Source organism: Streptomyces sp. NPDC005805, from assembly GCF_040630445.1.
Lineage (GTDB): Bacteria > Actinomycetota > Actinomycetes > Streptomycetales > Streptomycetaceae > Streptomyces.
In genome coordinates this window covers 1-56,457 of sequence record NZ_JBEXXN010000007.1, presented here as the reverse complement: position 1 = coordinate 56,457, position 56,457 = coordinate 1, and the positions used below count along the sequence as shown (strand labels likewise).

The window sequence follows — 56,457 nt, the reverse complement described above, 5'->3', positions numbered from 1 at the left end:
CGCGCCGTCGACCTCCTCGGCCGGGCCGCCCCCCGGAACGGCGCCGGCCCGCTGGAGCCCCTGCTCGGCGACGAACTGGTCGCGAGCCTCCTCGTCCTGCACGACCTCCACCCCGAGGACACCGAGGCCCGCATCGCCCGCGCCCTGGCCACCGTCGCCGGCGGCGGCCTGGAGCACGCCGGCTACGACGAGCGCACCGGTGTGCTGCGGCTGCGCCCGGCCGCCGCCTCGGGCTGCGGCTGCGGCTCCACGGCCGACGCCGCCCGGCAGGCCGCGATCGAGGCGCTCTGCTCCTTCGCCCCCGAGGTGACCGACGTCGACCTCCTCCCCGAGGCGCCCCGCGAACCCGCCCTGCTCCAGATCGGGACCCGCCCCGGCGGGGCCCCGGGCCCGGCGCGGTGAGCGCGCCCCACGCCGCTCCGGCGGCCCGCGCGGCTGCTGCCCGCCAGCCGCGCGGGCTCCGGCGGTTCACCACCCCCCGCCCGCCCCGCGCCGAGGTCTGCGAACTGTGCGGGGTCCCCGTCGCCTCCGAGCACCGCCACCTCGTCGACACCGAACGCCGCTCCCTCGCCTGCGCCTGCCCGGCCTGCGCCCAGGTGATGGCCCGGCCCGGCGCCACCGGCGGCGGCCGGTTCCGGGCCGTGCCCGACCGCGTCCTCACCGACCCGGACCACCGCTTCGACGACGGCCTGTGGAACCTCCTCGCCATCCCCGTCAGCGTCGCCTTCTTCTTCCACAACACGGCGCTCGACCGGCTGGTGGCCCTCTACCCCAGCCCTGCCGGGGCCACCGAACGCGAACTGGAGCCCCGGGAACGGGAGACCGTCCTGGACGCCACCGCCCTCGCCGGTGAACTCGCCCCCGACACCGAGGCCCTCCTGGTGCGCCGCACCGGCGAGCTGACCGAGTGCCACCTCGTGCCCGTGGACCGCTGCTACGCCCTGGTGGGCCGGATGCGGCTGCTCTGGCACGGCTTCGACGGCGGGGCCGAGGCCCGCGCCGACCTCGACGCCTTCTTCGACGACGTACGCCGCAAGGCCCGTACCACCGGGGCGGACTCCTCATGACCGAACTGACCTTCCACTGCACCGGCGTCCGCGCCGACCGCTACGCCGCCGGGCCCACGCTCGTCTTCCGGCTGCGCGTCACCACCCCCGACCCCACCCCCGTCCACGCGCTGGCGCTGCGCTGCCAGATCCGGATCGAGCCCGCCCGCCGCTCCTACGCGCCCGGCGAGACCGAGCCGCTCACCGACCTGTTCGGGGAACGCTCGCGCTGGGGCAGCACCCTGCACCCCGTGCAGTTCGCCCAGGTCCCGCTGATGGTGCCCGGCTTCACCGGGGAGACCGAGACCGACCTCGTCGTCCCCTGCACCTACGACATGGACATCGCCGCCACCCGCTACCTGGACGCCCTGGAGGGCGGCGAGGTGCCGCTGCTGATGCTGTTCTCCGGCACGGCGTTCACCGGCGACGCGGGCTTCCGGGTGGAACCGGTGCCCTGGGACCGCGAGGCGGAGTTCCGGCTCCCGGTCGCCACCTGGCGGGAGATGATCGCCCAGCACTTCCCCGGCTGCGGCTGGATCCGGCTGCCCTCCGACGTCATGGACGCCCTGCGCGCCCATCGCTCCCGCCGCGCCCTGCCCTCCTGGGAGGCGACCGTGCGCGAACTCCTCGCCACGGCAGCCGAGTTCGGGCCGGACGCCGGGCCGCGCCCCGGACCGGCGGACGCCCTGCGGGCCGCCGCCGGAGCCGGAGCGGGACGGCAGGAGAGGACCACGGCCCGATGACCACCACCGCCCCTTTCCCCGCGTCCACCGAGGCCCGGCTCGCCTACGCCCGCCAGGTCGCCGACGCCGTCCTCTTCGAGGGCTACGTCCTCTACCCCTACCGGGCCTCCGCCGCCAAGAACCGCCTCCGCTGGCAGTTCGGCGTCCTCGTGCCGCCCGCCTGGGCCGCGGCCGGCGACGAGCACGACTTCCAGCACACCGAGATCCTGATGGAACGCCGCACCGGCGCCGAACTCGCCGTCCAGGTGCGCTTTCTGCACGCCCAGCGCCGCACGGTGGAACGGGCCCGCCCGGACGGCACCTTCGAACCCGTCGCCGAACTCCACCTGGACGACCGGGTGCTCACCGCCTGGGACGAGGGCGTCGAGGAGCACACCGACCTCACCGTGCCCACCGCGGACCTCACCCCCGAGGGCACCGACGTCCCCTTCACCCGCCCCGCGCACGAGGAGACCGAGACCGTCCGGGACGCCGACGGCACCGTCGTCGGCCGCCTCGTCCGCCGCCGGGAGGCGATCAGCGGGCGGCTGCGGCTGAGCGCCGAGGAACTCCCGGGCCCCTACCGGGCGTTCAAGCTCACCGCCCTCGTCGAGAACACCAGCGCCTGGCGGCCGGAACCCGGCGCCGCCCGGGACGCCGCGCTCCCGCACTCCCTGATCGCCACCCATGTGCTCCTCCAGCTCAGCGGCGGAGCCTTCCTCTCCCTGACCGACCCGCCGCAGTGGGCGGCCGGTGCCGTCGCCGGCTGCCGCAATCTGCACACCTGGCCGGTCCTCGCCGGTGAACCGGGCCGCGCCGACCTGGTCCTCTCCTCGCCGATCATCCTGGACGACCACCCGGCCATCGCCCCCGAGAGCCTCGGAACCCTCTACGACGCCACCGAGATCGACGAGATCCTCGCCCTGCGTACCGCCGCCCTCACCGACCAGGAGAAGCGCGAGGCCCGGGGCACCGACGCCCGCGCGGCGGCCGTCATCGACCTCGCCGACTCCATGCCGCCGGAGGTCCTGGACCGGCTGCACGGCGCCATCCGCTCCCTGGACGCCGTCACCACGGGGGCGCCGGGCGCCGGCCCCGACCCGTTCACCGCCACGGACCGGGACCCCTTCGAGGACCACGGCACCGCCCGGCCCGACACCCCGTGGTGGGACCCGGGCGGGGACACCGGTGTCGACCCGGAGCGCGACGAGATCCTCGTCGACGGCCGCCCCGTGCGGGCCGGCAGCCGGGTGGTCCTGCGGCCCGGCAAACGCCGCACCGACGCCCAGGACCTGTTCCTGCACGGCCGCACCGCCCAGGTGGAGGCCGTCCTCCACGACGTCGACGGGGGAGTGCACCTCGCCGTCACCGTGGACGGCGACCCCGGCGCCGACATCCGCCGCGAGCAGGGCCGCTACCTCTACTTCCAGCCCGACGAGGTCCGCCACCCGGAGGAGACGACGTGAGCACCCCCGCCCCCGGGGCCGGCGCGCCCCGGACCCTCGTCGCCGGGATCGGGAACATCTTCCTCGGCGACGACGGCTTCGGCGTCGAGACCGTGCGGCGGCTCGCCGCCGGGCCGCTGCCCGCCCACGTCGAGGCCGTCGACATCGGCGTCCGCGGCGTCCATCTCGCCTATCAGCTCCTCGACGGCTACGACACGGTCGTCCTGGTGGACGCCACCGCACGCGGCGGCGCACCCGGCACGCTCTATCTGATCGAGGACGCCACCGTGGACGCGGCGGCCCAGGAGGCCGTCGTCGACGGCCACCGCATGTCGCCCGACGCGGTCCTCGCCCTGCTCGGCGCCCTGTGCGCCGGAACCGGCGGCACCCCGCCGCGCCGGATCCTCGTCGTCGGCTGCGAACCCGCCTGCCTGGAGGAGGGGATCGGCCTCTCGGACCCCGTCCGGGACGCCGTGCCGGAGGCCCTACGGACCCTGCGCGACCTCGTCACCGCACCCGCCCCCGACCCGCAGCCCGCCCCCTGAAGGAGGACACCGTGAACCGAAGCGCCATCGCAGGGACGGCCGTCGCCGCCGTCGTCGCCGCCCTGATCGCCGTCAACCTGCCCGACATCAGGCGCTACTTGCGCATCAGGAGCATGTGAGCGCGGTACCGCCCCGCCCGCTGCTCCGATCGGGCCAACCGCCGTCCGGCGCCGGTGCGCCGGGCGGCACGGAGGGGGCCGCGCCCCTTGAATGGGGCGCGCCCGCCGGGCGCCGGCCGACGCGATCCGCCCACCGACAGGACTGAGCACGATGCACGAGATGTCCCTTGCGCTCGCGGTCGTCGACCAGGTGGAGGAGGCCGCGCGCGAGCGCGGGGCCGGGTCCGTCGCCTCCGTCCGGCTGAGCGTCGGTGAACTCGCCGGCGTCGTCCCCCAAGCCCTCGCCTTCTGCTTCGAACTCGCCTGCGCCGGAACCCTGCTGGAGGGCGCGGAGCTGACCGCCGAGACGGTCCCGGCGCGTGCGCACTGCGTTCCCTGCGACCGTGAGTGGGCCGTCGGGATGCCCCCGGACCTGTGCTGCCCCGGGTGCGGGACACCGGCCCAGGACCTGCTGTCCGGCCGGGAACTGCGGATCGCCGAGGTCCACTGGGGCGACCCGGCCGACCCGGCCGACCCGCCCGGCACCCCGGGTTCCGCTGCCGACTCCCACCACCCCGTCCTTGAGGAGAGCTGACCCATGTGCCGTGCGCTCGACCTGCAGACCTCGGTGCTCGCGAAGAACGACGCGACCGCGCGGACCCTGCGCGCCGGCCTCGCCGCCCGCGGCACCACGGTCGTCAACCTGCTGTCCAGCCCGGGCAGCGGGAAGACCGCCCTGCTGGAGACGGAACTGCGCACGGCCCGCGAACGGGGTGTGCCCGTCGCCGCTCTCACCGCCGACCTGGCCACCGAGAACGACGCCGAGCGGCTCGCCCGCTCGGGGGTGCCGGTCAAGCAGATCCACACCGACGGGCTGTGCCACCTGGAGGCCGGGATGCTCGGCGGCCATCTGGTCGGCTGGCTGCCGGGGGACACCCGGCTGCTGTTCGTCGAGAACGTCGGCAACCTGGTCTGCCCGGCCTCCTACGACCTGGGCGAGTCGCTGCGGGTGGTCCTCGCCTCGGTCACCGAGGGGGAGGACAAGCCGCTGAAGTACCCCACGGCGTTCGGGCTGGCGAACCTGGTGCTGGTGACCAAGACGGACATCGCGGAGGCGGTCGACTTCGACGAGGACGCCTTCCGGGCGCATGTGCGGCGGGTCAACCCGGGCGTGGAGATCGTCCTCACCTCGGCCCGCACCGGTCTCGGCGCGGGCGCCCTGCTGGACCGCGCGCTCGCCGCGGCGGCGGGGGAGCCGGTCCACGTCCCGGTGATGGCCCGGCAGCACGACGGGCACGCGCACGGCCACGACGGCCACGGGCACGAGCACGGCGGCCACGGGCACGGCCACGACGGCCACGCGCACGGCCACGACGGCCACGGCCACGAGCACGGCGGGCATGACCACGGTCACGACCACACGCATCCGCATCCGCATCCGCATCCGCACGTCCACGCCGACGCCCCCGCGCACTCCCAGCTGCACGCGTGACCGCCCCCTCCGCCCCTTCCGCCGCCTCCGTCCCCGGGGCCGCCGAGCGCCGCCGGGTCGTCGTACGCGGCGTCGTCCAGGGCGTCGGCTTCCGCCCGTTCGTCCACGGCCTGGCGACCGGGCTGGGCCTCGCCGGGCATGTCACCAACACCGGGGACGGCGTCCTCGCCGAGGTCGAGGGCGCCCCGGACGCCGTGGCCCGCTTCTGCGAGCGGCTCGCCGCCGACGCGCCCCCGCTCGCCGTCGTGGAGTCGGTGCGGCACGAACCCCTTGCGGCCACCGGCGGCGCCGGGTTCGCGATCGTCGCCTCCCGCGGCGGCGGACCCGTCCGCACCCTCGTGCCCCCGGACACCGCCACCTGCGCCGACTGCCTCGCCGAGCTGGCCGACCCCGCCGACCGGCGGTACCGGCACCCCTTCATCACCTGCACCCACTGCGGACCCCGGTTCACCATCGTCACCGGCCTCCCGTACGACCGCGCGCACACCACCATGGCCCGGTTCCCGCTGTGCGCCGACTGCGCCCGGGAGTACACCGACCCCGCCGACCGCCGCTTCCACGCGCAGCCGGTCTCCTGCCACGCCTGCGGCCCCCGGCTGCGCCTGGTCACGCGATCCGGCGGGGAGGCGCCCGCGGAGGACCCGGTCGCCGCCGCCCGGAAGCTGCTCGCCGCCGGAGCCGTCCTCGCGGTGAAGGGCCTCGGGGGCTACCACCTGGCCTGCGACGCGACCGACCCCGCCGCCGTCGAGACCCTGCGCCGCCGCAAGAACCGCGGCGACAAGCCCTTCGCCCTGATGGCCCGCGACCTCGGCGACCTCACGGGCCTGGTCCGCGCCGACGAGCCGGAACGGGCCGCGCTCACCGGCCCCGACCGGCCGATCGTCCTGCTGCGCCGCCTGCCCGGGCCCGCCGGCACCGGGCCGCGCCCGGCGGACGGCGTCGCCCCCGGCAGCCCCGACCTCGGCGTGCTGCTGCCCTACACCCCCGTGCACCACCTCCTCCTCGGCCTGCCCGGCGACGCACCCGGACCCCGGCTGCTGGTCATGACCAGCGGCAACCTGGCCGGGGAGCCGATCGTCACCGACGACGAGGACGCCCTCGCCCGCCTCGGCGGTCTGGCCGACGCCTGGCTGCTGCACGACCGGCCGATCCACGTCCCCTGCGACGACTCCGTGGTCCGGGTCCTGGACGGCGAGCCGCTGATCCTGCGGCGTTCCCGAGGCCACGCGCCCCTGCCGCTCACCCTGCCCGTGCGCGTCCCGCCCACCCTCGCCGTCGGCGGCGACCTGAAGAACGCCTTCTGCCTCGGCTCCGGGGACAAGGCGTGGCTCTCGGCCCATATCGGCGACATGGACGACCTCGCCACCCAGCGCGCCTTCGAACGGGCCGAGGAGCAGCTGGAGTCGGTCACCGGCACCCGGCCCGAACACCTCGCGGCCGACCTCCACCCCGGTTACCGCTCCACCCGCTGGGCCGCCCGCCGCGCCGCCGGCCGGCCGGTCACCGGCGTCCAGCACCACCACGCGCACATCGCCTCCGCGATGGCCGAACACGGGCTCGGCCCGGCCGCCCGGGTCATCGGGGTCGCCTTCGACGGCACCGGCCACGGACCCGACGGCGCCGTGTGGGGCGGCGAGTTCCTTCTCGCCGGCTACGCCGGCTTCACCCGCTTCGCCCATCTCGCCTACACCCCGCTCCCCGGCGGCGACGCCGCCGTACGGCTGCCGTACCGGACGGCCCTGTCCCATCTGCGCACCGCCGGGCTCGCCCGGGAGACCTGGCTGCCGTGCACGGAAGCCTGTCCTCCTGCTGAACTCGACCTGCTGGAACAGCAGTTGGCGCGCGGAGTGCACTGCGTCCCCACCTCCAGCATGGGCCGCCTCTTCGACGCCGTCTCCTCCCTCGCCGGGGTGTGCCACCGCTCCGGGTACGAGGCCCAGGCGGCGGTCGAACTGGAGGCGGCGGCGGTACGCGCACTGCGCGACGGCCGGGCACCGCAGGCGGACGGCTACACCTTCCGGCTCACCCCGCAGGGCGCGGCGGCCGGGGCCGCGTACGCCGCAGACCCCGCTCCGCTGCTCGCCGCCGTGGTGCGCGACCTGCGCGCCGGGACCGGGCCCGGGCCGATCGCCGCGCGCTTCCACGCGGCCGTCGCCGACCTGGTGCACGGGGTGTGCGCGGCGGCCCGGGCCGAACACGGCCTCACCGACGTGGCCCTGAGCGGCGGCGTCTTCGCCAACACCCTGCTGTCGTCCGCCTGCGCCGCACGCCTCGCGGACGACGGCTTCACGGTGCTCCGGCACCGGCGCATCCCCCCGAACGACGGCGGGCTGGCACTCGGCCAGCTCGTCGTGGCCGCCTGCCGGGGCCCCGCCGCCGGCTGACGGCCACCCCGCGCCGGACGCGGGACACCCCGCACGGCCGGGGACGGGACCTTCACGCAGGACGGGACACGACACAGCGCGAGAGCGAGGAGACGCACATGTGCCTGGCGGTACCCGGCAGAGTGCTGGGCATCGAGGAACGGGACGGCACCAGGATGGCCACCGTCGACTTCGGCGGAGTGGTCAAGGAGGTGTGCCTGGAGTACCTGCCGGACCTCCGGGTCGGCGAGTACGCCATCGTCCATGTGGGCTTCGCCCTCCAGCGTCTGGACGAGGAGTCGGCGCGCCAGACCCTCGCCCTGTTCGAGAACCTCGGGCTGCTCCAGGAGGAGTTCGGCGACCCGTGGGAGGCGGCCGAGGCAGAGGCGGCCCTCATGGACGACGACACGCGGGCGGCGGACGCGCCCGCCGGCGGCGAGGGGAAGGCGGACCGGTGAAGTACATCGACGAGTTCCAGGACCCCGCGCTCGCCCGGCGGCTGCTCGACGACATCGCGGCCACCGTCACCCGCCCCTGGGCCCTGATGGAGGTCTGCGGCGGGCAGACCCATACGATCATCCGCCACGGCATCGACCAACTCCTGCCCGAAGGCGTCGAGTTGATCCACGGCCCCGGCTGCCCGGTCTGCGTCACCCCGCTGGAGGTCATCGACAAGGCACTGGAGATCGCCTCCCGCCCCGATGTGATCTTCTGCTCCTTCGGCGACATGCTCCGCGTCCCCGGCACCGGCCGCGACCTCTTCCAGGTACGCGGCGCGGGCGGGGACGTCCGCGTCGTCTACTCGCCGCTGGACGCCCTGCGGATCGCCCGGCAGAACCCGGACCGGGAGGTCGTGTTCTTCGGCATCGGCTTCGAGACCACCGCGCCGCCGAACGCCATGACGGTGTACCAGGCGAAGAAGCTCGGCATCCGCAACTTCAGCCTGCTGGTCTCGCACGTCCGGGTCCCCCCGGCCATCGAGGCGATCATGCAGTCCCCGTCCTGCCGGGTGCAGGCCTTCCTCGCCGCCGGGCATGTGTGCAGCGTCATGGGCACCGACGAGTACCCGGAGCTCGCCGACCGGTTCGGCGTCCCCATCGTGGTCACCGGCTTCGAACCGCTGGACATCCTGGAGGGCGTCCGCCGGACCGTCCGCCAGCTGGAGCGCGGGGAGCACACCGTGGAGAACGCCTACCCGCGTGCCGTGCGCGCCGAGGGCAACCCGGACGCCCGCACGATGCTGGCGGACGTCTTCGAGGTGACCGACCGCGCCTGGCGCGGTATCGGCACCATCCCCGCGAGCGGCTGGCGGCTCTCGGAGCGCTACCGGGAGTACGACGCCGAGCACCGCTTCTCCGTCACCGGCATCGACACCCGGGAGCCCGCCGCCTGCCGCAGCGGCGAGGTCCTCCAGGGGCACCTCAAGCCGCACGAGTGCGAGGTGTTCGGCACCGCCTGCACCCCGCGCACCCCGCTCGGCGCCACCATGGTCTCCAGCGAGGGAGCCTGCGCGGCCTACTACCTCTACCGGCGGCTCGACCTCACGCCGCGCACCGCACCCCGCCAGGAGGCACCCGTTGTCTGAGACCACGACCGGGACCACGACGACCACGGCACGGGCGGGGGGCGACGAGGGCGACGGGTCCGCCGGCGCCCCGGACATGCTCGCCTGGACCTGTCCCGCCCCGCTGCGGGACCAGCCCCGCGTGGTCATGGGGCACGGCGGCGGCGGCGCGATGTCCGCCGAACTGGTGGAGCACGTCTTCGCGCCCGCGTTCGGCGGCCCGCACCTCGCCGGGCTCGGGGACAGCGCCACCATCGAACTCGGCGGCGCGCGCCTGGCGTTCTCCACCGACTCCTTCGTGGTCCGGCCGCTGTTCTTCCCCGGCGGCAGCATCGGCGACCTGGCCGTCAACGGCACGGTCAACGACCTGGCGATGAGCGGCGCGCGGCCCGCGTTCCTGTCCTGCGGCTTCATCCTGGAGGAGGGCGTCGAGATGCCCGTCGTCGCCCGGGTCGCCGAGTCGCTGGGCGCGGCGGCCCGGGCGGCGGGCGTCGAGGTGGTCACCGGGGACACCAAGGTGGTCGAGTCCGGGCACGGCGACGGCGTCTACATCAACACCTCGGGCGTCGGCCTGGTCCCGGCCGGTGTCGACCTGCGGCCGCAGCGGGTCGTGCCGGGCGATGTGGTCATCGTCAGCGGGCCGGTCGGCGCGCACGGCATCGCCATCCTCAGCGTCCGCGAGGGCCTGGAGTTCGGCGTGGGCATCGAGAGCGACTGCGCGGCCCTCGGCGGTCTGGTGGAGGCGATGCTGGCCGTCACCCCGGACCTGCATGTGCTGCGCGACCCCACCCGGGGCGGGCTGGCGGCGGCCCTGAACGAGATCGCGGCCGCATCCGGCACCGGCGTCGTCATCGAGGAGCGGGCCGTCCCCGTCCCCGCAGCGGTGGCCAACGCCTGCGGCTTCCTGGGGCTGGACCCGCTGCTGGTGGCCAACGAGGGCAAGCTCGTCGCCTTCGTGCCGCGCGAGCACGCCGACGCGGTGCTGGCGGCCATGCGGGCCCATCCGCTGGGCGCGGAGGCGGCCGTCATCGGCGAGACCGTCGCCGACCACCCGGGCATGGTGGTGGCCCGCACCGGCCTCGGCGGTACGCGCGTGGTCGACCTGCCGCTGGGCGAGCAGCTGCCGCGCATCTGCTGACGCGGGCGGGCCCGGGACCCGGGGGACCGGGCCCGCCCCCGTGCGCGGAACTTGCGTCGATCATGCGTCGTACGCTGAAGGCATGGCCTCCGACACGGACGCGGACGACGCGCTGTCGCTCAGCACGGGCGCCGTCGCGCGGCGGCTCGGTGTCGCCGCGACCACCCTGCGGTCCTGGGAGCGGCGCTACGGCATCGGGCCCGCCGTCCGGGAGGACGGGCGGCACCGGCGCTGGACGCGCGGCGACATCGCCCTCGTCGAGGAGATGTGCCGGCTGACCGGTCAGGGCGTACCGCCCGCCGAGGCCGCGCGCGCCGCGCAGCGCGCCGCGCCCGCCCCCGACGCCCGCGCCCCCGATGTCCCGGACGGCCGACCGCGCGGCGGCCCGGGCGGCCGGACCGCGCTGCCCCTCGGGGACGTCCGCCAGGAGTGCCGGGGCCTCGCCCGGGCGGCCGTGCGGCTCGACGCGCCCGCCATGGAGGAGCTGCTGGAGGCCGTCATCGCCGAGCACGGCGTGGTCACCGCCTGGGAGGAGGTCCTCGCCCCCACCCTGCACGCCGTCGGCCGCAAGTGGGCCACCGCCGGGGAGCGGTACGTGGAGGTCGAGCACCTGCTGTCCTGGCATGTCTCCAGCGCCATCCGCCGTGCCCACACCGTCCGCGGCGCCCAGCCCCTGCCGCCCGCGCTGCTCGCCTGCGTCCCGGGGGAGGAGCACAGCCTGCCCATGGAGGCCCTCGCCGCCGCCCTCGGCGAACGCGGCCTGCCCGCCCGGATGTTCGGCGCCGCGCTGCCGGCGGAGGCGCTGTTCGAGGCGGTGCGCAGGTCGGGCCCGTCCGCGGTGGTGCTGTGGGCGCAGTCCCGTTCCACCGCGGACCGGGCCCTCGTCCAGTGGATCGCCGGTATGGAGTGGGGGGTGCGCGGCGCCCGGGAGAGCCCCGCCCTGCTGCTCGCCGGGCCCGGCTGGGCCGGGATGGGCGCGGTCCCCGGGACCGGGCGGCTCCAGGGGCTGCGTTCGGCGCTGGACGTGATCGAGGAACTGATGCGGGCCTGAGCGGAGCGCGCCACCGTGCACGGTGGGGTGCCGCACAGCGACCCTCCGTCGTATTCGGGGTGAATCATCAGGAAATGTCCGTCCGGGGAATCCGCGGGGCGGGCAGCCGCCGAACACCCACCGACGGGCCACTTCCGCGGGCCCGCCACCTCCATCCCGGAAGGGCGGATCCATGAACACCAACCACCCCCGCCGCGCCGCCGTGGCCGCGGGCATCGGCGCGCTGATCCTGCCGGTCACCCTGGCGGTCGCCGCACCCGCACAGGCCGACGTACGCGCCGAGCCGGTCGGACCCGCCTGCGCGTCGCTGCCCCAGCAGGGCGAGGGCAGCGCCCAGGGCATGGCCGACGACCCGGTCGCCACCGCCGCGTCCAACAACCCGGAGCTGTCGACCCTGGTCTCCGCGATCCAGGAAGCCGACCTGGCCGACACCTTGAACAACGCCGAGAACATCACGGTGTTCGCGCCGACCAACGACGCCTTCGAGAAGATCCCCAAGGCCGACCTGGACGCCCTGCTGGCCGACAAGGAACAGCTCACCCAGGTGCTGACCTACCACGTCGTGGGCGAGAAGGTCGCCCCGGACCAGCTCGCCGACGGCACCTTCGAGACCCTGGAGGGCGCCGACCTGACCACCGACGAGACGGACGGCACGTACACCGTGAACGACTCCGCGAAGGTCGTCTGCGGCGATGTGATGACCGAGAACGCCACCGTGCATCTCATCGACACCGTGCTGATGCCGCCGGCGTCGTCGCCGTCACCGTCCTGACCGGCCCCACCGGGCCGCGAGCCGCCTCCTGCGGCGCCGTGCGGCGTACGGGACCGCTCCCGTACGCCGCACGGCCGTGCCCGGACGCGAACGCGGACGTACCACCCGTTCGCGGACCGGCCGGTGCATCCGGGGCCGCCGCCGACGGCGAACCGGAAGCATGAAACTGCGCGACGAACTCCCCCTGGACCACCACCTCGCGACCGTCTACCGGTACGGGGCCGCGTTCTGCGGCCTCGTCCTGCTGGTCTTCGGCTGCCTCGGCTTCGCGGACGCCCTCACTCCGTTCAGCACCTCCGGCGACACGATCGCCGGGATGACGACGAACGTGGCCCTGAGCGTCATCTCCACCGTCGTCGGCCTCGCCCTGATCGCGGGCGCCGTGGTGGGCGGGAACTTCGCCTCCACGCTCAACATGACCGTGGGCGGCCTGTTCCTGCTGAGCGGCTTCTACCACGTCTTCGCCCTCGACCGGTCCGCCAACTTCCTGGACTTCGGCATGACCAACGTGATCTTCAGCTTTGTGATGGGGCTGGTGATCGCGACCTTCGGCATGTACGGGCGGGTGTCGAGCAAGCTCTCGCACGACAACCCGTACTGGCAGCGCCGCCACCCCCGGCAGGCCGCCGAGGAACGGGCGCGCGCCCGTGCGCGGGCGGCGGGCCGGGGGGTGGGCCCCGCCCCCGCCCTGCCGGGCGGCGCACCGGACGGCGGAGCGCTGCGGCGCGGCGACGCCTGACGGGTCCGGGCGGGCGCGTCCGGTGCGCCCGTCCCCGGGTGGGCCCTTCCCGGCGCGGCGGGTCCGGTGCGCGGGCCCCGCGGTGTTCCCGGGCGCCGTGGGTCCGGTGGGCGTTGCCCGGGGACGCCGGCCCGTGGCGGGCACCGGAACGGCCGCACCCGCGGCGAGGTCACGGTGTGTCACCCCGGCCCCGCGCCCCGGGTGTGGTCGAGTGGGCCGCGGCCCGCAGCCCGCGCACCCGCCCGGGTCCCGCCGGGCGCATCCGAACGGGGCGCCGCCTCGGAAGAGACGGGCAAACCGTCGAACCGCGGAGGTCCTCGATGCAGCCGAGCTGCCCGACCGAGCCCGTACCGGCCCGCCGTGCCGCCGCCCGCCCCGCGCCGTCCTGCCCCGCCGTGGACCGGAACGTCCCCGAGGCCGTCGGCGCCGTGCTGGGCGAGCTGCTGGACGAGCGGACCGCCGAGGCCGCCGCGCTGGACGCCACCTTCGCCCGGGACATCGCCGGGAGCACGGCCCGCTTCACCCTCGACGGCGGCCGCCGCACCCGCTCCCAGCTGCTGTGGTGGGCCCTGCGGGCCTGCGGCGGCGGCGAGGAGGAACGGCACGCGGGACTGCGCGTGGCCGCCGCCCTGGAACTGATCCAGACCTGCGCCCTGGTGCAGGACGACGTGATGGACGGCTCGCCCCGCCGCCGGGGCCGGCCCGCCTTCCACGTACGGCTGGACCAGCGCTACGGCGACCCGCCGGCGCCGTGGCCGGGCGCGCCCGGCGGCGCCCCGTCGTTCGGCGCCTGCGGTGCCGTTCTCGCCGGGGACCTGGCGCTCGCCTGGGCCGACGACATCGTGGCCGACACCGCCTTCGGGCCGGACGTCCGGCCCCGGGTGCTGGCCGACTGGCGGGCGATGCGCACCGAGATGGTCGCCGGGCAGTACCTGGACCTCCACTCCCAGGTCTCGCACTCCCGCTCCCCGGGCCGCGCCCTGCGCACCGCCTGCCTCAAGTCCGCGCTCTACACGGTCGGCAGGCCCCTCGCCCTCGGGGCGGCCGTCGCGGGCGCGGACGCGCGGACGGCCGACGCGCTGCGTTCGGCGGGCCGCAGCGCGGGCATCGCCTTCCAGCTCCGGGACGACCTCGACGGACTCTTCGGCGACCCGGCCGACACCGGGAAACCGGCCGGGGAGGACGTGCGGGCCGGCAAGCACACCTATCTGGCCGCGCTCGCGCGGTCGGCCGCCGCGGCCCGGGGCGACACCCGCGCCCTCGCCGTCCTCGACCGTCCGCCGGCCGGCGCCCCGCACCCGGCGCACGCCCCGCGCGGCCCCCACCGGGGGCACCCGGCGCACGGCCCGGACCCGGTATACGGCGGGGGCGAGGCGCACGGCCCGGACACGCCGTACGACCCGGGCCGGGCCGAGGAGGAACTGGCCGAGGTACGGCGGGCGCTGGTGCGCACCGGTGCCCGGGACCTGGTCGAGGCCCGGATCGCCCGTCTCCTCGGCGTCGCCGAACGCCGGCTCGCCACCGCCGGACTGGACCCGGACGCGGCCGACCGGCTCGCCGCACTCCTGCACGCCGCGAGCGCGCCCCGCGCCGCCGGCGCACCGGCCGCCCTGCTCCGACCCGAGGGCCCGCCGGCCCTGGTGGCGGCCGGGGACGGGGCGGTGCGATGAGGACGGTCCAGGGACCCACCGACCATGTGGTCGTCGTCGGCGCCGGACTCGCCGGACTCGCCACCGCCCTGCACCTGCTCGGGGCGGGGCGGCGCGTCACCGTCGTCGAACGCGACCCCGGGCCCGGCGGGCGCGCCGGACGGCTGGACCGGGGCGGCTACCGCTTCGACACCGGACCGACCGTCCTGACCATGCCCGACCTGGTCGACGAGGCGTTCGCCGCCGTGGACGCCAAGACGGCCGAGCACCTGGAACTCCTGCCCCTCCACCCCGCCTACCGCGCCCGGTTCGCCGACGGCAGCTCCCTCGACGTGCACACCGGGGCCGCCGCCATGGAGGCCGAGATCGAGCGCTTCGCCGGGGCCCGCGAGGCCGTGGGCTACCGGCGGCTGCGCGCCTGGCTGGAGAAGCTGTACAGGGTCCAGATGCGCAGCTTCATCGACGCCAACTTCGACTCGCCGCTCCATCTCCTCGGCCCCGACCTCGCCCGGCTCGCCGCCCTCGGCGGCTTCGGCCGGCTGGACGCGCGCGTCGGCCGCTTCCTGCACGACGAACGCCTGCGCCGCGTCTTCACCTTCCAGTCCCTCTACGCGGGCGTCGCCCCGGCCCGGGCACTCGCCGCCTACGCCGTCATCGCCTATATGGACACCGTCGCCGGGGTGTACTTCCCGGCCGGCGGGATGCACGCCCTCCCCCGGGGGATGGCCGCCGCGGCCGGTCAGGCGGGCGCCCAACTGCGTTACGGGGAGCGGGTGGTGGAGCTGGAGCGGCGCTGCGCGCGGATCACCGCCGTCGTCACCGACCGGGAGCGCATCCCCTGCGACGCGGTCGTCCTCACCCCCGACCTGCCCCTCACCTACTCCCTGCTGGGCCGGCGGCCCCGGCGGCCCGTCGCCCTGCGGCACTCCCCGTCCGCCGTGATCCTGCACCTCGGCACGGACCGCACCTGGCCCGGACTCGCCCACCACACCATCTCCTTCGGCGGCGCCTGGAAGGAGACCTTCCGCGAACTCACCCGCACCGGACGGCTGATGAGCGACCCCTCCCTGCTGATCACCCGGCCCACCGCGAGCGACCACGGCCTCGCGCCGGACGGCCGCCACATCCACTACGTCCTCGCCCCCTGCCCCAACACCGACACCGGGCCCGGCGCCGACCGCTGGGAGGACATCGCGCCCCACTACCGGCTGCGCCTCCTGGAGGAGCTGGAGCGGCGCGGACTCACCGGGCTCAGCGGGTCGATCGAGGAGGAGGCGATGGTCACCCCCGCCGACTGGGCCGCCCAGGGGCACGCCGCCGGCACCCCCTTCGCCACCGCGCACACCCTCGCGCAGACCGGGCCGTTCCGGCCGCGCAACCTGGTGCGCGGGACGGAGAACGCCGTACTCGCCGGCTGCGGCACCACCCCCGGCGTCGGCGTGCCCACCGTGCTCGTCTCCGGGAAGCTCGCCGCCGCCCGGATCACCGGAACCCCGCGCCGACCGTCGACCCGCACCCGACGCCCCGCAAAGGACCCCGCCCGATGACGCGACGCGAACTGGACGCCGCCGGCATCCACGACCCCCGGCTGCGGGCCGCGTACGCCCGCTGCCGCGCCCTCAACTCCCGTCACGGCAGGACGTACTTCCTGGCCACCCGCCTCCTGCCCGTCGAACGCCGGCCCGCCGTCCACGCCCTCTACGGCTTCGCCCGCCACGCCGACGACATCGTGGACGACCTCGGCAGCGACGCGACCCCCGCCGAGCGCGCCGCCCTCCTGACCGGCCTGGGCCACCACCTCGCGGACGGCCTGCGGACCGGCCGCAGCCCCGAACCCGTGGTGCACGCCCTCGCCGACACCGCCGCCCGGTACGCCATCGACCACCGGCACTTCGACGACTTCCTCGGCTCCATGCGCGCCGACCTGGCGGTCACCGACTACCCCACCATGGCGGACCTGGAGCGCTATATGCACGGCTCCGCCGCCGTCATCGGCCTCCAGATGCTGCCCGTCCTCGGCACCGTGGTGCCGCGCGCCGAGGCGGCCCCGCACGCCGCCGCCCTCGGTGTGGCCTTCCAGCTGACCAACTTCCTGCGCGACGTGGGCGAGGACCTGGACCGGGGCCGGGTCTACCTCCCGGCCGATCTGCTCGCCGCGCACGGCGCCGACCGCGAGCTGCTGCTGTGGAGCCGCCGGACCGGGCGGCGCGACCCCCGCATCACCGAGGCGCTGCGCGCCGCCGCCGAGGTCACGCGGGGCGTCTACCGGCGGGCCGCCCCCGGGCTGGCGATGCTCGACCCGCTGGCCCGGCCGTGCATCCGGACCGCGTTCGTCCTCTACGGCGGTATCCTGCGCGCCGTCGCCGAGGACGGCTACGCCTCCGTCCACCGCCGCGCCGTCGTCCCGCTGCGCCGCCGGGCGGCCGCGGCCGGGGACGGGCTGTGCCGGATCGCCGCCGCCCGGCTCCGCGAGGCGGCCCGTACCCGGCCGGTCCCCGCCGCGCCCGCGCACCCCGTGCCCCCGCTGCCCGAGGAGCGCTGCGCATGACCGCCCGACCCGCCTCCGGTCCCGGCCGGCCGCCGCGCCGCCGCTATCCGTTCACCCTGCGCCGCCGCCCGGTCCCGTGGGCGGACCAGGAACCGACCTGGCGCGCGGCCCGCCCCGCGGTGATCGACGCGGCCCTCGAACGCGCCCTCGCCCGGCCCTCCGGGAACTGGTTCGTCCTCGGCGGCGCCCGGGCCGTCACCCGCGAACGCAGCCTCGCCGGGACCGTCGCGGGCACCGAGGTCGTCGCCTGGCGGGACGCGGACGGACGGGTCGTCGCCGGGCCCGGCGCCTGCCCGCACCTGGGCGCCCCGCTGGCCGAATCGCCCGTGCGGTGCGGCACCCTGATCTGCCACTGGCACGGACTCGCCCTGGACGGGCGGCCGTTCGCGGGCTGGGAGCCCTACCCCGCGTACGACGACGGCGCCCTGGTCTGGGTCCGGCTGGACGCGGTCGGCGGCGAGGAGCCGCTGCCCGCCCCGGTCGTCCCGGAACGGCCCGCCGCGCGGACGGCGGTGACCGCCGTCTACACCGGCACGGGCGTCTGCGAACCGGAGGACGTCGTCGCCAACCGCCTGGACCCGTGGCACGGCGCCTGGTTCCACCCGTACTCCTTCGTCGACCTCGCGGTGGTGGGCAGCCCCGGGGCGGCGGCCGCCGAGGAGGAGGACGCGTTCGCGGTGCGGGTGTCGTTCAGGCTCGCGGGGCGGGTCGTCGTCCCGGTCACGGCCGTCTTCACGGCGCCCGAGCCCCGGACGGTCGTCATGCACATCACGGAGGGGGAGGGCCGCGGCTCGGTCGTCGAGACCCACGCGACCCCGCTCGGCCCGGACGACCGGGGCCGGCCCCGGACCGCGGTCGTCGAGGCGGTCGTCGCCGCCTCGGACCGCCCGGGCTTCGCCGCGGCCCGCGCCGCGGCGCCCCTCCTGCGCCCCCTGATGCGCGCGGGCGCCGCCCGCCTCTGGCGCGACGACCTCGCCTACGCGGAACGCCGCTGGCTGCTCCGCAGCACGGGCCGCTTCCCGGGCTGACGGGCCCGCGCCCCCAGCAGGGGGCCCGCCTCCCGACCGGGCCCGCCCCGCGCCCGGGGCGTGCCCGTGTTCCGTGCCGGGCTTCGTGACCGGCCCCGCCCGGGGGCCGTGCCCGGCGGGGCACCTGGCCCGCCCCGGGGGCGCGCGCCCGCGTATCCGTGCCGGGCCCCGTGACCCCGGCCCTCCCAGGCCGTGCCCGGCGGGGCACCTGGCCCGCGCACGCGCTCCGTGCGGGGCCTCCCGACCAGGCCCGCCGCGTGCCTCACGCCGGATCGCCGGCCTGGCCCGCGCCCGACTTCCGGGCCGGGGGCCCTGATCAGGCCGCCTCCCGCCCGGCGGCCGCCTGTCGGCCGGGCTCCGCCCGCACCCTGCACCTGTTTCCCACACCGGGCTCCTGATGAGGCGCGCCCCGTGCCCGGCGGCGCCTGCGTGCCGGACCGGCGACCCGGCCGGCCTCACGCCCGCCTGCCCGTCGGCCCCGTGACCCCGGCCCTCCGCGGGGGACCTGGCCCGGCCTGCGCATGCACCCGGCACCGCGCGCCCGCCCGCCGGCCCCGGGCACAACCAGACGGCCCCCGGGCGCGGGCGTCACCCCCTCCCGAAGCGGGACGCCGCCGCCCGGAGGGCGGGCAGGCGGCCGCCGTTCGGGACGGTCCACAGGGTGTGGCCCAGGATGCCCCAGCCGGCCAGCAGCGCGTTCGCCGCGAGGAAGCCGGTGGTGGCCGCGCGTTCCATCAGGGCGACCGGGAGGTCCGTGCGCACCGAGTCGCCCGCCAGCACCACCCGGGGGTCGGGGGTGCGCACACCCGGCCGGTCCGCGTGGCCGCCGACCGCGAACAGCGGGCAGTCGGCGTGCCATTCGTGCCGCGCGTCCACCACCCGGGCCGCCCGCGTCTCCGGGTACACCCGGTGCAGCTGCGCCAGCACCTCGTCGCGCACCCGCGCGCGGTCCGCGTCCTCCGGCACGGCGTACGCGTGCAGTTCGACCACCGAGCCGCCGGTGCGCGCCGCCCAGGCGCCCGCCTCGTCCTCCCAGCGGTCCAGGACGCTGACGTTGTCCAGGGGCCCGTACCCGCTGGTGCCCAGGAACCCCGGGCGGTCGGCGCGCACCGGGCCCTCCAGCCAGAGACGGGAGACCAGGAACGGGGGAGCCGTGCGCAGGGCCGCCACCCGCGCCCGCCAGTCCGCGTCGCAGAGCCCGGGGGACGCCCCGGCCACCGCCCGCAGCCCGCCCGTGTCCAGGGCCAGGACCACCGCGTCGTACCGCTCGCCGCGCCCCCGGACGACGACCTCGACGCCGTCCCCGCCCCGCGCCGGGCCGACCGCCTCCACCGGTGTTCCGGTGCGCAGCACGGCCCCCAGCTTCTCCAGCCTCCGCGCCAGCGGCTCCCACAGCGCCGCCGGGAACGGCGCGTCCGGCACGTCGAACAGCAGCCCCTCCGCCGAACCCAGGAAGTAGATGTGGAACATCAGCGCCAGCTCCGCCGCCGACAGCTCCCGCGGATCGGCGAAGAAGCTCCGCGAGAACACCTCGAACGCGAGGTGCCGCGCGGCCTCCGGGAAGCGGATCCGGGTCAGGAAGTCCGCCGCGCTCACCCCGTCCAGCCGCTCGTACACCTCCGGCACCCGCACGTCCAGCAGCGGCAGCGCGGCCCGCGCGTCCATGCCGGCGAGGTCCCGCCAGCCGAACGACGGGCTCAGCGCGACGAAACCGAGAGCGCTCAGCGGGGGCGTGCGCGGCACCCGGGCGAAACTGTCGGCCAGACCGCCGCTGTGCCGCAGCGGATAGTCCGGCAGCGGGGTCAGCATGCCGAGCGCCGGGTCCGCCCGCCGCAACAGCGCCCGCAGATTGTAGTACTGGCGGAAGAAGGCGTGGAAGCCCCGGCTCATCGTCGCGGCCGAGCCGTCCGCCAGTTCGGTGGGCCGGCCCGCCAGCCGCCCGCCGAGGCCCGGCTCCCGTTCGAAAAGGGTGACGGCCACGCCGCGTTCGGCCAGGGCCGTCGCCGCGGCGAGCCCGGCGATCCCGCCGCCCACGACGGCGGCACGCGGCGCGGGGTCCGCGACCCGGGGACGGCCCGGCCGGGCCGGCAGGCAGCGGGCCCGCCGGTCCCGGGCGCCGTGGGGGAGGGAGAGCGGCGCGCGGTTCACGGGCGGCCTCCCGGCGCGCGGGCGGTGAACGTATGGGTGATGCCCGTCCCCCAGCCGGGCAGCGGCAGCGCGCGTACGTCCGCGAACCCCGCCCGCCGCAGCCGGTCCGCGAACTCCCCGGCCGTGTCGAAGGAGAGCACACTGCGCCAGAGATGGCGGTACAGCCCCTCGTCGCCGTGCCGGCGCCCCCACGGCACCACGAACCCCCGGCACACCGCCGTCCACACCGCGCGGTCCACCGGCCGGCCGGTGAGCGCGTACTCGTGCACCGCGAGCCGCGCCCCCGGGGCCATCACCGCGCGGACGGACCGCAGCACGGCGTCCGGATCGGCGACGTTGCGGAAGAGATAGGCCGCGAAGACCGCGTCGTACGGGGCGTCACCCGGCGCGGTGGCGACCGCTTCGGCCAGCGACTCGGCCGGGGCGTGCACGAATGTCACCTCCGGCGGCCAGGGTTTGGCCCGCGCCCGCTCCAGCATCCCCGCCGACGCGTCCACGCCCGTGACCCGGGCGAACGGCGCGGCCCGCAGCAGGGCGGCGGTGGACGCGCCCGTCCCGCAGCCGAGGTCGAGGACACGCAGCCCGCGTCCGCCTGCCGGGAGCCGCAGCCGTCGCGCGGACCGGCGCAGATGTCCGTGGTAGCCGGGGCTGGCCGCGACCATGGTGTCGTAGGTCCGGGACGCGTGGTCGAAGGCGGCGCTCAGTTCGGCGTCGCGCAGCAGGCTCATACGGGACTCGTCCTCCGGTTCGTCCTGGGCATCTGCTTCCTCTCGTTCAGGGGGTCGTCGCGGCGGGCCGCGGGTCGCCCGGGGGTGGCGGGGCTCCGGCGGGCAGCGCTCTGCGCAGGCGGGGGAGTTCCACCGCGGTCCGCAGCATCGGGCCGACGGGGGTGCTGAAGCCGATGAGGGCGTCCTCCCACCAGCGGGTCCGCCCGTCCAGGAAGCGCAGCAGCCGCTCGGTGCGCACCCCGCGGAACAGGCCGGTGAAGAACGCGTCGCCCGCCACCCGCCCGGTGTCCAGCGCCCGCAGCATCACCGCGTCCATGGCGCGCGAGCGCGCCGGGTAGGGCGCCGGCGGGAGCGGGACGCGCCCCCGGCCCAGCGCCCTCGCCACGGACCGGGTCTGACGCTGCGTCGCGGCGAAGGTGTAGCCCGTGGACGGCCGGGTCGCGCCGCCCGCGGCCCCCAGCGGGAACACGGCGCGGCCGGTGCGGCGGGGGAGGCGGGCGTCCGTCATGGGGATCACGCCCTGCTCGGTGGCCGTGACCTCGGGCGCGGCAAGGCCGAGGATGTCCCGCGTGTAGTGGCGCAGGGCCGCGTCGTAGGCGGCGGTGGTCAGCGGCGCGCGGCCGAACTCGGTGTACTCCACCAGGGCTTCGCACGGTCCGAGGGGCAGGACATAGCCGAAGGAGAGGCCGTGCGTCGGCTGCGGGGTGCGGAAGTCCATCAGGTCCGCCGCCGCCGGGTCGAAGGCGGGGGCGGCGGTCCGCACGAACCAGCCGCGGAAGTGCTGGAGCAGCGCGGTCCGCGCGGGCCGGGGCCGGGGCGGGGGCCGGGAGTCGAACGCCCAGCGGGCCCGCAGCCGCACCGGCCGGCCCGCCGCGTCCACGCCCGTCACCTCGGCACCGCCGCCCGGCAGATCGCGCACGGAGCCGACGACCGCCTCGACGCGGGCGTGGCCCGCGTCCCGCAGCCGCGCGTGGACGGCGTCCCGCAGACGGTCGGAGCGGAGCATCTTGTACTGGAAGGGCGCGGCGGCGAGGGTCGTGCGGCCGCCGTCCGCGCCGGTGATCCGCAGCCGGTCCCAGCGCGCGGTCAGGAGGTCGTCCCACCGCCCGCCGGGCTCCTCCCAGTAGCACCAGGTCCGCTCCGGCGGGGTCAGCGGCCCGGGCGGGGCGTCCACGAGGACGACGGCCGGGCCGTCACGGAGGCCGCTCAGCCGCGCGGCGAGGGACAGCCCCGCCGCGCCGCCGCCCACCACCGCCACATCGGCGTCCCACACGGGCTGCTCCCCTCCCCGGACGGCCATCGGCCCCGGAACGCGCGTCTGCGCCGCATGCCGATGGTTCCGCAGGACGGGCCCGGGCGGATGCACGCGGGGCCGTGTGTCGCGCCCCGCTCGGCGCGCGCCGGTGACCGGCGGGGGTCAGGCGTGGGCGGCGCCGTGCGGGACGCGAGGCGGGGCGGCGGCGCGGCCCTCCGTGGTGCCGCCCTGTTCCAGGGCGCGCCGCAGGACGTGCAGCGCCCGCCGCAGATGGCTCTTGACCGTGCCCAGCGGCAGCCCCGTCCGCGCCGCGATCTGCGTCTGCGTCAGGTCCCCGTAGAACGCGAGCCCGACGACCCTGCGCTGGGCGGCGGGGAGGCGTTCGAGCGCCTGCATCACCAGCACCCGGTTGACGGCCTCGTCCGCGCTGCCCGCCGTGACCGGCGGCTCCTGCTCCTGCCGGGCGGTGACGGCCGCCAGCTCCGTGCGCCGGGTCCGTGCCGAGAGGGCGTCCGCGATCTTGTGCCGGGTAATGCCGACGAGCCAGCCGGGCAGGCCGCCCCGCCCCGGCCGGTAGCCGTGGCGGCCCTTCCACGCGGCGAGGAACACCTGCTGGGTGACGTCCTCCGCCTCCCGGTCGTCGCCGAGGGTGCGGCGGGCGATCGTGTGGACCATGGGGCTCCAGCGGCGGTACACGTCCTCGATGCTGGCCTCGTCGCCGGAGACGAACCCGGCGGCCAGGGCGAGGTCGTGGTCGCGGTCCGCGTGGCGTTCCCGGCCGGCCGGGCCGCCCAGCCGGGAGCCGGGGCGCGTCGTCGAGGGGGCGGCCGGTCCGGTTCGGTGCTGGGCCATGACGGGCTCCTTGCCGCAGGGGCGGGACCGCGGGTCGGTCGCCGCGCGTGCGGTTTCAACGTCGCGCTCGGGCGGGAGCCGTCACAACTTGCACCGTTAGTGCGTCGTTTTCGCCTCCGGGGCGTTTCCCGGGGGCGTCTTCGGGGGCGTGTGGTGCCGAGGTGCGCCGGGCGCGCGGGCGGCGAATGCTGGAGCCATGACCGAACCGCTTGTGCCGCCCGAGGAGACCCCGCCCGCGGAGGGCTCGACCGCGGAGGCCCACGAGGAGCGCGCCGACGGCGGCCTGTGGGAGCACCCCAGGCTGCTGCTGGCGGTGATCGCGCTCGGCGCGTTCCTTGTCGCGCTGTTCTTCGTCTTCCGCATGGTCGACCTCGTCTGACGCCCGTGCCCCGGGCCCACGGGGGGATCCGGGCCGGGGCGCATCCTTGAGCCGCCGGGCGGCGGAAGAGGTGGCAGGACCCGTTACGGACGGGCCCCGCCACGAAGGGACCGTCACGTCATGAACTCCCGCACTCCGGCGGTGTCCGCCGGTCCCGCCGCACGCCCCGCCCCGCCGAGCGCCACGGGGAGGCCGACGCCCGCCCGGCGCACCGCACGCGACCGCCGTGCCGCGCGCTGAGCGGCCCGCGGTGCCGGGTTCCGGGCGGCCACGGGTGGAGGCGAGCCATGGCTGAGCACCTGGACCCGGGGGTCCTCGCGGACCTGGCGCTCGCCGACCCCGATACGGCCGACGGGCCCACGCCGTGGGAACGCGCGCATCTCGACGCCTGCGCGGCCTGCCGCCACCGGCTGGCGGGCCTGCGCCAGGTGGTCGCCTCGGCCCGCGCGGCGACCCTGGAGGACCTCCCGGTCGCCCCGCCACCGCGTGTGTGGGAGGCGCTGTCCCGGGACATCGCCCGGGAGTCGGCTGCACCGCCCGACACCCCGGAGCCCGGCCCGGACCCCGGCGCGCACCCGGACACGGACCCGGTCCTGGGCGGGGTTCCGGGCCGGCCCCCGGACGCGGCTGCGGCAATCGGCCCGTACCAGGCCCCGCGCCCCGGCCCGGAACCTGGCTCGACCTCGACCTCGACCTCGGCCTCCGCCCCGGACGCGGAGCCCGGCCCGGCCCAACCCCTGGACCGGGTTCCGGGCCTGCCCGGCCCGGAACCGGCCCGTCCCGGTCCGGGTGGCGGCCCCCCGGAGCCTCCGTCCGGACCGGGCCGGGGCCCCGTCCCGGACGCGGGCCCGGCCCCGACCCCCCGCGCCGCCTGGCGGCGGCGCCCCGCGCTCGTGCTCGCCGCCGTGTGCCTGGTGGCCGGCGCCGCGGCCGGCGGGGCGACGGTCCGGTGGGTGCTGGAGGACGGTGGCGGCGACACCGTCGCCGCGACCGGCGAAGCGCACCGCCTCGCCCCGCTCGTCGCCGGCCCCGCCTCCGGCACGGTGCGGATGGAGGAGGGGCCGGGGGCGGACCGGCGGATGCGGATCAGTGTGGAGGGGCTGCCGCCCACCGAGGGCTACTACGAGGTCTGGCTGATGGACCTCACCCACCGACGCCTCATCGCCATCGGCGTCCTCGGCCCCGGCGGCACCGCCGTCCTCCCCGTGCCGGACGGGGTCGACCTCGCCGCGTACCCGCTGGTCGACGTCAGCGCCCAGGCGTACGACGGCGATCCCGCGCACTCGGGCCGCAGCGTGGTGCGCGGACCGGTCACCGGGTGACCGCGTCCGCCCCGCCCTCCGGCTCCGCCGGCGGCGGCCCGTCCCCGCGCCGGCTCAGCACGCCCGGCCACCACGCCTTCGGCCCGATGTCCCGCACCAGCGCGGGCACCAGCAGCGACCGCACCACGAGGGTGTCCAGCAGGACGCCGAAGGCCACGATGAACGCGATCTGCACCAGGAACGCCAGCGGGATCACCCCCAGCGCCGCGAAGGTCGCCGCCAGCACCACGCCCGCCGAGGTGATCACCCCGCCGGTCGCCGTCAGCCCCCGGAGCACGCCCTCCCGGGTGCCGTGCCGCAGGGACTCCTCGCGGACCCGGGACATCAGGAAGATGTTGTAGTCCACGCCCAGGGCCACCAGGAACACGAAACCGTACAGCGGAACCGACGCGTCCGTGCCGGAGAACCCGAAGACGCCCTGGAACACCAGCGCCGCCACGCCCAGCGTGGCAAGGAAGTTGAGGGCCACGGTCGCCACCAGCAGCAGCGGCATCACCACCGACCGCAGCAGGCCGACGAGGATCAGCAGAATGATCACCAGCACCACCGGGACGATCACCGACCGGTCCCGCTCGGAGGTCCGCTGGGTGTCGTACTGCTGCGCCGTGTAGCCGCCCACCAGCGCGTCCGCGCCCGGGACGGCGTGCACGGCCTCCCGGAGATCCGCCACGGCCTCCTTCGCCGCGTCGCTGTCGGCCGCGTCCCGCAGCGTCACATCGATCCGCACCCGGCCGTCCACCACCAGCGGCGCGCCCTGGCCCGGGCGCCCGGAGGCGGTGACGGGCACGGCCGAGTCGACCCCCTCGGTGTCCTCGGCCGCCCGCACGACCTCCCCGGCGGTGTCCGCGGCCGTGATCACGACGGCGGGGTTGCCCGACCCGCCGGGGAAGTGCTCGCCGAGGGTCTGCTGCGCCGCCACCGACGGCGCGTCGTTGACGAAGATCTCGTCGAGCGGGACGCCCTGGGAGCTGAGGGTGGGGGCGAAGGCCGCGCAGGCGATCAGCGCCGCGAGGGTCCCGGCCCACACCTTGCGCGGCGCCCGGTCCACCAGGGCCGCGACCTTCGCCCAGACGCCCCCGCCGCCGACCGCGTCCGCGGGCTTCGGGCGGGCCGGCCAGTAGGCGCCGCGGCCCAGCAGGACCAGCACGGCGGGCAGGAAGGTCAGCGCGCTGAGCACCGAGCAGACGATGCCGATGGCCCCGACCGGGCCGAGCGCGCGGTTGTTGGTGAGGTCGGAGAGGAGGAGGGCGATCAGGCCGAGGGCGACCGTGGCCGCGCTGGCGACGATCGGTCCGACCGACTCGCGCAGCGCCGCGCGCATCGCGGTGAACCGGTCGCCGTGCCGGGCCAGTTCCTCGCGGAAGCGCGCGGTGAGCAGCAGGGCGTAGTCGGTGGCCGCGCCGATCACGAGGATGGAGAGGATGCCCTGCACCTGCCCGTCCACCCGGACCACGTCCCGGTCGGCGAGGGCGTACACCACCGCGCAGGCCAGGCCCAGGGCGAACACGGCACCGATGATGATCACCAGGGGGAGCAGCACGCTCCGGTACACCAGGAGCAGGATCACCAGCACCGTGACCAGGGCGACGGCCAGCAGCAGCCCGTCGATCCCGGCGAACGCGTCCGAGAGGTCGGCCTGGCTCGCGGCCGGTCCGGCGAGCTGCGCCGTGGTGTCCGGCACGGCGGACGCGGCCTCGCGCACCTCGTCCAGGACGGCCGGCAGCTCCTCGCCGAGGTCGGGCCGGAGCTGGACGATGCCCTGGAGGGCCTCGCCGTCCTCGGCGGGGAGGGCGGGGGACGGCGGCCCGGCGACGCCCGGTGCGCCGTCCAGGGAGGCGAGGGCCTCGGTCGCCGCCGCGCGCTGCTCCGCGGTCACCCGGCCGCCGTCCGGCGCGGTCCACACCACGATCGCGGGCACGGACTCGTCCTGGCGGAACGCCTTCTGGGCGTCGATGACCTGCGTGGACTCGGCGTTCTGCGGGAGGAAGGCGGCCTGGTCGTTGGTGGCCACCTCCCCGAGCTTGCCCGCGTAGGGGCCGAGGACACCGCTGATGCCGAGCCAGGCGACGAGGAGGACGGCCGGCACGAGGAAACGTGCGAGCCGTGTGGAGCTGAACATGGCACTCCCGGGGGACGGGGCGAGGTGCGGCGCCGTGCGGCGCCAGAATATTTCGACGGCAATGTATCTCAATGATAAAGAGACTTTGCGGGAGGGGTCCCTGGGTGAGGTGCCCCGCTCGTCGATCCCTTCTGCCCCCGGAGCCGCGGCGGATGCGGCCGGACGCGGCCGGGTTGCGGCCGATCCGCGCGAACCCTCCGGCCCGGACCCGGCCGGAGGGTTCGCGCGCGGACGCCTCGGCGCGGTTCCTCGGCGTGGGCGCGCCTTCGCGCGGACGCCTCAGGAGGGCGGCGGCGCGTCCCGCCCGTCCCGGTTGAGGCGTTCCAGTTCGTCGCCCACCGCGCCGAGGAACCGCAGCGCGGAGCGCAGTTCCTCGGGCTCGAAGTGCTGCTGCGCCCGCGCGGTCGCCGCCGCCAGCGGCAGGAAGTGGGCGCGGGCCGTCGCCCGCGCCTCGGGCAGGTAGTGCAGATGGACCACACGGCGGTCCGTGCTCTCGCGGGCCCGCCGGATGTGGCCGGCCCGTTCCAGCCGGTCGAGGCAGGCGGTGACCGCGCCGGAGGTGAGCCCCAGGTGCTCGCGGAGCCGGCCGGGGGTGAGGGGCGTCTCGGAGTCCATGATCGCGGAGAGGGCCTGGATGTCGGTGGCGTGCAGGCCCTGCTCCGCGGCGAACTCGTGCGCGAACCTGTTGATCTCCCCGGTCAGCCGCCGCAACTGGACGGCGAAGGCCGGCAGCTCGAAGCCCCGGACCGTCTCTCGCCCGTCCTCCGGCCGCTGCTTCCTCGTCTCTGCCACCCCCGCAGTCTAGGGACCGCGAGGCCAGGGGCCTGCCGGGGCGGCTGCCCCCCGGAGGCGCGGACCCCCGGTGCGACCTGCGCGGGGCCGGCCCGTCAGGGGGTGTTGTCGGCGAGGGCCAGCAGCCGCGCGGCCGAGCCGTTGAACTTGTTCCGGTCCACGTCTCCGGAGACCCCGGCCACCCGGCCGGTGGCCGTGTACTGCCACACCGTCCAGGTCGGGAAGCCGCTCGGGATGCCGGGGTTGCTCACGCCCCAGTGGGCGATCCACAGCGGCGCCTTCGCGGCCATCCCGTTCCAGCTGCCGGTGCAGGTGTTCCACCAGCTCGCCGTCGTGTAGATGACCACGTCGCGCGAGGTGCGCGCCTTGTAGGTGGCGTGGAAGTCGTTGATCCAGGTGCGCATCTGGGTGGTCGTCAGGCCGTAGCACATGGCTCCGGACGGGTTGTGCTCGATGTCCAGGACGCCGGGCAGGGTCTGGTTGTCGCGCGACCAGGCCCCGCCGTTGCTCGCGAAGAAGTTCGCCTGGGTCGCCCCGTTCGAGGCGTTGGGCCGGGCGAAGTGGTACGCGCCGCGGATCAGGCCGGCGTTGTAGGAGCCGGTGTAGTTCGCGCCGAAGCGGGAGTCCTTGAAGGTGGTGCCCTCGGTCGCCTTCATATAGGCGAAGGAGATCCCCGCGTTCTTCACCGACGTCCAGTTGATCGCGCCCTGCCAGTGCGAGACGTCGATCCCCTGGACGCCGCTCGTGTCGTACGCGGAGACGCCGCCCGGTGCGGCGCCGGGCTGCTCGATCCGCGTCCCGGAGCCCATCCACGCCTGCCCCGGGCGCACGGGCTGGTCCGGTGCGGGCGGGGCGGCGGCCGCACCGGGTGCGGTGGCCAGCAGCAGGGCGGCGGTGCCGGCCAGTGCGCCGGCGGTCGTGAGCGCGGGTCTGGTGGCGCGGCGGACGCGGGCGGGGACAGCGGGCATGGCGGCCTCCATCGGGCAGTGGGGGATCGGTGGGGAAGGGCGGTGGGGCGCGCGTACGACCCGCCTCGACGGACAGGTCATGGACACGTCATGAGTAAGCCATGGTGCGCGTGGGACGTGAAGAGGGCCTCGGAAGTCTCTGCGGTCCACACCTCTGGCGAATCCCCGGAGCTGCGCGGACACCCCCGGCGACGGGACAACTTTCATCCGTGCGGGCCAACTTCCAGGCCCCGCACCACCGGTGACGGACCGCCGGAAGCCGCGCCGTGACAGCATGCCCCCGGACGGCAGGCACCGGGGGACTCGACCACGACGGGGCGGAGCGGACATGAGCGCGACCACGGGAGACCACGGCGCGGCCCGGGACCGCCACGACGTCCTGGTGATCGGCGCGGGCCTCGCCGGGCTCGCCTGCGCCCAGGACCTCATCGCGGCCGGACTGACCGTCGGCGTGGCCGAGGCGTCCGACGCGGTCGGCGGCCGGATGCGCACCGACCACCGCGACGGCTTCCTCCTCGACCGCGGCTTCCAGGTGTTCAACACCTCCTACCCGCAGGTCCGCAGGCGCCTGAACCTGCGCGCCCTGCGCCTGCGCCCCTTCACCCCCGGCTTCCTCCTGCTGCGGGACGGCCGCCTGACCGAGGTCGCCGACCCCACCCGCCGGCCCCGGGCCGCCGCGGCGCTGCGCCCCGGACGCCTCGCCCCCGCCCGCGACCTGCTCGCCCTCGGCGCCCTGACCACGGCCGACACCCTGCTCCCCGTCAAGGCCCTGCGGCACCGCCCCGACCGCACCACCCGCACCGCCCTCGCCGAGGCCGGCGTCTCCGACGACACGGTCGACACCCTGCTGCGGCCCTTCCTCTCCGGCGTCTTCCTGGAGGACGAACTCGTCACCTCCGCCCGCTTCTTCCACCTGGTGTGGCGCAGCTTCGTCCGCGGCAGCCTCTGCCTGCCCGACGACGGCATCGGCGCCGTCCCCCGGCAGCTCGCCGGAGCGCTGCCGCCCGGCACGGTCGCCCTGGAGAGCCCGGTACGCGAACTCACGGACACCGGCGCGCTCCTGGCGGACGGCACCGAACGCGCCGCCCGCGCGGTCGTCGTCGCCACCGGACCCCGGGCCGCCGCCGACCTGCTCCCCGGGCTCACCGTCCCCGCGACGCGCACGGTCACCACCTACTACCACGCGGCCGCCACCCCGCCGCTCGCCGAACCGACCCTGCTCGTCGACGCCGGGCACCGCTTCCTCAACACCTGCGTCCTCAGCCGCGTCGCCCCCGGATACGCCCCCGAGGGCCGCTCCCTGGTCTCGACCTCCGTCCTCGGCCCCGACCGCCCCGGCCGGGAGGACGAACTCCTCGGCGTACTCGCGGAGGCGTACGGGACGGACACCGCGCCCTGGCAGCGGATCGCGGCGTACACCGTCGACGACGCCCTCCCCGCGATGCCCCCGCCGTGGCCCCTCAGCCGCACCACCCGCCACACCCCGGGCCGCTATGTCTGCGGCGACCACCGCGCCACGGGCTCGGTCCAGGGCGCCCTCGCCTCCGGCGCCCGCGCGGCACGCGAGATCCTGGCGGATCTGACCGGTGCCGTGACCGGCTGACCGCCGCCTGGCCGTGCCGCCCCCGGCCTGCCGTGCCGCCCCCCGACCTCCACCCGGCCGCGCCGCATCCGTGCGGGACCCCCGGGCCGAATCCGGTCCGGGGAGTACGCACACCGGGCCGCCCGGCGGCTCACGACCGGACAGGAGACGCCGTGGACCTCGCGGGAGCACGCGTCCTCGTGGCGGGCGCCACGGGCGCCATCGGACAGGCCGTCACGGCCGAACTCCACCGCCGGGGCGCCGTCCTGGCGCTCGCCGGACGGGACGGCGCACGGCTGGACCACGTCGCGCAGCGCCACGGGCCCGCGCCCCGGCGCACCTTCGACGCCTACGACCTGGACGCCTGCGCCGGGCTGCCCGCCTGGGCGGCGGCGGAACTCGGCGGACTGGACGCCGCCGTCTGCGCGATCGGCGCGGTCGCCTTCGGACCGGCCGACACGGTGCGGGACGTGTACGCCGAACACCTGGTGACCGTCGATCTGCTCGCCCCCGCCGCTCTGCTGCGCGCCGCGCTGCCGCTGCTGCCCGAGGACGGCGCCGTCCTCGCCCTGACCGGGGTCGTCGCCACCGCGCCCCAGGCGGGTATGGCCGACTACAGCGCCGCCAAGGCCGGGCTGGCGGCCTGGCTGACCGCCGTCCGCAAGGAGCAGCGCAAGCGCCGTGTCCGTGTGGTGGAGGCGCGGCTCGGCCATCTGGACACCGGTCTGGTGGACCGCGCCGTCACCGGCAGCCCGCCGCCCCTGCCGCCCGGCGGTGACCTCGGCGCGGCGGTCCGGGCCGTCGCCGACGCCCTGTCCGGCCGGGCGGAGCTGATCCGCCCGGACGGCGACGGCGGCCTCGCCCTCGACCGCCGCGCCCGCTGACCCCGCGCCCCCGGCCGCTACGGCGCCGCCGTACCCCGCGCCCGCTCCGCCCGGAGCAACTCGTCCAGATCCCCCAGCCGTTCCAGCCCCCGTGCCGCCTGCGAGGTCCGGGGATTGCGTGCGAGCAGCCCCCGGTGGCGGTGGACGAAGGACCAGTACCCGGCCGTGACCGGGCACGCCTCCTCGCCCGTCCTGCGGTCCGGCCGGTACGCGCACGGGCCGCACAGATCGCTCATCCGGTGGATGTACGCGCCGCCCGAGGTGTACGGCTTGGTCGTCATCCGCCCGCCGTCCGCGTACTGCGACATCCCCACCACGTTCGGCAGCATCACCCAGTCGTAGCCGTCCACGAAGCAGCGGTGGAACCAGTCGGTGACCGCCGCCGGGTCCCAGCCGCGCTGGAGGGCGTGGCTGCCGAGGACCATCAGCCGGGGGATGTGGTGCGTCCAGCCGGTGTCCCGCACCTGGGCCAGCACCGTGGACAGGCAGCGCGCGGTCACCGCGTCCGCGTCCAGCTCGTTCCACCAGCCGGGCAGCTCCCCGGTGTGCCGCAGGTGGTTGGCGTGCCGGTACTCCTCGCCGAAGTACCAGTAGAGCTGCCACACGTACTCCCGCCAGCCCGCGATCTGGCGCACGAACCCCTCGACGCTGTTCAGCGGCGCCGCACCGGCCCGCCAGGCGGACTCCGCCGCCGCCACGCACTCGGCCGGGTCCAGCAGCCCCAGATTGAGGGAGGAGGAGAGCAGGCTGTGGCTCATCACCGGGTCGTCGTGGAGCATCGCGTCCTCGTACGGGCCGAAGTCCGCCAGCCGGTGCGCGACGAAGCGGCGCAGCGCGGACAGTGCCTCGCGCCGGGTGGCCGGGAAGAGCCGGGGGCCGTCCCGGCCCACGAAGGACACGTCCCCGTCGCGCTCCCACCGGTCCAGGTCCCGGCGCACCTCCTCGTCGATCGCGCTCTCCCGCGGCCGGTAGGGGGCGGGTTCGCCGAGGCGCGCCCCGCCGCGCGGCGGGGGCTCCCGGTTGTCGCGGTCCAGGTTCCACCGCCCGCCCGCCGGCTCGTCCCCGTCCATCAGCAGGTCGTGGGTGCGCCGCACCCAGCGGTAGAACGCCTCCTGGCGCAGCTTCTCGCCGCCCCGGCCGTCCGCCCAGGCCGCGAAGTCGGTGGTGGGGACCAGGAATCCGGCCGGCGGGCGGACCGTGACCCCCGCCAGCGAGCGCACCAGGCCGAGCGCCGCCCGCGAGGTCGGATGACGGACCGTCACCTCCGTGCCCTCACCGGCCGCCTTCGCCAGCCCCTCCCGGTAGGTGTCCGCGCGGACGTAGGTCACCCGCTCGCCCAGCTCCGCCGCCCGGTGCCGCATCGCGGAGAGCACCAGATGCGCCTTGGCCCGGTGGAAGCGGCGGCGCCGGAACACCGCGCGGGACTCGATCATCACCACGGGCGCGTCCCGGTGCGGGCCGCCGTCGCCCGGCGCGAGGAACGCCGGCCCCAGCTGGTCCCCGAACAGCCAGTGGACGGGCCCCGTCACGAGCCGGCTTCCTGCGGCGCGGCCGGGCCCGCCGGCCCCGCCGCCTGCTCCGCCGACCCGGCCGCCAGGTCCGCGTCCTGCTCCGCCTTGGCGGTGATGTTGCGCGCCATCCCGCCGAACACCACCGCGTGGAACGGCGAGACGCTCCACCAGTACGCGTGGCCCAGCAGCCCGCGCGGCGCGAACACCGCCCGCTGCCGGTAGCGGGAGCGCCCGGCGCCCTCGTCCTCGGCCCGCATCTCCAGCCAGGCCAGACCCGGCAGCCGCATCTCCGCCCGCAGCCGCAGCAGCCGGCCCGGTTCGATCTCCTCCACCCGCCAGAAGTCCAGCGAGTCCCCGACCCGCAGCCGCTGCGCGTCCCGCCGCCCCCGCCGCAGCCCCACCCCGCCCACGAACCGGTCCAGCCAGCCGCGCACCGCCCAGGCCGGCGGGAAGGAGTACCAGCCGTTCTCCCCGCCGATGCCCTCCACCACCCGCCACAGCGACTCACGTGGGCAGTCGGCCACCCGCTCCCGCTCGTCCGTGTACAGGCTGCCGCCCGCCCAGTCCGGGTCGGTCGGCAGCGGGTCGCTCGGCGCGCCCGGCAGCGAGGCGGACGACCAGCGGGTCGTCACCTGCGCGTCCCGCACCCGCTGGAGCGCGAGCCGCAGCGCGGTGTCGAAGGCCATCGGCCGCTCCGCCGTGTCGGGCACGTACCGCGCGATGTCGTGCTCCGCGCAGACCACCTCGTGCCGCAGGGACTCGGTCAGCGGGCGGGCGATCGCGTGCGGCACCGGCGTCACCAGCCCCACCCAGTGGCTGGACAGGCGGGGCGTCAGCACCGGGACGGGGACGATCAGCCGCTTCGGCAGCCGGGCGACCTCCGCGTAGCGGCGCATCATGTCCAGATAGGTGATCACGTCCGGCCCGCCGATGTCGAAGGCCCGGTTCACCTCCGCCGGCATCCGGGCCGAGCCGGTCAGATAGCGCAGCACGTCCCGCACACCGATCGGCTGGATCCGGGTCCTGACCCAGCTCGGCGTCACCATCACGGGCAGCCGCTCGGTCAGATAGCGCAGCATCTCGAAGGAGGCCGACCCCGAACCGATGATCACCGCCGCGCGCAGCACCGTCGCCGGGACCTCCCCGTCGAGCAGGATGCGGCCCACCTCGTCCCGGGAGCGCAGATGCGCCGACAGCTCCCCGGCCGGGACCCCGTGCGGCGTCAGCCCGCCGAGGTAGACCACCCGCTTCACCCCGGCGTCCCGCGCCTGCTCGGCGAAGATCCGCGCCGCCCGCCGGTCGGTCGCCTCGAACCCGGCGCCGGTACCGAGCGCGTGCACCAGGTAGTAGGCGACGTCCACGTCCCGCATGGCGTCCGCGACCGAGCCCGCGTCCAGCACATCGCCCTTCACGACCTCCGCCCGCCCGGCCCAGTGGTGGTCGCGCAGCCGTTCCGGCGAACGGGCCAGGCAGCGGACGGTGTGGCCCGCGGCCAGCAGCTCCGGCACCAGCCGGCCGCCGATGTAACCGGTCGCTCCCGTCACCAGGCAGCGCAGCCCGCCGCCGGTCTCCGGGGTGTCCGTGGCCTCCGCCGTCATCCGGGCCTCCGTCCGTCCGCCGCGCGGCGCGCGGCGCTCGCTCCTGCCGGCGGCCGTGCCCGGCACGGCCGTCCGGTGCGCACCGGCGGGCCGCACGGCCGCCCGGTGCGCACCTCCCTCACACGTCCTGCTTCCCCATGGTCGTCCCGGACGGATGCACCCGCCCGCCGTGCCGTACCCGGGGGCGGCGGCTCAGAAGGCGTAGCGGATGCGCAGCCAGGGCGCGTGCGCCGCCACCAGGGCGCGCAGCCGGTCCAGGGCCGCGGCCTCGACGGCGACCCGGTAGCGGACGTTCCGGCTCCCGTTCTGCGAACGCTCGGGCCCGGCGGCGCGCTCCGCGGCGGGCGGCGGCGGGGCGACCTCATCGAGGCCGAACAGCCCTTCCTGCCCGGCGGGCACGCGGCTCACCGGCCCTCCGGGGCGCCGCCGGGCCCCGCGCCGGGCTTCCCGACGGGGGCGGGCCCGGCCCCGGTCTCGGCCTCGGCGTCCGGCCCGCCCTGCGCGCCGCCGCCCGCGCGGGCCACGGTGTACGGGGGCGGGGTCAGCGCCCAGCGGATCGCCCGGGTCACCGCGTGGCCCGTCAGCCGGACGCCCGGCACCAGCCCCGGCACCCGCGGCAGCCCCAGCAGGGTGCGCGCCCACGGCGGCAGCACGGCGAGGGCGTTGGCCGCCAGCAGGGCGTACGGGCCCCGGGCGGCCAGCGGCAGCGGCGGGTGCAGCAGCAGGAACCGGGCCGCCTCCCTGGCCTGGGGCCCCGCCTCCAGCTCCGGCCGGTACGAGCGCAGGACGGCGGCCAGCTCGGCGCGGCTGCGCGGCGGGTCCTCGACACCCAGGGCGGCCGCGACCCGCGCCGTGTCCGCGAGATAGCCGTCGCAGCCCGCCGCGTCCAGGGGCCGGCGGCCGAAGAGCTGATGGGCCCGGAGGAAGCTGTCCGCCTCGGCCGCGTGCACCCAGCCCAGCAGATGCGGGTCGGCCGCCCAGTACTCCTCACCCGAAGGAGTGAGGCCGCGGACGGACCGGTGCACCGCCCGGACCCGGTCCACGGCCCGCTGGGCCTCCTCGGCCGGCCCGTACGTCGTCACGGCGAGAAAGGTGCTGGTGCGCTGGAGCCGCCCCCACGGGTCGCCCCGGTACCCCGAGTGCGCGGCCACCGCCGCCATCGCGCGCGGGTGGAGGGACTGGAGCAGCAGCGCGCTGAGCCCTCCGATGAACATCGACGCGTCACCGTGCACGACGCGGATGGGCCGGTCGGGGGCGAACCAGCGCGGCCCCGGAGCCCCGTGGATCCGCGCCCTGGTCTCGGGGCCGGTCGGGCCGGCGACCCGGAGGAAGAGCCGCGAGCCGAGCTGCCGCCGCAGCCCGCCCGTACCGGGTGCTGTCGCATTCATGGCTCAAGTGTCCGCCCGCGCGGGGCGTGGCGGGCCCGGAGGCGGGGACCGGGCGGCGGCCCGTCCGTCCGGCCGCGCCCGGTTGGTGCGTGCGGGTGGCCCGTGTCCCCCGCACCGGGGATCGCGTTCCCACCGAGGGGTGAAAGGACGCCGGAAGATCGTTCCCCGTACCGCGGACGCCAGTTGATCAAGGCATGAGCAGCCCGCGCACCACCTCCCCGCAGGCCCCCGACGACTCCCCGTCCGCCCCGGGCACGGCCCCCGCGTCCGGGGGCACGGTCGTCCACTCCTGCACCAGCGCCGGGACGCTGCTGTGCGTCGCCCTGCGCGGCGAGATCGACTACGTCACCGTCTCCCCGCTGCGGGCGATCATGGCCTCCGCGGCGGCGGCCGGCTTCACCCGGCTGATCCTGGACACCTCCCGGGTGGTCTTCGCGGACTCCGCCCTCCTCGGCGCCCTCGGCCTCTGGTGCCGCGACGACCGCCGGCTGCGCCTCGCCGCGCCGTCGCGGGCGGTGCAGCGCCTGCTGGAGGCCGTCCGCGACTGCCGGGGGTGCCCCGCCCCGGGCCTCTGACGCCCGCCCGCACGAGCCGGCCGCCCGGCGCACGTGGGGCCACCGAACCGCACGCCCGGCGACCCGTCAGGCGCCGGTGAACACCCGGTCCGCCCGCTCGTCCAGCAGGCGTTCCAGCCGCTCGGCCTGGCGGGCGGCCCGGGCGAGGAGTTCGTCGAGTTCGGTGGCGTCCAGCCGGGGGTCCGCCGGGGCGAGCGCACGCAGGCGGCGCCAGCAGGACGCCTTGCCCTCGACGCCGATGCGCATCGTCTCGACCTCCACCACATCGCTCAGCGGCGAACGGGACACCATCCGGCGGTTCGGCTTCAGCCGCCCCGCCAGCTCGCCCAGCCTCCCCAGCGCGATCTTGTACCCGTGCACCGGGAGGCCGAGCCGCGCCATGACATCCAGCAGCGCCGCCCGGTCCTCTGCCACCTCCTCGGCGAGCTCCGCCAGCACCCCGGCCGCCGGGTCGTCGTCGGCGGAGCCGGCCGCCGCCCGGCGCAGCATCTCCACACCGGCCGTCGCCCCGGTCAGATGGTCGTTCAGATAGACGCCCAGCAGCCGCGCCGCCTCGTCCGTCCTGTCGTGTCGTGTGGTGGTCATGGTTCTCCTCCTCCGCCGGACGGGTGCCCCGCCCGGACGCACTCAAGGCCCCCATGCGGCCCTAGACTCAGCGGATGGCCAAGTACTTCGACGTGCACCCCGACAACCCCCAGCGGCGCACCATCAGCGCGGTGGCCGACAGCATCCGCGCCGGCGCCCTCGTCGCGTACCCGACCGACTCCTGCTACGCGCTGGGCTGCCGGCTCGGCAGCCGGGACGGCATCGCGCGGATCCGGACCATCAGGAACCTCGACGACCGGCACCACTTCACCCTGGTCTGCGAGAACTTCGCGCAGCTGGGCCAGCTGGTGCACATCGACAACGACGTGTTCCGGGCCGTCAAGGCCGCGACGCCCGGCAGCTACACGTTCATCCTGCCCGCGACCCGGGAGGTGCCCCGCCAGCTGCTGCACCCCAAGAAGAAGACCGTCGGCGTCCGCATCCCCGACCACACGGTGACCCAGGCCCTCCTCGCCGAACTCGGTGAGCCGCTGCTCTCCAGCACCCTGCTCCTGCCCGACGAGGCCGAACCGCTGACCGTGGGCTGGGAGATCAAGGAGCGGCTGGACCATGTCGTGGACGCGGTCGTCGACTCCGGTGACTGCGGCACCGAGCCGACCACCGTCATCGACTTCTCCAGCGGCGAGCCGGAGATCGTGCGCCGGGGAGCGGGGGACACCTCCCGCTTCGAGTGAGCCGCGCCGCACGTACGACGGGCGACGGCACGACGGGCGACGGCACGATGGGCGGTGGCGGGGCGGGCGGTGGCGCCGGGCGGGCGTCACTGCTCGCGCATCCCCCACGGCGACCCGTACGCGGTGAGCAGATCCAGGAACGGCCGGGGCGGGAACGCCTCCGGGCCGAGCACCCCGGACCCGGACCACTCGCCGCCCGCCACGAGTTCGAGGGCGACGACCGGGTTGATCGCGGTCTGCCAGACCACCGCCTGCGAGCCGTACTCCCGCATCGACCAGGCGTTGTCCACCACGTGGTACAGGTACACCTCGCGCGGCCGGCCGTCGCGGGTACCCGTCACCCAGGTGCCCGCGCAGGTCTTGCCGTGCATCCGGTCGCCCAGGGTCGCCGGGTCGGGCAGGCACGCCGCCACCACGTCCCGCGGCGACACCTCCGCCCGGCGGCCGTCCCGCGCGGTGACCGTCACCGGCTCGGTGCGGTCCAGGCCGATCTGGTGCAGCACCCGCAGGACGTTGATGAACTCGCTGCCCAGCCCGTACTTGAACGTCACCCGGCGCGCCCCGACCCAGCGCGGGATCAGCAGCACCTCCTCGTGCTCGACGTTCACGCACTCCACCGGGCCGATCCCCTCGGGGAAGTCGAACACCTCCGGTTCGCTGAACGGCGGCGTGGTGAACCAGCCGCGTTCGCGTTCGAAGACGACGGGCGGGTTGAGGCACTCCTCGATCGTGGTCCAGATGCTGAACGAGGGGGCGAACTCATAGCCGTCGACGGTGAGGTTCGCGCCGTCGCGGACGCCGATCTCCTCGATCTCGTCGAACAGCTCCTCCGCCGCGTACCGGGCGAACACATCGGAGAGACCGGGCTCCACGCCGATACCGACGAGGGCGAGCCGGCCCGCCGCCTCCCAGCGTTCCGCGAGGGCGAACTGCTCGTCGCCGAGCTTCACCCCGGTCTCGCTGTGCGGGCGTTCGGGGTGCGGGCGGGAGAGCGACATCGCCATGTCGAGGTAGTGGGCGCCCGCCGCGAGCGCCGCCCGGAAGAGGGGCATCACGAACCGGGGGTCGGTCGCGTTCAGCAGGACGTCGCAGCCCTCGCGCGCCAGCAGCTCCGCGACCGCCGTCTCGTCGGAGGCGTCGATGCGGGCGGCGGCGAAACGGGACTCCCCGGCGGTGCCGGAGAGCGCGGCGACGGCCGCCTCCGCCCGCGCGGGGTCGTAGTCGGCGACGACCATCCGCTCGAAGAAGCCGCGGCGCGCGGCGATCCGCGTCACGGCCGTGCCGACACCGCCCGCCCCGATCAGCAGGATGCGCATGACTGGTCCTTCCGTCCGGTCCGGTGCGGGGGCCGCGCCCCCGTTACAGCCTGGCCCCCGGGTGCCCGCCCCGCACGGCGACGGGCCCGGGCCGGGCTCCTCCGCTCACGGAACCGCGCCCGGGGCCCCCGCTGGACCGCCGCCCGGGGCCCCGTCGCCCGCCTCCTGGCCGCTGAGGCCCTGCTCCGCCCAGATGACCTTGCCGGTCGGCGTGTAGCGCGTCCCCCAGCGGTCCGAGAGCTGGGCGACGAGGAAGAGCCCCCGGCCGCCCTCGTCGGTCGCCGCCGCCCGGCGCAGATGCGGGGAGGTGCTGCTCCCGTCGGAGACCTCGCAGATCAGATTGCGCTCGTACAGCAGGCGGACCCGGACCGGGTCGCTGCCGTAGCGGACCGCGTTGGTGATCAGCTCGCTCAGCACCAGTTCCGTGGTGAACGCCACCTCGTCCAGCCCCCATGCCTGGAGCTGCCGCAGACACGCGCCGCGCACCGGGCCCACCGAGGCCGCCTCCCGGGGCACGTCCCACTCGGCGACCCGCGAGGGGTCCAGCCGCGCGGTCCGCGCCACCAGCAGGGCCACGTCGTCCCGGCGGTCCGCGTCGGGCATCGCCCGCACCACCGCCTCGCACATCTCCTCCGGGGTGCGGTCCGCCAGCGAGGCGAGCGTACGGCGCAGGGTCCGCAGGCCCTCGTCGATGTCATGGCCCCGCCGCTCCACCAGCCCGTCGGTGAACAGGACCAGCCGGCTGCCCTCCGGAAGCACCCACTCCGCCGTGTCCACCGGCAGCCCGCCGAGGCCCAGGGGCGGGGCCACCGGCACGTCCAGGTACTCCACCGTGCCGTCCGGCAGCACCAGCGCGGGGGAGGGGTGGCCGGCCCGGGCCATGCTGCACGCCCCCGACGAGGGGTCGTACACCGCGTACAGGCAGGTCGCCCCGGTGATGCCGTCGCCCGCGCCGCCGCCCGGCTCGTCCTGGTCGATCCGGCTGACCAGCTCGTCCAGATGGGCCAGCAGCTCGTCCGGCGGCAGGTCCAGGGTGGAGAAGTTGTGGACCGCCGTACGCAGCCGGCCCATCGTGGCGGCAGCCTGGAGCCCGTGCCCCACCACGTCCCCGACCACCAGCGCCACCCGTGCCCCGGGCAGCGGGATCACATCGAACCAGTCGCCGCCGACCCGTGCGTGGGACGGCAGGTACCGGTACGCCACGTCCAGCGCGAGCTGCCGGGGCATCACATGCGGCAGCAGGCTCCGCTGAAGGGTCTCCGCCATGGCGTGCTCACGGCCGAACCGGCGCGCGTTGTCGATCGCCACCGCCGCCCGCGCGGCCAGCTCCTCGGCGAACGACAGCTCGTCGCCCTCGAACGGCCGGGTCCCCTTCCCCCGCCAGAAGGCCACCAGCCCCAGCACCGCGTCCCCGGACCGCAGCGGGGCCACGACCAGCGAGTGGATGCCGTACGCCAGGGCCGCCGCCGCGCCCCGCGGGTCCTGGGCCCGCCAGCCGGAGGCGGCCGACAGATCGGGGACGACCACCGCGTGCAGATCGGCGAGCGCCTCCTGCATCGGCGTCCCCGGCGCGGCGAACCTGATCACGTCCCCGACCGGCTGGAACGGGTGGTCCTCGCGCACCCCGCTGACCGCCGCCCGCCGCATCTCGGCGACCGCGCCGGACGGCTCGTCGCCGCGCAGCACCGAGTCCAGCAGCTCCACCGTCACGAAGTCCGCGAACCGGGGGACCACCGCCCGCGACAGCTCCTCGGCCGTCTCCCGCACATCCAGGGTGGTGCCGATCCGGGCGCCCGCGTCGTAGAGGATCGTCAGCCGCTCCCGGGCCGTCTCGGCGGTCCCGGACAGCCGGCGCAGCTCGGTGGTGTCCCGCAGGGTGGCCACATTGCCCGCGTTGCCGCCGTAGGGGGCGGTGGGGCGGGTGTTCACGGAGACCAGGCGGTCGCCGACCAGGTGCACCTCGTCGCTGACCTCCCGGTCGGAGACCAGCAGCCGGGTCACGGCGGGCGGCAGGCCCAGCTCGGAGACCCGCCGCTCCACCGCGTCCGGGGGCAGCCGGAGCAGCCGCTGCGCCTCGTCGTTGGCGAGCACCAGGCGGCCGTCCGCGTCCACGATCACCACGCCCTCCCGGACGGCGTGCAGGACCGCGTGGTGGTGTTCGTACATCCGGGTCATCTCGGCCGGCCCGATGCCCCGCGTCTGCCGCGCCAGCCGGCGGCTGACCAGGACGGCGCTCACCGTGGCGAGGGCCAGTGCCGCGAGGCCGGAGCCCAGCAGCACCGGGAGCTGGCGCTCGACCGCGTTGCCCACGGTCTCGATCTGCACCCCGGCGCCGACGAGCCCGACGACCCGGCCGTCCGCGTCCGTGACCGGCACGAACGCGCGCGCCGCGTCACTGGGCGCGCCCTCGAAGATCTCCGTGAAGGTCTCCCCGCCGGCGGCCCGCTCCACCCCGTCCGTCCGGGAGCCGACGAGCTCCGGTTCGGTGTCCGCGTACCGGGTGCCGTCCGGGGCGGTGATGGTGACGAAGTCGACGCCCGCCTCGCGGGCCGCCGCGCCGACCGCCGCCTGCATCCCCGTGGTGTCCCGGCCCGCCAGGGCGTCCGCCATGCCCGGCGAGCGGGCGAGGGCCGCGGCGGCGGCGAGGGAGCGGTTGCGGGCCTCCTGCTCGCCGTCGTGGGACGCCTGGAGCAGCAGGGCCACCACGGCCGCGGCGATCAGCACGACGGCGACCACGACCTGGAGCAGCAGCACCTGGCCCGCGACCGTGCGCACGCCCAGCAGCGACTGCCCCGCGGACGGGGTGCGCCGAGGGCGCGGGGACGTCTTCCCGGTCAACGAGCCTCACTCCCGGACCCGGCCCCGGGGCCCGCCCCGGTCCGGGGGCGGGCCCGCCGCGGTCCTGTGGCGAGCGACAGAGCCTGTGTCTGGTGTTCTCCCCATCATGCGACGCCGGATTCCCACCCCGCAGACCGGGATTCCCGCCCCGCGGGCGGGGCCGCGGGCCGCCGGGACGGCCCGCGGCCCCTGCCCGGAGGGCTCGCGGCCCCGGCGGGCCGGGCGCGGCTACACGCTCAGCGCCTCCCGCACCGGGCGTTCCGCGTCCGGGCCGCCGGTGCCTGAGAGGGTGGTGCGGCCCGCCTCCAGGACCCAGTAGCGGGCGGCGGCGCGCAGGGCGAAGCCGAGATGCTGCTCCACCAGGAGGACGGAGAGGCCGCCGGAGCGGGCGAGGGTCAGGATCGTCTCCTCGATCTCGGCGACCACCGACGGCTGGATGCCCTCCGTCGGCTCGTCCAGCAGCAGCACCCGCGGCCGGGTGACCAGCGCCCGGGCGATGGCGAGCTGCTGGCGGTGCCCGCCCGACAGCAGCCCCGCCCGCCGTCCGGACAGCGTCCGCAGGGCCGGGAACAGGTCCAGCGCCTCGGCGACCGCCTCCCGGCCGCCGCGCCGGCCGTCCGCGACCAGGCGCAGGTTCTCCGCCGTGGTCAGATGCGGGAAGGACTGCTGCCCCTGCGGCACGTACGCCATCCCGCGCGCCACCCGCTGGTGCGGACGGAGCCGGGTCACGTCCTCCCCGTCGAGGCGGACCGTCCCCGACCCGGGGACCAGCAGGCCCGCCGCCGCCCGCAGCAGGGTGCTCTTGCCCGCCCCGTTGTGGCCCAGCACCGCCGCCACCCCGTCGCGGGGCACGGACACGCTCACCCCGTGCACCACCGTGCTGCGCCCGTATCCGGCGCGGACGTCCTCGATCTCCAGCATCACGCCTCCCCTCCCGCCGCCGCGACCGCCTCCGCGCCGGACTGAGCCCCGGCCCCGGCCGGGCGCGGCGGGTGCCCGAGGTAGACCTCCTGGACCCGCGGGTCCAACTGCACCTCGGCGACCGTGCCCTCGCTGAGCACCCGCCCGGCGTGCAGCACGCTGACACTCCGCGCGAAGGCCCGCATGAACTCCATGTCGTGTTCGATGACGACGACCGTCCGCTCCCCGCTGATCCGCTCCAGCAGCTCCCCGGTCGCCTGCCGCTCGTCCTGGCTCATCCCCGCCACCGGCTCGTCCAGCAGGAGCAGCCGTACGTCCTGGACGAGCAGCATGCCGATCTCCAGCCACTGCTTCCGGCCGTGCGCCAGGGTGCCCGCCGGGACCCCGGCCAGCGCGGTGAGCCCGACGGCCTCCAGGGCGCGCTCCACTTCCGGCGGGGTGTTCCCGCGCCGCCGGAGCATGGTCCAGGCGGAGCGCCCGGCGCCCGCCGCGATGTCCAGGTTCTGCAGGACGGTCAGCTCCTCGAACACGGTCGCCGTCTGGAAGGTCCGCCCGATCCCGGAGCGGGCGATCCGCTGGACGCTGCGCCCGAGGAGCTGCTGCCCGCCGAAGGTCACGGAACCGGTGGCGCGCACCAGGCCGGTGACCGCGTCGACGAGAGTGGCCGAGGCGGTGTTCCTGCCGCCGCCCACGCTGACCAAGCTGATGGACCAGCTCGTCGACGACAACCTCGTCCACCGCCGGGTCGACCCCCGGGACCGCCGCCGCATCCTCGCCCATCTGACGCCGCGCGGCCTCACCCGCTTCCGCCGCCTGGACCGGCTGGTCCGCGCCGCGGCGCCGCCCCTGCCGGCCGAGGACGGGGAACTGCTGCGCACCCTGCTGCTCCGGCTGATCGGCACGCTGGACGGCGACGGCGACGGCGACGGCGATGGCGATGGCGACCCGCCCGGCGCGGTGCCGGCGGGGCTCAGGCCGGCGGATCGGCCCGCAGGGAGCGCCAGATGAGGTCCGGCAGCAGCCGGGCCGCCTGCGCCAGGTCCGCGTCATAGGTGTGCGACAGCCAGCGGCGGGCCGTCTCCGCGACCGGGCCGATGACCAGGACCTCGATCAGCGGCGCGGGCACGGGCGCGATCTCGCCCGACTCGATCCTCGGCAGCAGCCAGCGCGCGATGGCCTCCTGCAGGGGCTCCTTGGCCGCGCGGATCTCCTCCGCGTGCGAGGTGAGATACCCCGCGTAGGCGGAGGCGTGGATGAACAGGGCGGCGTCCGGATGCTCCTCGGTGAACCGCAGATACGCCCGGACCAGCGCGCGCACCCCGGTGCGGCCGGTACGGGACCGGGTCAGCGCCTCGACCACCGCGTCGCACAACTGGTGCATACAGCGCGTGTACAGCGCGGCGGCGAGACCGTCGAAGCTGCCGAAGTGGTGGTACAGGCTGCCGAGGCTGACCCCGCTCGCCTCGCTGACCGCGTTGACGGTGAAACCCTGCTGCCCGGACGCGGCGTACACCTGGAGCGCGGTCGTGAGCAGGCGGTCGACGGTGGCCTCGCCACGCGGTTGCTTAGGAGCCACAGTTCGATTCCGTCGACGTCATGCGCTACAGCCTAGTGCCGCCTCGGGCAACGTTCGCCCCGTCGTGACGTGTCGCCCGGTTGCTGCGCCGGGCGGCGCCGGGCGGCCAGAATGATCACGTGGCTGAACACGTGCAGGTTCGTGAGATCGATGACGACGAGGGAAGACGGCTGCTGCGGGTCGTCCGCCGGGGCACTGGGGCGGTGGTGACCTGGCGGCGGGCCCAGATGGTGCTGCTGTCCGCTCAGCGCATGCCGGCGGCGAAGATCGCTGAGGTGACGTTCACCAGCGCGGGCCGGTTCCGCGACGTGATCCACAACGTCAATGCCGACGGCTTCGAGGCGCTCTAGCTGGTTCTCGATCTTCCAATGCCCTCGGAACCAGCCGGAGATCTGTTCGCCGGTGGCGGCTCCGGGCGGGAGACTGGTGACGAAGGTGAGCCGTTCGATCGTGATCTTCTTGCTGGTCAGGTCCATGCGCCAGCGCATCACGCGCAGGGCCTGGCGGGCGCCCGGGTAGTCGAGGTGCCGGAAGGCCACGGTCTTCAGGTGCCGGACCTCGAGCCGGTCCCGGCCACGAGTGCGGTCCTTGTGGTCCAGGCCGATATCGTGCCACGGTAGTTTCCTCAATTGCCGCAGCAGGCCCGGGTGGTTGCCTTTGACGACGGCGATGTAGTGGGCGCCGTGGTTGTGCAGCCAGTGAGCCGTTTTCATCCTGAATAGCTGCAGGTCAGCAGGGCGCGGACGGCTTGGATGATGGTGCTGATGCGGCGGGTGGAGCATTTGGCTCGCCGGAGGATCCGCCAGGGCTTCAGCTGTGCGAAGGCGCGTTCGCCGGGGGCTCTCAGTCTGGCGTGGTCGCGGTTGAACTGCTGGTAGTGCTCGGGCTGTTCGCGATAACGGTAGTACGAGGTACGGACGGTGGCGCCGGCGCCCTGGCAGGCGCAGTCCACGAGCACGAGGGGGCCTTGACCCGGAATCTTGGACACGGGTTATGCGGCTGGGGCCAGGGTAGTTGATGTTGTGTCGAGTGTGGTCTCGTAGGCGATGGGGCTGCGTTGTCCGAGGCTGGAGTGGCGGCGTCGGGTGTTGTAGCAGTGCAGCCAGCGGAACAGGTCGAGGCGGGCTTCGCGCTCGTCGGCCCAGGCACTGCGGCCCTGAAGCGTCTCCCGTTTGCAGGTGGCGTTGAAGGACTCGGCGAGCGCGTTGTCCGCCAAGCTCCCGACGGCGCTCATGCTCTGGATCATGCCTGCGCGGCGGCAGGCGTCAGCGAATGCCCGGCTGGTGTACTGGGCGCCGTGGTAGGTGTGTATGACGGCGCCGGCGAGGCTGCCGCGGCACCGCTCGGCGGCGGCCAGGGCATCGGTGACCAGTTCGGCACGTACGTGGTCGGCGATCGCCCAGCCGGCCAGGCGCCTGGAGGCGAGGTCGATGACCGTGGCCAGATACAGGAACTTCCCGCCGGCCAGCGGGAGATAGGTGATGTCGCCGACGTACTTCGTGTTCACTGCCACGGCGGTGAAGTCGCGGCCGATGAGGTCGGCTGCTTTCGTGGCGGCCGGATCCGAAATGGTGGTGCGGTGCTTCCGGCGCAGCCGCAGCCCGGCCAGCCCGATCTGGCGCATGATCCGGGCGACCTTCTTGTGGTTGACCAACTCGCCTGTCTCCCGCAGTTCGGCGGTGATCCTGGGGACGCCGTAGGTGCCGTCCGAGTCCCGGTGAACCCTGTGTATCCGGGCGGCGAGCTTCGCGTCGGCCGCCTGCCGGGCCGCCCGGTCGGCTGCGCTCCTGCGCCAGTGGTAAAGCTCGGTATCTCCGGCCGGCGTCCCCGGGGCCGGCCTGCCCCGGCGGCCCGTACCCAGTTCCGCAGTGTCTCCGGGTTGACATCCAGATCAGCGGCGACCGACCTGATCCTCGCTCCGGGCCGCGACCGGTACAGCGCGACCGCATCCGCCTTGAACCCGGCGGGGTAGTGCTTCATGACCACGAGATGTCCGTTCTCAGATCCTCAAGATCCAGTGTCTCGTGTGTCCAAGATCCGGGGTCAGGACCCAGGATCTGCCTGGTCAGACAGGCCAGGACGATGCCGTGAGCCCGGGTGCCGGTCAGGTCATGGGTCTGGGGTGCCGCGCGGGAGAACCACATTGGTGTGCCGTCAGGCCGGGCGATGACCTCTACGTTCATGCCCAGGCTCGGCTCAATCGGCCCCCGCTGTCGCCCCGTCCACACGACGGTACGCACACACCACAGGCCGGTCGACGGGGTTTCGCACACAGTTCCCCCGCCGACGCGCCCGTCTGCCAGCATGGCGGCATGAGCGACCCCCGGGAGGCGGCGCCCGCCGGGCAGGTCTTCGACCTCATGGCCACCCTCAACGCCTCCGTCGCCGAGGCGAAGAAGACGCGCGGCGAGAGCGGCGGGCACGCCGACGTCCACGACATGCTCACCAAGAAGAAGCCAGCGGCCAAGAAGACGACCACGCAGAAGACCGCGGCGGAGAAGAGGACGACGACGGCTGCGCGGCCTAAGAAGGCCGGCTGACCCCACGGCGTTCTGGCCGGCAGAGCTGGGAAGCGTTCACTCGGCCCGCAGCCACGCCAACCGTCGACGTCACCACCGCCGCCTGACAGTGAGGCTCTTTCATCATCGGTCTGAACTGGCCAAATGCAGTGTGGGCACGGCTTGGACGAGGCCGGTGATCCGGGTGGTCGAGCATCGGAGCTTGCGAAGGAGCCGCCAGGGCTTGAGGTGGCCATGGCCTGCTCCACGAGGGCGCGGATCTTCGCGTGGGACCGGTTCACCGCCTGCTGACCGGTGGAAAGATTCTCCCACCGCCCCCGGCAGGGGTGCGGACCGTGCCGCCGGCACCTCGGTAGCCCTTGTCGGCCCAGCATGGGATGTCGGCCTCGGCGAGGGCGTCGACGATGCCGTGTTCGCGGGCCGCGCGAACATCGTGGACGGCACCGGGCAGGGCCGGTGAAGCCCACAGCAGCCGGCCGAAGGGATCGGCGAGGACCTGCACGTTCATCCCGTGCCTCTTGTGCTTCCCCGAGTAGAAGGGCCGGTCCGCGGCGATCCGGTCGATCGGCAGCAAGGTCCCGTCCAGCAGCACGAACGCCTTCGACGATGCGGCCCGGACCGCCTCCGCGAGAGTCGGCGCGAGAGCGGCCAGGATCTCGACGGCCTCGGTGACATACCGGTACGCGGTCGTCGTCCCGATGCCGAACCCGGCCGCGAGCTGGGCATACGGGTGGCCGTTGCGGAGATGGGCAAGAGTGAGCAGCGCCTGCCGGCCGACAGTCAGGCGCCGCCACCGGGTACCGAGCTCCCGGCGGCGTCGACGGAGCTTGGCGGACAGGAAGCGCAGGGCGGAACTGGACACGTCGACGCCCGACGGGTAGACAAGCACACGAAGCCTCTGGTGGAGACGGTTCTCTTGGTCGAAAACCCATCTACCAGGGGCTTCACCCGTCTGTCATCCCAACAGTCGTACTCCAGAGCCAGGTTGGAAAAGGCTCCGTGCCTGCACCTGCATCCGGACCTGTCTGCCATGACCGGCCATCACCGGGCGATCCCACCCAATCCGCAAACACGCACGGTCCCTGACGGACCCTCACGGAGGATCGAGGCTAAGTACAAATTACTCATCCGCCCTGACCGCGTGTTCCCGAATCTTGAGTTGGGCCACCCGCTTGACGGGTGGTCAACTTCCGCAAAATCCACGGGACTTAGACGGTTTGAGGAAACATTCCAGCCGGTCTGAGTTGCCATGGAACACAACAGGAGGATTACTGTGGGTAGCGAGTCTGTGCTCCTTGAAAGGCCGATGGAGCTGGTGGATTCCACCGAGGTGCAAGGTGTTTTCTTCGAGGAGATTGAGGAGAACATCGATCCGGAATGGTCTGCCTATTTCGTGCCGAACCACAACGAGATCGTCGTCCTCTGAAGAACGTCGGCTCAGTACTCTCATGCGATCCTGAATTCATGTAGCGCATGAGGCCCGCCGGTCGGAGATTACCCGCATCAGATTAGTCTCCGACCGGGCGGGGTCGTTAGGTGCCCTGCAACCCGCTTAAATTCACTTGACAGATTGGTGCTCGCCGTGAATCTAGGTGACCTCATCAGCCCGATGTCACCTGACGAATTCAGGAACGGACTGCTTGGGCAGCGGCAGCACATCTTTGATGGGCCTGCTACCAGGTTCTCCAAAATGCTCCCGTGGGCGGAGCTGAACAGAATTCTGCGCTATCATTATCTGGACAGCACCCGTATCAGGCTTACGGCCAACCATAAAGCAGTCCCCCAGGACGAATACAATCCTTATGTACCTACGTTCCCGGGAACACGTTCACCGGCTCGGCATCGGGAACTGGACGTCGGGGCGCTAACCAGACTTCTGGGCGCTGGGGCGACGATGAAGATCAGAGCAATCGACGAGCTTCATGAGCCGATTGCTCGGCTCGCGGCTTCGGCCGAGCAGATCGTCCGCGAGCGGGTGAGCATTGATGCTTTCATTTCTTGGGGCGAGACTCCGGGATACGGTGTGCACTGGGATCCGGACGAAGTGCTGGTTATCCAGGTTCATGGGCGTAAGAACTGGGCGGTTTACGGGCCGACGAAGCCATGGCCTCCCATTGTCGGGAGTTCTGTTTTCGGACCTGGAAGCCCTGATGACGCACCGGAAGACCCATTGCAAAGACTTGTCCTGACTACGGGACAGATGCTGTTCATACCCCGTGGCTGGTGGCACGAGGTGACCCCTATCAATGAGCCTTCGGTGCATCTCTCGCTGCACTTCGCGCGCAGTACCGGACTCGACCTGATCACATGGCTCGCCGCCCGCATGGACGAAGCCGTCCTCCAGCAGGATCTGCCACGTCCGGCAGAAATGCCGGAACGATCCCGGCAGTACCTGCAGCTTTTTCGAGAGGCAGTACTGAGCCGCCTCAGCAGCCCAGCGCTACTCGATGCCTTCTTCACTTCACATGACGGCGCGCTCCCCTGCCGAGACGCATTCAACCTTCCTGAAGCCCTGAATTCGGACGGGTTCCCGCAGTCCCAGGACTACTGGGTTATTTGGCTGGCATCGAGCGCCATCCTCACCTCCGAAAAGCAGGAAACCACAATTCACACAGCTGGGCGCCGCTACCGCTTCGCGGCCGAGTGGCTGCCCGCTCTGACAGTTTTGGCTCAAGGTGAGCCGCTCAGTATTGAGGACATCGGTCGCCGTGCCGGCATGGCGACCGACACTGTGCGGAAGATCGTCGCGGAACTACTCACCGAAGGACTTGCCGCCGTCAAAAGAACAGCCCCAGGCAGCACCGTGCCCTTTGGAAACCTGCCCAATGCTGACCCGGACGCGGCCAGGCAGCCCCCACAGGGAAAGGAAACATCCACGTGATGCACCTGGCACGGCCGGCCGCGCCGTTTACCCCGGAATTCTTCCAAGACCCATACCCCACCTACGCATGGCTGCGGGACAACGATCCTGTCTGCGCAGTCAGGTTGCCGGACAGCGGCATTCGGGTGTGGCTGATCAGCCGTTACGAGGATGTCCGCCAGGCACTCGCCGATTCCCGCTACAGTGCCAACCTGCGGTCCGCCGATGCCTCGTATACAGGGTTTGTGCCGCCATTTGGCAACCTCGATCCACCCGAGCACACCCGTGTGCGGAGATTCAGTGCCGGTGCGTTCACTGTGAGACGGCTTGAGCGATACGGCGAGACGGTCGCGCGGCTGACTCAAGAACTTCTTGCCGCGCTGCCGGAGAACGAGCAGGTCGATCTGCTGCGCTCATTCGCCTACCCGCTGTCGATCAGTGTCATAGCCGAGTTCCTAGGCGCACCGCTGTCGGACCACGATGACCTCCGCCGCTGGGCCGAGGAGAGCGTGAGCATGGAGGAACCAATCCGCGCGGCTGGGGCCCTGGCCCTGCAGGAGTACGCACGCTCACTGGTAGCCAACGTCCGCAGCACGCCGACGAATGGGCTGGTGGCAGAACTTATCGCGATGAGCGACCGGGACGGGCTCCTCACCGAGCAGGAGATCGTCGACCACGTGACCGGGCTCATTTTCGCTGGCCAGCACAACACCAGCGATGCTCTCGGTAACGGTCTCCTCGCGCTGCTGAACCACCCCCGCCAGTGGCAAGGAGTACAGGCGAATCCGGGGCTGGTAGACAGCGCCGTGGAAGAGATGCTGCGCTACGAGGGCTCATCGTGGACCTCACTCATCCGAATACCCACCCAGAACATCGAGCTCCATCACACGGTCATTCCCCGTGGGGACCTCGTATTCCTTGTGTTCGGCGCGGCCAACCGCGATCCTCAAGCCTTCATCGACCCTGAGGTATTCGATATAACCCGCTCCGCAGCCAATCACTTTGGCTTCGGCCGGGGGATCCACTACTGCGTCGGCGCCAACCTGGCCAAGCTGCAGATGCGCACCGCAATTGCATCCATCATTTCCCAGTTCCCCGCTATGCGGCTCGCGGTCCCTCGGGACGCAATCCGGTACCGCCCTGCATTGGTGAACCGCGGTCTCAGATCACTCCCCGTCCACACAGGCCACCGCGCCGCACCGCACACCAGTGTCCCGGGAGCATCTCTGGTGTGCCCAGCCCACTCGTCGCCGGTCTCGAAAGGCTAGCCGCCATGAAAAATAGTGACACCGGCTACCGCACCGTGGATGTGGCAGCGGCCAGCGACCTGATGCTGCCGTATGCCATCCGTGTCGCAGCCACTCTGCGGCTGGCGGACCTCATCGCCTCCGGAACCAGCCGCCTGGAAGACCTGGCCCAGGCCTCAGACACGCACATTGACACCCTCGGCAGGCTACTAAGGTTCCTCACCTGCCGGGGAATCTTTACGGAGCCCGTCCCGGGATTCTTCGCCGTCAACGAGGCTGCGCAGCCCCTGCAGGACGATCATCCGGGCCGCCTGCGGCTGATGCTGGACCTTAGTGAGGCCAGCGGGCGGATGAATTTGGCGTTGACCGACCTACTGGAAACAGTCAGGACCGGCGAGGCCGCCTACCCGCGCATGTTTGGGCGCACTCTCTGGGACGACTTCAACCACAACCCGGCACTGGGAGCGTCATTCGATCGAATCATGGCGAATCTGACGGCAGCTGTCGCGCCGGCCGTGGCAAATGTCCTCAAAAAAGCCAGCGCGCGCCATATCGCCGATGTCGGGGGAGGTAATGGCGTTCTCCTCGAAACGATCGTGCGAGAGCACCCACTGCTGCGCGGCACGCTCGTTGAGCTCCCGAACGCCGCAGGCGCCGCCCGTGCGAGATTTGCAGCTTCCAATCTCGCCGGACGTCTTGAAGTCATCGAAGCCGACTTTTTCGACCAGATGCCGCCCAAGGCCGATATCTATCTCCTATCCGCCATCCTGCACGGCCTGAGCGACGACAATGCGGTACGCCTCCTCACCCGGTGCGCGGAAGCCGTAGGAAATAATGGCTCCGTCCTCGTCATCGACGAACTCCTCACCCAGGACAACCAGCCGTGGGTGACTGCGATGGACCTGCAGCTCCTCGTTTTTGTCGGGGGCCGCCTGCGTACCCTGGAACACTTGGAAGAACTGGCCGCGGCCGCAAGCATGAATGTGCGCACCGTTCACCAACTTCCCGCCAACCGCAGCCTGCTGGAGTGCGTCCCCACAGCCGCCCCCCGGCACCAGGCGCGGAAGTAGAGACGGAGGCTCTCGTATGGAGCATGCACGGGTTTCTCTGGTGACCATGCCGTGGCAGGCCCTTGATGTGCCCTCCCTGCCACTTGGCCTGTTGCGGGCTGTCTGCACACGGGACGGCCGCCCGGCGCCGCAGACCCACTTCGCGCACCTGGAATGGGCGGACTTCCTCCTGGAGCGCAGCGGTGGAGCGATCAAACCACGCGACTATGCCCATGTCGCCGACGACTGCATTTTCGAGAATGTCGGGGACTGGGTCTTCTCCGGGGTCCTCCACGGGGATGACGCCTTCGGCCGCGAGGCCTTCGACGCCTACCTTGCCGCATCGGGGGACGATGTCGGTAAGGCATTCGAGATGCGCCAGTACGCGGAAGAGTTCGTCGGCCGGATCGCCGCCAAGATTCTTGCCGAGGACCCCCGCATTGTCGGCTTCACTACCACCTTCCAGCAGAACGTGCCGAGCCTGGCCTTGGCCGCCCGGCTTAAGCGCGAGCGGCCCAATCTCATCATTGTGTTTGGCGGCGGCAACTGTGACGGCATCATGGGAGCCACCCTCCACCGCTGCTACCCCTTCGTGGACTACGTCGTCCGCGGAGAAGGGGAAGAAGTCCTTCCCCGTTTGTTGCAGGCCATCGAGGAGAGTACATCCGTCGATGACATCCCCGGGCTGTGCTGGCGACACTCGGACGGCACCCCGGTGGCCAACACCGAGACCCGACGCACCGTGCCCCCCGGACGCATCCCAACGCCCGACTACGACGACTGGGCGCAGGAACTGCGTGCATCCGCAGTCCGCCGTTTCCTCCAACCGAAACTCCTCGCTGAGACCGCCCGCGGCTGCTGGTGGGGCGAGGCGCACCACTGCACCTTCTGCGGGCTCAACGGATCGTTCATGGTATTCCGCAGCAAGCCGGCCGACCGGGCCACCGAGGAACTGTCTCATTTGGTGAAGCGATACCAGATGTTGGACCTGGTCGTGGTCGACAACATCATCGACAACACCTACTTCGACTCGATGCTGCCCCGTCTTGCCGCTTTGGACTGGGACCTGCGGATCCACTACGAGATCAAGGCCAACCTCAAGCCGGAACAGGTCCTCGCCCTGCGCGACGCCGGCGTCGTGTACGTCCAGCCCGGCATCGAATCCCTCTCTACCCCGGTCCTCAAGATCATGGACAAGGGCGTCCATGGCGCCCACAACATCCGAACGCTGCGGGACTGCCACTCCGCCGGCCTTACCGTGGTGTGGAACTGGCTCATCGGTTTTCCCGGGGAAGAGCCCGGACACTACCGGCCAGCGATCGACCAGCTCCCGGCCCTGGTACACCTGCCCCCGCCACTATGCGTGGCCCGGATGATGCTGGAACGCTTCAGCCCCTACTTCAACAAGCCCGAACTGGGCTTCACTAACCGCCAGGCAAAGTCGACCTATCGCTACGTCTATGACCTTCCCGAGAAAGACCTCGACGATCTCGTCTACAGCTTTGACAGCGACCCAGCCGGCATCGACGGAGAGATCCTAGATGAGCTCCGGGCATCAGTCGCCCGCTGGGCCAACCAGCACCCCGAGAGCACCCTGGTCCGGCTCCTGGATCACGAGGGCCTGCACATCCAGGACCGCCGGCAAGGGTGGCCCCAGCGAGACCACCACATCAACGATTCCGCCCTCATTGCCGCCTATCTGGAATTCGAGCACGGCCGTTCGCTGGCCGGCACGCTCACTCGCCTGCGCGACCGCGGGATCTCCCTCGAGGAGAGCCGCCTGCAGACCTGGGCGGAGGAACTGGCCTCGGCAGGACTAATCTTCGCCGAGAGCGGGCGCTATGTGGCCCTGGCGACTGCCAGCACCCCCATCCGAAGGACAGCGGCTCCATGACCAAGACACAAAAAATGGCCGACGCACATGTCACTCCTCTGCTGCTCGGACTTGGCCCCCGCACCGAGCACCTATCCGGCTCCCTAGATGCGGGGGCCTTCACCCAGCTCGACATCGCTGCTCTCGCGATGCACGGATGCGACCGCCTGAAGATCAATTCCACAGTGGAACTCGGCCGCAACGCCGAGCACGACATACGCTTCATGCACCTGCTGCGTCAATCCGCCTCCCACGGCATAACCGTGTCTTGGCAAGCCGACGGCCTTCCGGACTGCCCTCCCAGCTACCTTCACCATCTTCCGCCTCCCCACAGCACACTGTCTGCGGACACTCAAAGCATGGTCGACCAGTGGCGGGACGAGTACACCTACGGCCTGTGCTATTACCGCCAAGGCCCCGGATTCTGGCAGATTCGAGACGGCAGAAGCGCAGGTCGGCGAGGACGCTTCACCGCCGTGGGTGAGAAAGTAATCCAGACCTTGGCGCAGCTCACCCAGCCAGCCGATGCCATGCACCTGCCTGAGCTGGCAACGGACATGCTCCAAAGCCTCCATAATGCTGGTCTTACCGCTCAGATCGGGCCCTGGGTGCTGCTCCTGCCCTACCGGCTGCGTAGATGGCCCATCCCTGCCTATGGCATCTGACACCCGGCCACCTCCAGTCTCACCGGAGGCCCGGTAGCGACAGGCCCAGGTCAGCATTCAATCCTCTTTACGACATAGCGGCGAATTGTGGCGGGAGAACACGATGGACTCATACCGCAAATCCACTCTGGCGGATCTAATTGCACCATTCCCTTTTGGGGATTTCCTTGAAGGTTACTGGGGCAAGAAGCCGCTCTTCCTGAAGGGCGAAAAGGCGCGGATTGCCGAAGTTTTCAATCGCCCCCTCGGTCATGATGAACTGATTGCAATAGCCCGTGATACTGCCAATGGCAATCACGGAAACTTTCGATTGTACGCCAGCTCGCCACCCGAGGCTGACAGGGAAACCAGAAAGCCTCTTCGCGCCGTCAAGATAGATGAAGTGGAAAGCATCCTTCAATCGTCCTCCAGTCTGCTGTTGGAGAATCTACGGGATGCTGTACTGCAGCAGTTCACCGACTCATGCAAGAAAGATATTGGCCATATAGGCCCGGTGCAGATCCGTTCTACTATAACACCAAAAGGTGGTATACATCCGCCTCATATAGACGCAACATGCTCGCTTTTTGTGCATTGTGAGGGCAGGAAGAGGTTTACCATCTCGCCGAGACCGGTGCTTGAATTCCCTATGGATGCTGCTGTGGTCACTGCCAACGGGGAGCTGTCTTGGAACAATCATCAACCTGAACCATGGGAAGCAGTTTCTAATATCGATGAAGGCTCATTCATAGAGTATGTCATGGAACCCGGAGACGTTCTCTACTTCCCAGCCGGCACGGTACACGCTACTGAGTCGCTTAGTGACATCTGCGCCGGCGTCAACTTTCAGTTTGTCCATACACCTACTCACTACGTCATTCTAGAGGCTCTGCGGAGATCTATGACCTCGAATGTCAACTGGCGGCGAATTCCGGCAATTCCAACGCGGGGGGAGGCTGGCCACCTGGATAGGTTGTCAATTTATCGACATTTCATGTCGGAGAGATTGGAGGAACTTTCCGAAGCTGTTGCCAGCATTAAGCCGGAGGATTTTTAGTCGCGATTTCTCTAATTGGGCGTTGTGTTTGGGCGGATCGGGGCTGCCAGTTACAATTTACGACCCAATCAGGGTGCAGCAAGATTTCCATGTCGGCATGGCCGATATTGAGAAAGAAGGGTCAAAGCATGGCGGAACAGTATGATTCTATAAATGCGCGACGATACGACTATCAAAGGCGACTGGAGATTTTTTCCCCGGAAAAGAACCAAGTAGCCGCACTATCGGGCGATCTGCATGGTCTGAAAGTTATGGATCTTGCGTGCGGAACCGGACTGTATTCGCGGTATGCCAAGAGGGCTGGAGCGGACAAGGTCGTCGGCGTCGATATTTCGGCCAACATGCTCAAAGTTGCCCAGAAGATAGAAGAGTCCGCCCCTCTGGGGATTACCTATCGCCTGGGTGATGCCTCCAGAATGGAGAAGATCGACAACTTCGATCTTGTGCTTGCCATTTACCTCTTTAATTACGCAAGAACTCTATCGGAACTACAAGAAATGTGCACTTCCGCTTTTGCCAACCTGCGCCCCGGCGGGCGCCTCGTAGCGCTGACCATAAATCCGCTGTACGATATGCGCAAGCCTGTATGGAAGGGGTGGTATTCGCCCTTTACGGCAGAGTATGCCGAGGATGACTGCACTCGCTACGCTACCAGGGTCGAATCATCCTGCATTACATACTACAGGCGTGGATTCTCCGCCTACGAAGAATCTCTATCATCGGCCGGGTTCGAGCAACAGGAATGGCACCCCATCTCAGTCCCGCCAAGTCTCCTGGCCGGCCCTGACGCGAGTGAATGGATAGTTCTCGAAAAAAACCCCCCGATGATCGCGCTGAGCGCCCAGAGGCTGAGATCGTAAAATAGCCTGCTGTCGGATCTCTAAGACCGTGTCCTATGTGGTGAGGCGGACGAGGCGCTTGTAGCAGCAGATGGCTGCGGCGAGGCCGAGAAAGGCCAGGTAGTTGCGGGGGTGGC

At 73.4% G+C, this 56,457-nt stretch carries 50 protein-coding genes and 6 pseudogenes (1 of these 56 only partly in view); 35 read left to right on the top strand and 21 right to left on the bottom strand.

The genetic code is table 11. From position 1 onward, the window contains the following. From ABZ457_RS06455 to ABZ457_RS06370, 18 genes are all read left to right on the top strand, one after another. On the top strand, positions 1-402 hold the 3' portion of the coding sequence (locus tag ABZ457_RS06455) for a hypothetical protein (protein ID WP_359154516.1). Its footprint begins 171 nt before the window's first position; the window shows 402 of its 573 coding nt (coding positions 172-573); the start codon falls outside the window, past its left edge; it ends in the stop codon at positions 400-402. Beyond that, entirely contained in the window at positions 399-1,067 is a 669-nt protein-coding gene (locus ABZ457_RS06450; RefSeq protein WP_359154514.1) for a DUF5947 family protein, read from the top strand. The genes ABZ457_RS06455 and ABZ457_RS06450 overlap by 4 nt, the downstream gene beginning before the upstream one ends. Then, the gene (locus tag ABZ457_RS06445) at positions 1,064-1,789 is read left to right on the top strand and encodes a DUF6084 family protein (RefSeq protein ID WP_359154512.1); all 726 of its coding nucleotides are present in this window, start codon (positions 1,064-1,066) and stop codon (positions 1,787-1,789) included. Before ABZ457_RS06450 ends, ABZ457_RS06445 begins: the two co-directional genes overlap by 4 nt. Next, positions 1,786-3,234: a hypothetical protein gene (locus ABZ457_RS06440; protein WP_359154510.1), complete on the top strand. Its 1,449-nt coding sequence runs from the start codon at positions 1,786-1,788 to the stop codon at positions 3,232-3,234. Before ABZ457_RS06445 ends, ABZ457_RS06440 begins: the two co-directional genes overlap by 4 nt. Continuing rightward, positions 3,231-3,758: a hydrogenase maturation protease gene (locus ABZ457_RS06435; RefSeq protein ID WP_359154508.1), complete on the top strand. Its 528-nt coding sequence runs from the start codon at positions 3,231-3,233 to the stop codon at positions 3,756-3,758. Before ABZ457_RS06440 ends, ABZ457_RS06435 begins: the two co-directional genes overlap by 4 nt. A 270-nt stretch (positions 3,759-4,028) precedes the next feature. After that, entirely contained in the window at positions 4,029-4,451 is a 423-nt protein-coding gene (gene hypA, locus ABZ457_RS06430) for a hydrogenase maturation nickel metallochaperone HypA (protein ID WP_359154505.1), read from the top strand. Positions 4,452-4,454: 3 nt separating this feature from the next. Continuing rightward, entirely contained in the window at positions 4,455-5,348 is an 894-nt protein-coding gene (gene hypB, locus ABZ457_RS06425; protein WP_359154503.1) for a hydrogenase nickel incorporation protein HypB, read from the top strand. Further along, complete coding sequence (gene hypF, locus ABZ457_RS06420) at positions 5,345-7,732, top strand: carbamoyltransferase HypF (protein ID WP_359154501.1); 2,388 nt, start codon at positions 5,345-5,347, stop codon at positions 7,730-7,732. Before hypB ends, hypF begins: the two co-directional genes overlap by 4 nt. Positions 7,733-7,830: 98 nt before the next feature. Next, a complete protein-coding gene (locus tag ABZ457_RS06415; RefSeq protein ID WP_359154499.1) occupies positions 7,831-8,169 on the top strand; it encodes a HypC/HybG/HupF family hydrogenase formation chaperone in 339 nt (112 codons plus the stop codon). Then, the gene (hypD, locus tag ABZ457_RS06410) at positions 8,166-9,296 is read left to right on the top strand and encodes a hydrogenase formation protein HypD (RefSeq protein ID WP_359154497.1); all 1,131 of its coding nucleotides are present in this window, start codon (positions 8,166-8,168) and stop codon (positions 9,294-9,296) included. The genes ABZ457_RS06415 and hypD overlap by 4 nt, the downstream gene beginning before the upstream one ends. A 76-nt stretch (positions 9,297-9,372) precedes the next feature. Further along, positions 9,373-10,413 (top strand): hydrogenase expression/formation protein HypE, encoded by a 1,041-nt coding sequence (gene hypE, locus ABZ457_RS06405; protein ID WP_359154679.1) that lies wholly within the window; start codon positions 9,373-9,375, stop codon positions 10,411-10,413. 82 nt (positions 10,414-10,495) lie between these two features. Beyond that, complete coding sequence (locus ABZ457_RS06400; protein WP_359154495.1) at positions 10,496-11,464, top strand: MerR family transcriptional regulator; 969 nt, start codon at positions 10,496-10,498, stop codon at positions 11,462-11,464. A 172-nt stretch (positions 11,465-11,636) separates the two neighbouring features. Beyond that, positions 11,637-12,236: a fasciclin domain-containing protein gene (locus tag ABZ457_RS06395; RefSeq protein WP_359154493.1), complete on the top strand. Its 600-nt coding sequence runs from the start codon at positions 11,637-11,639 to the stop codon at positions 12,234-12,236. Between the two features lie 160 nt (positions 12,237-12,396). Next, positions 12,397-12,975 (top strand): DUF4383 domain-containing protein, encoded by a 579-nt coding sequence (locus ABZ457_RS06390; RefSeq protein WP_359154491.1) that lies wholly within the window; start codon positions 12,397-12,399, stop codon positions 12,973-12,975. A 320-nt stretch (positions 12,976-13,295) separates the two neighbouring features. Then, positions 13,296-14,645, top strand: a complete 1,350-nt coding sequence (locus ABZ457_RS06385) for a polyprenyl synthetase family protein (RefSeq protein WP_359154489.1) — start codon at positions 13,296-13,298, stop codon at positions 14,643-14,645. After that, complete coding sequence (crtI, locus tag ABZ457_RS06380) at positions 14,642-16,171, top strand: phytoene desaturase family protein (RefSeq protein ID WP_359154487.1); 1,530 nt, start codon at positions 14,642-14,644, stop codon at positions 16,169-16,171. The genes ABZ457_RS06385 and crtI overlap by 4 nt, the downstream gene beginning before the upstream one ends. Next, positions 16,168-17,172, top strand: a complete 1,005-nt coding sequence (locus ABZ457_RS06375) for a phytoene/squalene synthase family protein (RefSeq protein ID WP_359154485.1) — start codon at positions 16,168-16,170, stop codon at positions 17,170-17,172. Before crtI ends, ABZ457_RS06375 begins: the two co-directional genes overlap by 4 nt. Next, positions 17,169-18,200 (top strand): DUF5914 domain-containing protein, encoded by a 1,032-nt coding sequence (locus tag ABZ457_RS06370; protein ID WP_359154483.1) that lies wholly within the window; start codon positions 17,169-17,171, stop codon positions 18,198-18,200. The genes ABZ457_RS06375 and ABZ457_RS06370 overlap by 4 nt, the downstream gene beginning before the upstream one ends. A gap of 588 nt (positions 18,201-18,788) precedes the next feature. On the opposite strand, the gene ABZ457_RS06365 is transcribed toward ABZ457_RS06370, so the two are convergent. From ABZ457_RS06365 to ABZ457_RS06350, 4 genes are all read right to left on the bottom strand, one after another. Next, entirely contained in the window at positions 18,789-20,348 is a 1,560-nt protein-coding gene (locus ABZ457_RS06365; protein WP_359154481.1) for an FAD-dependent oxidoreductase, read from the bottom strand. Then, positions 20,345-21,076, bottom strand: coding sequence for a class I SAM-dependent methyltransferase (locus tag ABZ457_RS06360; RefSeq protein WP_359154479.1), 732 nt, complete (start codon positions 21,074-21,076; stop codon positions 20,345-20,347). Before ABZ457_RS06360 ends, ABZ457_RS06365 begins: the two co-directional genes overlap by 4 nt. Before the next feature lie 46 nt (positions 21,077-21,122). Then, the gene (locus tag ABZ457_RS06355) at positions 21,123-22,349 is read right to left on the bottom strand and encodes a lycopene cyclase family protein (protein ID WP_359154477.1); all 1,227 of its coding nucleotides are present in this window, start codon (positions 22,347-22,349) and stop codon (positions 21,123-21,125) included. A gap of 144 nt (positions 22,350-22,493) precedes the next feature. Then, entirely contained in the window at positions 22,494-23,183 is a 690-nt protein-coding gene (locus ABZ457_RS06350; protein WP_359154475.1) for a sigma-70 family RNA polymerase sigma factor, read from the bottom strand. Positions 23,184-23,379: 196 nt separating this feature from the next. Between ABZ457_RS06350 and ABZ457_RS06345 the strand changes: the two genes are divergently transcribed. After that, complete coding sequence (locus ABZ457_RS06345; protein ID WP_359154473.1) at positions 23,380-23,562, top strand: DUF6480 family protein; 183 nt, start codon at positions 23,380-23,382, stop codon at positions 23,560-23,562. A 287-nt stretch (positions 23,563-23,849) separates the two neighbouring features. Further along, positions 23,850-24,884, top strand: coding sequence for an anti-sigma factor (locus tag ABZ457_RS06340; protein ID WP_359154471.1), 1,035 nt, complete (start codon positions 23,850-23,852; stop codon positions 24,882-24,884). Here ABZ457_RS06340 and ABZ457_RS06335 read toward each other — a convergent pair. The 3 genes from ABZ457_RS06335 to ABZ457_RS06325 form a co-directional block, all read right to left on the bottom strand. Further along, positions 24,874-27,003 carry an MMPL family transporter gene (locus ABZ457_RS06335; RefSeq protein WP_359154469.1) on the bottom strand — a complete coding sequence of 710 codons (2,130 nt, stop codon included), beginning with the start codon at positions 27,001-27,003 and terminating at the stop codon, positions 24,874-24,876. The genes ABZ457_RS06340 and ABZ457_RS06335 overlap by 11 nt on opposite strands. Before the next feature lie 279 nt (positions 27,004-27,282). Then, positions 27,283-27,795, bottom strand: a complete 513-nt coding sequence (locus ABZ457_RS06330; RefSeq protein WP_359154467.1) for a MarR family winged helix-turn-helix transcriptional regulator — start codon at positions 27,793-27,795, stop codon at positions 27,283-27,285. Positions 27,796-27,890: 95 nt separating this feature from the next. Continuing rightward, positions 27,891-28,763 carry a lysozyme gene (locus ABZ457_RS06325; RefSeq protein WP_359154465.1) on the bottom strand — a complete coding sequence of 291 codons (873 nt, stop codon included), beginning with the start codon at positions 28,761-28,763 and terminating at the stop codon, positions 27,891-27,893. 328 nt (positions 28,764-29,091) lie between these two features. Here ABZ457_RS06325 and ABZ457_RS06320 point away from each other — a divergent pair, with 328 nt between their 5' ends. Continuing rightward, positions 29,092-30,366, top strand: a complete 1,275-nt coding sequence (locus ABZ457_RS06320; protein ID WP_359154463.1) for an NAD(P)/FAD-dependent oxidoreductase — start codon at positions 29,092-29,094, stop codon at positions 30,364-30,366. Between the two features lie 152 nt (positions 30,367-30,518). After that, on the top strand, positions 30,519-31,229 hold the full coding sequence (locus ABZ457_RS06315; RefSeq protein WP_359154461.1) for an SDR family oxidoreductase: 711 nt from the start codon (positions 30,519-30,521) through the stop codon (positions 31,227-31,229). A gap of 17 nt (positions 31,230-31,246) precedes the next feature. On the opposite strand, the gene ABZ457_RS06310 is transcribed toward ABZ457_RS06315, so the two are convergent. From ABZ457_RS06310 to ABZ457_RS06295, 4 genes and pseudogenes are all read right to left on the bottom strand, one after another. After that, a complete protein-coding gene (locus tag ABZ457_RS06310; protein WP_359154459.1) occupies positions 31,247-32,758 on the bottom strand; it encodes a cryptochrome/photolyase family protein in 1,512 nt (503 codons plus the stop codon). Further along, positions 32,755-34,338: an SDR family oxidoreductase gene (locus ABZ457_RS06305; protein WP_359154456.1), complete on the bottom strand. Its 1,584-nt coding sequence runs from the start codon at positions 34,336-34,338 to the stop codon at positions 32,755-32,757. The genes ABZ457_RS06310 and ABZ457_RS06305 overlap by 4 nt, the downstream gene beginning before the upstream one ends. 192 nt (positions 34,339-34,530) lie before the next feature. Continuing rightward, positions 34,531-34,656 (bottom strand): annotated as a pseudogene (locus ABZ457_RS06300) (spore photoproduct lyase family protein); the annotation flags it as partial. 86 nt (positions 34,657-34,742) lie between these two features. Continuing rightward, on the bottom strand, positions 34,743-35,726 hold the full coding sequence (locus tag ABZ457_RS06295) for an oxygenase MpaB family protein (RefSeq protein WP_359154454.1): 984 nt from the start codon (positions 35,724-35,726) through the stop codon (positions 34,743-34,745). Between the two features lie 194 nt (positions 35,727-35,920). On the opposite strand from ABZ457_RS06295, the gene ABZ457_RS06290 reads away from it, so the two are divergent. Continuing rightward, positions 35,921-36,301 carry an STAS domain-containing protein gene (locus tag ABZ457_RS06290; protein ID WP_359154452.1) on the top strand — a complete coding sequence of 127 codons (381 nt, stop codon included), beginning with the start codon at positions 35,921-35,923 and terminating at the stop codon, positions 36,299-36,301. 66 nt (positions 36,302-36,367) lie between these two features. Here the strand turns inward: ABZ457_RS06290 and ABZ457_RS06285 are convergent, their stop codons facing one another. Beyond that, positions 36,368-36,886: a hypothetical protein gene (locus ABZ457_RS06285; RefSeq protein ID WP_359154450.1), complete on the bottom strand. Its 519-nt coding sequence runs from the start codon at positions 36,884-36,886 to the stop codon at positions 36,368-36,370. A 74-nt stretch (positions 36,887-36,960) separates the two neighbouring features. Here ABZ457_RS06285 and ABZ457_RS06280 point away from each other — a divergent pair, with 74 nt between their 5' ends. Next, a complete protein-coding gene (locus tag ABZ457_RS06280; RefSeq protein ID WP_359154448.1) occupies positions 36,961-37,581 on the top strand; it encodes an L-threonylcarbamoyladenylate synthase in 621 nt (206 codons plus the stop codon). Between the two features lie 86 nt (positions 37,582-37,667). Here the strand turns inward: ABZ457_RS06280 and ABZ457_RS06275 are convergent, their stop codons facing one another. The 4 genes from ABZ457_RS06275 to ABZ457_RS06260 all read right to left on the bottom strand — a co-directional run bounded on the left by ABZ457_RS06275 (position 37,668) and on the right by ABZ457_RS06260 (position 43,348). Next, a complete protein-coding gene (locus ABZ457_RS06275; RefSeq protein WP_359154446.1) occupies positions 37,668-38,897 on the bottom strand; it encodes a saccharopine dehydrogenase C-terminal domain-containing protein in 1,230 nt (409 codons plus the stop codon). A gap of 105 nt (positions 38,898-39,002) precedes the next feature. After that, a complete protein-coding gene (locus ABZ457_RS06270; RefSeq protein WP_359154444.1) occupies positions 39,003-41,735 on the bottom strand; it encodes a SpoIIE family protein phosphatase in 2,733 nt (910 codons plus the stop codon). 228 nt (positions 41,736-41,963) lie between these two features. Further along, on the bottom strand, positions 41,964-42,656 hold the full coding sequence (gene urtE, locus ABZ457_RS06265) for an urea ABC transporter ATP-binding subunit UrtE (RefSeq protein ID WP_359154442.1): 693 nt from the start codon (positions 42,654-42,656) through the stop codon (positions 41,964-41,966). Further along, positions 42,656-43,348, bottom strand: coding sequence for an ATP-binding cassette domain-containing protein (locus ABZ457_RS06260; protein WP_359154440.1), 693 nt, complete (start codon positions 43,346-43,348; stop codon positions 42,656-42,658). The genes urtE and ABZ457_RS06260 overlap by 1 nt, the downstream gene beginning before the upstream one ends. Here ABZ457_RS06260 and ABZ457_RS06255 point away from each other — a divergent pair. Further along, entirely contained in the window at positions 43,329-43,664 is a 336-nt protein-coding gene (locus tag ABZ457_RS06255) for a MarR family transcriptional regulator (protein ID WP_359154438.1), read from the top strand. The two genes, ABZ457_RS06260 and ABZ457_RS06255, sit on opposite strands and share 20 nt — an antisense overlap. On the opposite strand, the gene ABZ457_RS06250 is transcribed toward ABZ457_RS06255, so the two are convergent. Further along, complete coding sequence (locus tag ABZ457_RS06250; RefSeq protein ID WP_359154436.1) at positions 43,627-44,232, bottom strand: TetR/AcrR family transcriptional regulator; 606 nt, start codon at positions 44,230-44,232, stop codon at positions 43,627-43,629. The two genes, ABZ457_RS06255 and ABZ457_RS06250, sit on opposite strands and share 38 nt — an antisense overlap. A 119-nt stretch (positions 44,233-44,351) precedes the next feature. On the opposite strand from ABZ457_RS06250, the pseudogene ABZ457_RS06245 reads away from it, so the two are divergent. After that, positions 44,352-44,579 (top strand): annotated as a pseudogene (locus ABZ457_RS06245) (helix-turn-helix domain-containing protein); the annotation flags it as partial. A gap of 362 nt (positions 44,580-44,941) precedes the next feature. Here ABZ457_RS06245 and ABZ457_RS06240 read toward each other — a convergent pair. From ABZ457_RS06240 to ABZ457_RS06230, 3 pseudogenes are all read right to left on the bottom strand, one after another. Next, a pseudogene (locus tag ABZ457_RS06240) lies at positions 44,942-45,193 on the bottom strand (transposase family protein); the annotation flags it as partial. Positions 45,194-45,223: 30 nt separating this feature from the next. Next, positions 45,224-46,218, bottom strand: a pseudogene (locus ABZ457_RS06235) (IS3 family transposase). Positions 46,219-46,286: 68 nt separating this feature from the next. Beyond that, positions 46,287-46,418 (bottom strand): annotated as a pseudogene (locus ABZ457_RS06230) (IS5/IS1182 family transposase); the annotation flags it as partial. 126 nt (positions 46,419-46,544) lie between these two features. Between ABZ457_RS06230 and ABZ457_RS06225 the strand changes: the two are divergent. Next, positions 46,545-46,772, top strand: coding sequence for a hypothetical protein (locus tag ABZ457_RS06225; RefSeq protein WP_359154434.1), 228 nt, complete (start codon positions 46,545-46,547; stop codon positions 46,770-46,772). A gap of 102 nt (positions 46,773-46,874) precedes the next feature. Here the strand turns inward: ABZ457_RS06225 and ABZ457_RS06220 are convergent. Then, positions 46,875-47,640 (bottom strand): annotated as a pseudogene (locus tag ABZ457_RS06220) (IS5 family transposase). A gap of 384 nt (positions 47,641-48,024) precedes the next feature. On the opposite strand from ABZ457_RS06220, the gene ABZ457_RS06215 reads away from it, so the two are divergent. The 8 genes from ABZ457_RS06215 to ABZ457_RS06180 all read left to right on the top strand — a co-directional run bounded on the left by ABZ457_RS06215 (position 48,025) and on the right by ABZ457_RS06180 (position 56,341). Further along, positions 48,025-48,177: a hypothetical protein gene (locus ABZ457_RS06215; protein ID WP_359154432.1), complete on the top strand. Its 153-nt coding sequence runs from the start codon at positions 48,025-48,027 to the stop codon at positions 48,175-48,177. Between the two features lie 147 nt (positions 48,178-48,324). After that, positions 48,325-49,632: a cupin domain-containing protein gene (locus ABZ457_RS06210; protein WP_359154677.1), complete on the top strand. Its 1,308-nt coding sequence runs from the start codon at positions 48,325-48,327 to the stop codon at positions 49,630-49,632. Beyond that, on the top strand, positions 49,632-50,879 hold the full coding sequence (locus ABZ457_RS06205; RefSeq protein ID WP_359154674.1) for a cytochrome P450: 1,248 nt from the start codon (positions 49,632-49,634) through the stop codon (positions 50,877-50,879). The genes ABZ457_RS06210 and ABZ457_RS06205 overlap by 1 nt, the downstream gene beginning before the upstream one ends. 5 nt (positions 50,880-50,884) lie before the next feature. Continuing rightward, positions 50,885-51,928 (top strand): methyltransferase, encoded by a 1,044-nt coding sequence (locus ABZ457_RS06200; RefSeq protein ID WP_359154430.1) that lies wholly within the window; start codon positions 50,885-50,887, stop codon positions 51,926-51,928. Between the two features lie 16 nt (positions 51,929-51,944). Next, a complete protein-coding gene (locus ABZ457_RS06195) occupies positions 51,945-53,801 on the top strand; it encodes a RiPP maturation radical SAM C-methyltransferase (protein ID WP_359154428.1) in 1,857 nt (618 codons plus the stop codon). Continuing rightward, entirely contained in the window at positions 53,798-54,445 is a 648-nt protein-coding gene (locus ABZ457_RS06190) for a DUF5825 family protein (protein ID WP_359154426.1), read from the top strand. The genes ABZ457_RS06195 and ABZ457_RS06190 overlap by 4 nt, the downstream gene beginning before the upstream one ends. Positions 54,446-54,548: 103 nt before the next feature. Next, positions 54,549-55,481 (top strand): cupin domain-containing protein, encoded by a 933-nt coding sequence (locus ABZ457_RS06185; protein ID WP_359154424.1) that lies wholly within the window; start codon positions 54,549-54,551, stop codon positions 55,479-55,481. 128 nt (positions 55,482-55,609) lie between these two features. Continuing rightward, complete coding sequence (locus ABZ457_RS06180; RefSeq protein ID WP_359154422.1) at positions 55,610-56,341, top strand: methyltransferase domain-containing protein; 732 nt, start codon at positions 55,610-55,612, stop codon at positions 56,339-56,341. Positions 56,342-56,457 lie beyond the last annotated feature (116 nt).

What these genes read in the sequence shown, in the direction of transcription:
- ABZ457_RS06445 (WP_359154512.1), top strand. Translation starts at nt 1,064, where the DNA reads ATGACCGAACTGACCTTCCACTGCACCGGCGTCCGCGCCGACCGCTAC.
- ABZ457_RS06440 (WP_359154510.1), top strand. Translation starts at nt 1,786, where the DNA reads ATGACCACCACCGCCCCTTTCCCCGCGTCCACCGAGGCCCGGCTCGCC.
- hypA (WP_359154505.1), top strand. Translation starts at nt 4,029, where the DNA reads ATGCACGAGATGTCCCTTGCGCTCGCGGTCGTCGACCAGGTGGAGGAG.
- hypB (WP_359154503.1), top strand. Translation starts at nt 4,455, where the DNA reads ATGTGCCGTGCGCTCGACCTGCAGACCTCGGTGCTCGCGAAGAACGAC.
- ABZ457_RS06415 (WP_359154499.1), top strand. Translation starts at nt 7,831, where the DNA reads ATGTGCCTGGCGGTACCCGGCAGAGTGCTGGGCATCGAGGAACGGGAC.
- hypE (WP_359154679.1), top strand. Translation starts at nt 9,373, where the DNA reads ATGCTCGCCTGGACCTGTCCCGCCCCGCTGCGGGACCAGCCCCGCGTG.
- ABZ457_RS06400 (WP_359154495.1), top strand. Translation starts at nt 10,496, where the DNA reads ATGGCCTCCGACACGGACGCGGACGACGCGCTGTCGCTCAGCACGGGC.
- ABZ457_RS06395 (WP_359154493.1), top strand. Translation starts at nt 11,637, where the DNA reads ATGAACACCAACCACCCCCGCCGCGCCGCCGTGGCCGCGGGCATCGGC.
- ABZ457_RS06390 (WP_359154491.1), top strand. Translation starts at nt 12,397, where the DNA reads ATGAAACTGCGCGACGAACTCCCCCTGGACCACCACCTCGCGACCGTC.
- ABZ457_RS06385 (WP_359154489.1), top strand. Translation starts at nt 13,296, where the DNA reads ATGCAGCCGAGCTGCCCGACCGAGCCCGTACCGGCCCGCCGTGCCGCC.
- crtI (WP_359154487.1), top strand. Translation starts at nt 14,642, where the DNA reads ATGAGGACGGTCCAGGGACCCACCGACCATGTGGTCGTCGTCGGCGCC.
- ABZ457_RS06375 (WP_359154485.1), top strand. Translation starts at nt 16,168, where the DNA reads ATGACGCGACGCGAACTGGACGCCGCCGGCATCCACGACCCCCGGCTG.
- ABZ457_RS06370 (WP_359154483.1), top strand. Translation starts at nt 17,169, where the DNA reads ATGACCGCCCGACCCGCCTCCGGTCCCGGCCGGCCGCCGCGCCGCCGC.
- ABZ457_RS06360 (WP_359154479.1), bottom strand. Translation starts at nt 21,076, where the DNA reads ATGAGCCTGCTGCGCGACGCCGAACTGAGCGCCGCCTTCGACCACGCG.
- ABZ457_RS06350 (WP_359154475.1), bottom strand. Translation starts at nt 23,183, where the DNA reads ATGGCCCAGCACCGAACCGGACCGGCCGCCCCCTCGACGACGCGCCCC.
- ABZ457_RS06345 (WP_359154473.1), top strand. Translation starts at nt 23,380, where the DNA reads ATGACCGAACCGCTTGTGCCGCCCGAGGAGACCCCGCCCGCGGAGGGC.
- ABZ457_RS06340 (WP_359154471.1), top strand. Translation starts at nt 23,850, where the DNA reads ATGGCTGAGCACCTGGACCCGGGGGTCCTCGCGGACCTGGCGCTCGCC.
- ABZ457_RS06335 (WP_359154469.1), bottom strand. Translation starts at nt 27,003, where the DNA reads ATGTTCAGCTCCACACGGCTCGCACGTTTCCTCGTGCCGGCCGTCCTC.
- ABZ457_RS06325 (WP_359154465.1), bottom strand. Translation starts at nt 28,763, where the DNA reads ATGCCCGCTGTCCCCGCCCGCGTCCGCCGCGCCACCAGACCCGCGCTC.
- ABZ457_RS06320 (WP_359154463.1), top strand. Translation starts at nt 29,092, where the DNA reads ATGAGCGCGACCACGGGAGACCACGGCGCGGCCCGGGACCGCCACGAC.
- ABZ457_RS06305 (WP_359154456.1), bottom strand. Translation starts at nt 34,338, where the DNA reads ATGACGGCGGAGGCCACGGACACCCCGGAGACCGGCGGCGGGCTGCGC.
- ABZ457_RS06295 (WP_359154454.1), bottom strand. Translation starts at nt 35,726, where the DNA reads ATGAATGCGACAGCACCCGGTACGGGCGGGCTGCGGCGGCAGCTCGGC.
- ABZ457_RS06290 (WP_359154452.1), top strand. Translation starts at nt 35,921, where the DNA reads ATGAGCAGCCCGCGCACCACCTCCCCGCAGGCCCCCGACGACTCCCCG.
- ABZ457_RS06285 (WP_359154450.1), bottom strand. Translation starts at nt 36,886, where the DNA reads ATGACCACCACACGACACGACAGGACGGACGAGGCGGCGCGGCTGCTG.
- ABZ457_RS06280 (WP_359154448.1), top strand. Translation starts at nt 36,961, where the DNA reads ATGGCCAAGTACTTCGACGTGCACCCCGACAACCCCCAGCGGCGCACC.
- ABZ457_RS06275 (WP_359154446.1), bottom strand. Translation starts at nt 38,897, where the DNA reads ATGCGCATCCTGCTGATCGGGGCGGGCGGTGTCGGCACGGCCGTGACG.
- urtE (WP_359154442.1), bottom strand. Translation starts at nt 42,656, where the DNA reads ATGCTGGAGATCGAGGACGTCCGCGCCGGATACGGGCGCAGCACGGTG.
- ABZ457_RS06225 (WP_359154434.1), top strand. Translation starts at nt 46,545, where the DNA reads ATGAGCGACCCCCGGGAGGCGGCGCCCGCCGGGCAGGTCTTCGACCTC.
- ABZ457_RS06205 (WP_359154674.1), top strand. Translation starts at nt 49,632, where the DNA reads ATGCACCTGGCACGGCCGGCCGCGCCGTTTACCCCGGAATTCTTCCAA.
- ABZ457_RS06200 (WP_359154430.1), top strand. Translation starts at nt 50,885, where the DNA reads ATGAAAAATAGTGACACCGGCTACCGCACCGTGGATGTGGCAGCGGCC.
- ABZ457_RS06195 (WP_359154428.1), top strand. Translation starts at nt 51,945, where the DNA reads ATGGAGCATGCACGGGTTTCTCTGGTGACCATGCCGTGGCAGGCCCTT.
- ABZ457_RS06190 (WP_359154426.1), top strand. Translation starts at nt 53,798, where the DNA reads ATGACCAAGACACAAAAAATGGCCGACGCACATGTCACTCCTCTGCTG.
- ABZ457_RS06185 (WP_359154424.1), top strand. Translation starts at nt 54,549, where the DNA reads ATGGACTCATACCGCAAATCCACTCTGGCGGATCTAATTGCACCATTC.
- ABZ457_RS06180 (WP_359154422.1), top strand. Translation starts at nt 55,610, where the DNA reads ATGGCGGAACAGTATGATTCTATAAATGCGCGACGATACGACTATCAA.